General features: G+C 68.9%; 53 protein-coding genes and 4 pseudogenes (1 of these 57 cut by a window edge). 32 read left to right on the top strand and 25 right to left on the bottom strand.

Features of this window, described 5'->3' with window-relative positions; genetic code table 11:
* The 7 genes from ABZ570_RS03480 to ABZ570_RS03450 all read left to right on the top strand — a co-directional run.
* Positions 1-69: the 3' end of a very short patch repair endonuclease gene (locus ABZ570_RS03480; protein ID WP_358056322.1), read on the top strand. Its footprint begins 354 nt before the window's first position; the window shows 69 of its 423 coding nt (coding positions 355-423); the start codon falls outside the window, past its left edge; its stop codon occupies positions 67-69.
* A 347-nt stretch (positions 70-416) separates the two neighbouring features.
* Complete coding sequence (locus ABZ570_RS03475; protein ID WP_358056320.1) at positions 417-1,361, top strand: hypothetical protein; 945 nt, start codon at positions 417-419, stop codon at positions 1,359-1,361.
* A gap of 103 nt (positions 1,362-1,464) precedes the next feature.
* Positions 1,465-1,644 carry a hypothetical protein gene (locus ABZ570_RS03470; RefSeq protein ID WP_358056318.1) on the top strand — a complete coding sequence of 60 codons (180 nt, stop codon included), beginning with the start codon at positions 1,465-1,467 and terminating at the stop codon, positions 1,642-1,644.
* A 116-nt stretch (positions 1,645-1,760) separates the two neighbouring features.
* The gene (locus tag ABZ570_RS03465; RefSeq protein WP_358056316.1) at positions 1,761-3,599 is read left to right on the top strand and encodes a hypothetical protein; all 1,839 of its coding nucleotides are present in this window, start codon (positions 1,761-1,763) and stop codon (positions 3,597-3,599) included.
* A complete protein-coding gene (locus tag ABZ570_RS03460) occupies positions 3,596-5,257 on the top strand; it encodes a UvrD-helicase domain-containing protein (RefSeq protein WP_358056314.1) in 1,662 nt (553 codons plus the stop codon). The genes ABZ570_RS03465 and ABZ570_RS03460 overlap by 4 nt, the downstream gene beginning before the upstream one ends.
* Before the next feature lie 184 nt (positions 5,258-5,441).
* The gene (locus ABZ570_RS03455) at positions 5,442-5,807 is read left to right on the top strand and encodes a hypothetical protein (RefSeq protein WP_358056312.1); all 366 of its coding nucleotides are present in this window, start codon (positions 5,442-5,444) and stop codon (positions 5,805-5,807) included.
* A complete protein-coding gene (locus ABZ570_RS03450) occupies positions 5,731-6,264 on the top strand; it encodes a hypothetical protein (RefSeq protein ID WP_358056310.1) in 534 nt (177 codons plus the stop codon). Before ABZ570_RS03455 ends, ABZ570_RS03450 begins: the two co-directional genes overlap by 77 nt.
* 34 nt (positions 6,265-6,298) lie before the next feature.
* On the opposite strand, the gene ABZ570_RS03445 is transcribed toward ABZ570_RS03450, so the two are convergent.
* The 4 genes from ABZ570_RS03445 to ABZ570_RS03430 all read right to left on the bottom strand — a co-directional run bounded on the left by ABZ570_RS03445 (position 6,299) and on the right by ABZ570_RS03430 (position 9,263).
* On the bottom strand, positions 6,299-6,904 hold the full coding sequence (locus tag ABZ570_RS03445; RefSeq protein WP_358056308.1) for a hypothetical protein: 606 nt from the start codon (positions 6,902-6,904) through the stop codon (positions 6,299-6,301).
* A 72-nt stretch (positions 6,905-6,976) separates the two neighbouring features.
* Positions 6,977-7,516, bottom strand: a complete 540-nt coding sequence (locus ABZ570_RS03440; protein ID WP_358056306.1) for a hypothetical protein — start codon at positions 7,514-7,516, stop codon at positions 6,977-6,979.
* A gap of 159 nt (positions 7,517-7,675) precedes the next feature.
* Positions 7,676-8,269, bottom strand: coding sequence for a hypothetical protein (locus tag ABZ570_RS03435; RefSeq protein ID WP_358056304.1), 594 nt, complete (start codon positions 8,267-8,269; stop codon positions 7,676-7,678).
* Positions 8,270-8,330: 61 nt separating this feature from the next.
* Complete coding sequence (locus ABZ570_RS03430; protein WP_358056302.1) at positions 8,331-9,263, bottom strand: hypothetical protein; 933 nt, start codon at positions 9,261-9,263, stop codon at positions 8,331-8,333.
* 115 nt (positions 9,264-9,378) lie between these two features.
* Here ABZ570_RS03430 and ABZ570_RS03425 point away from each other — a divergent pair, with 115 nt between their 5' ends.
* The 9 genes and pseudogenes from ABZ570_RS03425 to ABZ570_RS03385 form a co-directional block, all read left to right on the top strand.
* Positions 9,379-11,370, top strand: coding sequence for an AAA family ATPase (locus tag ABZ570_RS03425; protein WP_358056300.1), 1,992 nt, complete (start codon positions 9,379-9,381; stop codon positions 11,368-11,370).
* 311 nt (positions 11,371-11,681) lie between these two features.
* Entirely contained in the window at positions 11,682-11,849 is a 168-nt protein-coding gene (locus tag ABZ570_RS03420; protein WP_358056298.1) for a hypothetical protein, read from the top strand.
* 472 nt (positions 11,850-12,321) lie between these two features.
* A complete protein-coding gene (locus ABZ570_RS03415) occupies positions 12,322-12,495 on the top strand; it encodes a hypothetical protein (RefSeq protein ID WP_358056296.1) in 174 nt (57 codons plus the stop codon).
* 1 nt (position 12,496) lies between these two features.
* Entirely contained in the window at positions 12,497-13,168 is a 672-nt protein-coding gene (locus ABZ570_RS03410; protein WP_358056294.1) for a hypothetical protein, read from the top strand.
* 263 nt (positions 13,169-13,431) lie between these two features.
* Positions 13,432-15,594: a hypothetical protein gene (locus tag ABZ570_RS03405; RefSeq protein ID WP_358056292.1), complete on the top strand. Its 2,163-nt coding sequence runs from the start codon at positions 13,432-13,434 to the stop codon at positions 15,592-15,594.
* Positions 15,591-17,102, top strand: a complete 1,512-nt coding sequence (locus ABZ570_RS03400) for a hypothetical protein (protein WP_358056290.1) — start codon at positions 15,591-15,593, stop codon at positions 17,100-17,102. Before ABZ570_RS03405 ends, ABZ570_RS03400 begins: the two co-directional genes overlap by 4 nt.
* Positions 17,103-17,222: 120 nt before the next feature.
* A complete protein-coding gene (locus ABZ570_RS03395) occupies positions 17,223-18,107 on the top strand; it encodes a nucleotidyltransferase domain-containing protein (RefSeq protein ID WP_358056288.1) in 885 nt (294 codons plus the stop codon).
* 542 nt (positions 18,108-18,649) lie between these two features.
* A pseudogene (locus ABZ570_RS03390) lies at positions 18,650-19,057 on the top strand (site-specific integrase); the annotation flags it as partial.
* A 12-nt stretch (positions 19,058-19,069) separates the two neighbouring features.
* A pseudogene (locus ABZ570_RS03385) lies at positions 19,070-19,747 on the top strand (transposase); the annotation flags it as partial.
* A gap of 184 nt (positions 19,748-19,931) precedes the next feature.
* Here ABZ570_RS03385 and ABZ570_RS03380 read toward each other — a convergent pair.
* The 3 genes from ABZ570_RS03380 to ABZ570_RS03370 form a co-directional block, all read right to left on the bottom strand.
* Positions 19,932-20,834, bottom strand: coding sequence for a MerR family transcriptional regulator (locus ABZ570_RS03380; RefSeq protein ID WP_358056286.1), 903 nt, complete (start codon positions 20,832-20,834; stop codon positions 19,932-19,934).
* A complete protein-coding gene (locus ABZ570_RS03375) occupies positions 20,828-22,378 on the bottom strand; it encodes a serine hydrolase (RefSeq protein ID WP_358056284.1) in 1,551 nt (516 codons plus the stop codon). The genes ABZ570_RS03380 and ABZ570_RS03375 overlap by 7 nt, the downstream gene beginning before the upstream one ends.
* A 389-nt stretch (positions 22,379-22,767) precedes the next feature.
* Entirely contained in the window at positions 22,768-23,151 is a 384-nt protein-coding gene (locus ABZ570_RS03370; protein ID WP_358056282.1) for a hypothetical protein, read from the bottom strand.
* Positions 23,152-23,631: 480 nt separating this feature from the next.
* Between ABZ570_RS03370 and ABZ570_RS03365 the strand changes: the two genes are divergently transcribed.
* The 3 genes and pseudogenes from ABZ570_RS03365 to ABZ570_RS03355 all read left to right on the top strand — a co-directional run bounded on the left by ABZ570_RS03365 (position 23,632) and on the right by ABZ570_RS03355 (position 25,556).
* Complete coding sequence (locus tag ABZ570_RS03365) at positions 23,632-24,135, top strand: hypothetical protein (RefSeq protein WP_358056280.1); 504 nt, start codon at positions 23,632-23,634, stop codon at positions 24,133-24,135.
* Between the two features lie 129 nt (positions 24,136-24,264).
* A pseudogene (locus tag ABZ570_RS03360) lies at positions 24,265-24,417 on the top strand (hypothetical protein); the annotation flags it as partial.
* Positions 24,418-24,708: 291 nt separating this feature from the next.
* Positions 24,709-25,556, top strand: a pseudogene (locus ABZ570_RS03355) (IS5 family transposase).
* A 683-nt stretch (positions 25,557-26,239) separates the two neighbouring features.
* Here the strand turns inward: ABZ570_RS03355 and ABZ570_RS03350 are convergent.
* The gene (locus tag ABZ570_RS03350; protein WP_358056278.1) at positions 26,240-26,563 is read right to left on the bottom strand and encodes a hypothetical protein; all 324 of its coding nucleotides are present in this window, start codon (positions 26,561-26,563) and stop codon (positions 26,240-26,242) included.
* 175 nt (positions 26,564-26,738) lie between these two features.
* Here ABZ570_RS03350 and ABZ570_RS03345 point away from each other — a divergent pair, with 175 nt between their 5' ends.
* The gene (locus ABZ570_RS03345; protein ID WP_358056276.1) at positions 26,739-27,344 is read left to right on the top strand and encodes a hypothetical protein; all 606 of its coding nucleotides are present in this window, start codon (positions 26,739-26,741) and stop codon (positions 27,342-27,344) included.
* A 22-nt stretch (positions 27,345-27,366) separates the two neighbouring features.
* A complete protein-coding gene (locus ABZ570_RS03340; protein WP_358056274.1) occupies positions 27,367-28,377 on the top strand; it encodes a hypothetical protein in 1,011 nt (336 codons plus the stop codon).
* On the opposite strand, the gene ABZ570_RS03335 is transcribed toward ABZ570_RS03340, so the two are convergent.
* Positions 28,374-28,928 (bottom strand): 2'-5' RNA ligase family protein, encoded by a 555-nt coding sequence (locus ABZ570_RS03335; protein WP_358056272.1) that lies wholly within the window; start codon positions 28,926-28,928, stop codon positions 28,374-28,376. The genes ABZ570_RS03340 and ABZ570_RS03335 overlap by 4 nt on opposite strands.
* Positions 28,929-29,355: 427 nt before the next feature.
* Here ABZ570_RS03335 and ABZ570_RS03330 point away from each other — a divergent pair, with 427 nt between their 5' ends.
* Positions 29,356-29,805 carry a hypothetical protein gene (locus ABZ570_RS03330; protein WP_358056270.1) on the top strand — a complete coding sequence of 150 codons (450 nt, stop codon included), beginning with the start codon at positions 29,356-29,358 and terminating at the stop codon, positions 29,803-29,805.
* Here ABZ570_RS03330 and ABZ570_RS03325 read toward each other — a convergent pair.
* The gene (locus tag ABZ570_RS03325) at positions 29,786-29,977 is read right to left on the bottom strand and encodes a hypothetical protein (RefSeq protein WP_358056268.1); all 192 of its coding nucleotides are present in this window, start codon (positions 29,975-29,977) and stop codon (positions 29,786-29,788) included. The genes ABZ570_RS03330 and ABZ570_RS03325 overlap by 20 nt on opposite strands.
* A gap of 375 nt (positions 29,978-30,352) precedes the next feature.
* On the opposite strand from ABZ570_RS03325, the gene ABZ570_RS03320 reads away from it, so the two are divergent.
* Positions 30,353-31,471 (top strand): methyltransferase, encoded by a 1,119-nt coding sequence (locus ABZ570_RS03320; protein WP_358056266.1) that lies wholly within the window; start codon positions 30,353-30,355, stop codon positions 31,469-31,471.
* Between the two features lie 57 nt (positions 31,472-31,528).
* Here ABZ570_RS03320 and ABZ570_RS03315 read toward each other — a convergent pair whose 3' ends face one another.
* A complete protein-coding gene (locus ABZ570_RS03315; protein WP_358056264.1) occupies positions 31,529-32,233 on the bottom strand; it encodes a hypothetical protein in 705 nt (234 codons plus the stop codon).
* Positions 32,234-32,608: 375 nt separating this feature from the next.
* Between ABZ570_RS03315 and ABZ570_RS03310 the strand changes: the two genes are divergently transcribed.
* Both ABZ570_RS03310 and ABZ570_RS03305 read left to right on the top strand, forming a co-directional pair.
* Positions 32,609-33,115, top strand: a complete 507-nt coding sequence (locus tag ABZ570_RS03310) for a SigE family RNA polymerase sigma factor (protein ID WP_358056262.1) — start codon at positions 32,609-32,611, stop codon at positions 33,113-33,115.
* Positions 33,112-34,497, top strand: a complete 1,386-nt coding sequence (locus ABZ570_RS03305; protein WP_358056260.1) for a hypothetical protein — start codon at positions 33,112-33,114, stop codon at positions 34,495-34,497. The genes ABZ570_RS03310 and ABZ570_RS03305 overlap by 4 nt, the downstream gene beginning before the upstream one ends.
* A 111-nt stretch (positions 34,498-34,608) precedes the next feature.
* On the opposite strand, the gene ABZ570_RS03300 is transcribed toward ABZ570_RS03305, so the two are convergent.
* The 4 genes from ABZ570_RS03300 to ABZ570_RS03285 all read right to left on the bottom strand — a co-directional run bounded on the left by ABZ570_RS03300 (position 34,609) and on the right by ABZ570_RS03285 (position 37,977).
* Complete coding sequence (locus ABZ570_RS03300) at positions 34,609-35,415, bottom strand: hypothetical protein (RefSeq protein WP_358056258.1); 807 nt, start codon at positions 35,413-35,415, stop codon at positions 34,609-34,611.
* 17 nt (positions 35,416-35,432) lie between these two features.
* The gene (locus ABZ570_RS03295) at positions 35,433-36,170 is read right to left on the bottom strand and encodes a C40 family peptidase (protein ID WP_358056256.1); all 738 of its coding nucleotides are present in this window, start codon (positions 36,168-36,170) and stop codon (positions 35,433-35,435) included.
* A 270-nt stretch (positions 36,171-36,440) separates the two neighbouring features.
* On the bottom strand, positions 36,441-37,133 hold the full coding sequence (locus ABZ570_RS03290; RefSeq protein ID WP_358056254.1) for a hypothetical protein: 693 nt from the start codon (positions 37,131-37,133) through the stop codon (positions 36,441-36,443).
* Positions 37,134-37,317: 184 nt separating this feature from the next.
* A complete protein-coding gene (locus ABZ570_RS03285; RefSeq protein WP_358056252.1) occupies positions 37,318-37,977 on the bottom strand; it encodes a class I SAM-dependent methyltransferase in 660 nt (219 codons plus the stop codon).
* Between the two features lie 706 nt (positions 37,978-38,683).
* Between ABZ570_RS03285 and fdh the strand changes: the two genes are divergently transcribed.
* Genes fdh through ABZ570_RS03265 form a run of 4 tightly spaced genes read left to right on the top strand, consistent with a single transcriptional unit; the run spans position 38,684 to position 45,526 of the window.
* Positions 38,684-42,007, top strand: coding sequence for a formate dehydrogenase (fdh, locus tag ABZ570_RS03280; protein WP_358056250.1), 3,324 nt, complete (start codon positions 38,684-38,686; stop codon positions 42,005-42,007).
* Positions 42,004-43,014 carry a 4Fe-4S dicluster domain-containing protein gene (locus ABZ570_RS03275; RefSeq protein WP_358056248.1) on the top strand — a complete coding sequence of 337 codons (1,011 nt, stop codon included), beginning with the start codon at positions 42,004-42,006 and terminating at the stop codon, positions 43,012-43,014. Before fdh ends, ABZ570_RS03275 begins: the two co-directional genes overlap by 4 nt.
* Positions 43,011-44,063, top strand: a complete 1,053-nt coding sequence (gene nrfD, locus ABZ570_RS03270) for an NrfD/PsrC family molybdoenzyme membrane anchor subunit (RefSeq protein WP_358056246.1) — start codon at positions 43,011-43,013, stop codon at positions 44,061-44,063. The genes ABZ570_RS03275 and nrfD overlap by 4 nt, the downstream gene beginning before the upstream one ends.
* 11 nt (positions 44,064-44,074) lie before the next feature.
* Positions 44,075-45,526 (top strand): MFS transporter, encoded by a 1,452-nt coding sequence (locus tag ABZ570_RS03265; RefSeq protein WP_358056244.1) that lies wholly within the window; start codon positions 44,075-44,077, stop codon positions 45,524-45,526.
* Positions 45,527-45,528: 2 nt separating this feature from the next.
* On the opposite strand, the gene ABZ570_RS03260 is transcribed toward ABZ570_RS03265, so the two are convergent.
* The 7 genes from ABZ570_RS03260 to ABZ570_RS03230 are packed head-to-tail and all read right to left on the bottom strand — an operon-like array spanning position 45,529 to position 49,742.
* Positions 45,529-47,364: a complex I subunit 5 family protein gene (locus tag ABZ570_RS03260; RefSeq protein ID WP_358056242.1), complete on the bottom strand. Its 1,836-nt coding sequence runs from the start codon at positions 47,362-47,364 to the stop codon at positions 45,529-45,531.
* Between the two features lies 1 nt (position 47,365).
* Complete coding sequence (locus ABZ570_RS03255) at positions 47,366-47,713, bottom strand: sodium:proton antiporter (RefSeq protein WP_358056240.1); 348 nt, start codon at positions 47,711-47,713, stop codon at positions 47,366-47,368.
* Between the two features lie 11 nt (positions 47,714-47,724).
* Positions 47,725-48,477 carry an MnhB domain-containing protein gene (locus ABZ570_RS03250; RefSeq protein WP_358056238.1) on the bottom strand — a complete coding sequence of 251 codons (753 nt, stop codon included), beginning with the start codon at positions 48,475-48,477 and terminating at the stop codon, positions 47,725-47,727.
* On the bottom strand, positions 48,474-48,716 hold the full coding sequence (locus ABZ570_RS03245; protein ID WP_358056236.1) for a hydrogenase subunit MbhD domain-containing protein: 243 nt from the start codon (positions 48,714-48,716) through the stop codon (positions 48,474-48,476). The genes ABZ570_RS03250 and ABZ570_RS03245 overlap by 4 nt, the downstream gene beginning before the upstream one ends.
* Positions 48,713-49,018 (bottom strand): monovalent cation/H(+) antiporter subunit G, encoded by a 306-nt coding sequence (locus tag ABZ570_RS03240; RefSeq protein ID WP_358056234.1) that lies wholly within the window; start codon positions 49,016-49,018, stop codon positions 48,713-48,715. Before ABZ570_RS03240 ends, ABZ570_RS03245 begins: the two co-directional genes overlap by 4 nt.
* Positions 49,015-49,269: a monovalent cation/H+ antiporter complex subunit F gene (locus ABZ570_RS03235; protein WP_358056232.1), complete on the bottom strand. Its 255-nt coding sequence runs from the start codon at positions 49,267-49,269 to the stop codon at positions 49,015-49,017. Before ABZ570_RS03235 ends, ABZ570_RS03240 begins: the two co-directional genes overlap by 4 nt.
* Positions 49,266-49,742 (bottom strand): hypothetical protein, encoded by a 477-nt coding sequence (locus tag ABZ570_RS03230; RefSeq protein WP_358056230.1) that lies wholly within the window; start codon positions 49,740-49,742, stop codon positions 49,266-49,268. The genes ABZ570_RS03235 and ABZ570_RS03230 overlap by 4 nt, the downstream gene beginning before the upstream one ends.
* Before the next feature lie 137 nt (positions 49,743-49,879).
* On the opposite strand from ABZ570_RS03230, the gene ABZ570_RS03225 reads away from it, so the two are divergent.
* Positions 49,880-51,352, top strand: coding sequence for a M1 family metallopeptidase (locus tag ABZ570_RS03225; RefSeq protein WP_358056228.1), 1,473 nt, complete (start codon positions 49,880-49,882; stop codon positions 51,350-51,352).
* Positions 51,353-51,419: 67 nt separating this feature from the next.
* Here the strand turns inward: ABZ570_RS03225 and argS are convergent, their stop codons facing one another.
* From argS to ABZ570_RS03210, 3 genes are all read right to left on the bottom strand, one after another.
* Positions 51,420-53,138 carry an arginine--tRNA ligase gene (gene argS, locus ABZ570_RS03220; RefSeq protein WP_358056226.1) on the bottom strand — a complete coding sequence of 573 codons (1,719 nt, stop codon included), beginning with the start codon at positions 53,136-53,138 and terminating at the stop codon, positions 51,420-51,422.
* Positions 53,139-53,421: 283 nt separating this feature from the next.
* On the bottom strand, positions 53,422-54,480 hold the full coding sequence (gene trpS / locus ABZ570_RS03215; RefSeq protein WP_358056224.1) for a tryptophan--tRNA ligase: 1,059 nt from the start codon (positions 54,478-54,480) through the stop codon (positions 53,422-53,424).
* Positions 54,481-54,804: 324 nt separating this feature from the next.
* Positions 54,805-55,248, bottom strand: a complete 444-nt coding sequence (locus ABZ570_RS03210) for a PRC-barrel domain-containing protein (RefSeq protein WP_358056222.1) — start codon at positions 55,246-55,248, stop codon at positions 54,805-54,807.
* 106 nt (positions 55,249-55,354) lie between these two features.
* On the opposite strand from ABZ570_RS03210, the gene ABZ570_RS03205 reads away from it, so the two are divergent.
* Positions 55,355-55,915 (top strand): alpha-ketoglutarate-dependent dioxygenase AlkB, encoded by a 561-nt coding sequence (locus tag ABZ570_RS03205; RefSeq protein WP_358056462.1) that lies wholly within the window; start codon positions 55,355-55,357, stop codon positions 55,913-55,915.
* Positions 55,916-56,020: 105 nt separating this feature from the next.
* Positions 56,021-56,278: a hypothetical protein gene (locus tag ABZ570_RS03200; RefSeq protein ID WP_358056220.1), complete on the top strand. Its 258-nt coding sequence runs from the start codon at positions 56,021-56,023 to the stop codon at positions 56,276-56,278.
* The last annotated feature ends 615 nt before the right edge of the window (positions 56,279-56,893 follow it).

Raw genomic sequence — 56,893 nt, 5'->3', positions numbered from 1 at the left:
CGGATCAAGGAGGTTGTTCGTGGCTCGGCGACACAACACCAGACGAGGTTGTTTTCGTCGGCCGTCTGAACTAATGCCCCATCATGCCGGGCCTGAAGGGCGGTAATCCGGATGGCGGATATTGGAACTCATCGCAAACCCCGAACGCCCGTCAAGCACGTGGCTGCGCCAGCGGAAGTAGTCGCCGATGGCGACGTCGCCTCGGGCTTCCCAGGCATGACGGTAGGTCGGTGCGGGTACCCGAGCTGGTCGGGCAGATCCGCGCACGTCCGCCGACGGTAGGCGGAATCTGGGCGAAGCATCACGATCGGTCGCCACAGTGCCGCAGCAGCCATCACCGAAGGAAGCGCGAACGCCAGAAGCACCCCGAAGCGCACCCCGAGTTTCGTGTCGGTGGCTCTCTGTAGCTTTGGTCTATGTCTGCTTTGACGTACGAGGTCAAGGACGCTCGGAGCCCGGTGGCCGTGTGGCTGCGGACGACGTTCCCGGAGTACAGGGAGATTCAGGCGGAGTTTCGGGTCGGGGCTGGCCCGCAGCGGGTGGTGATGCCGGCCGGGGTCGCGCCGGGCACGCAGGGCGCGGCGATCGACTTCTGGCTGCGAATGCTCGTCGACCCGCACCCGTCGATCGCGCTGCCGCTGGTAGGGCTGTTATCGAGGCGGGCACCGTGTGTGCGGGCCGGTCGAGAGCTGCTTCGCGAGCTCGCGGTCGGGGAGCAGCCCCACCGCACAGGGAGCGGTGAGGTGGAGCTGCGGATGCGCCCGGCCGGTTTCGCCCACTGCAGCGATGAGTGGTGGGCGCGTGTGTGCTACGCCCTGGCGCTGCTGGTGGAGCTGTACCGGGCGGCGTCGGTGGAGCATTCCCGGCTGATGCGCCTGGACGAGTCGAGCGGGGCGGCGGACCTGTTGGGATTGGCCACCGATGTGGAGGTGGCCGACCTGGTCGCGATGCGGGACCTGGCGGTCGAGCGGCTGCTACCGGGTTTGCCGGCTGGGCCCGTGACGACGGGCATGACGTTCGACGGCAGCGCCGACCTCAAAGCCGACGCGGACCTGATCGCCGGTGGGATGCTGGTCGACTTCAAGGCCGGCCAGGGCGGCAAACCCCGCACGGACGGCAGTCGCACCGCCTCACTGGCGCGCTCCGACCTGGATCAGCTGCTCGGGTACGCGCTGATGGACTACTCAAACCGGTACGGCCTGCACACCGTCGCGGTGTACGCGGCGAGGTTCGGCCACCTCGCGACATGGTCGATCGCCGAGCTGGGCCAGCGCATGGCCGGACACTCGATCGACGTGGCGCGACTGCGGACCGAGTTCGCGCAGCTGCTTCGCGGCCAGCTGCCGCCCTACCAGTCGTAGCGAGGCTGGTAGCCGCCGGGTTGGGCATCGGTCATTAGGACAGGACCCGCAGCCGTTTAGGTTTGGCCAGGGTGGCGGCGGGCCTGCTCGCATTCTTCGCTCATTGTCCTATTCGAACTATGACGTGATCGGCTGGGCCGAGGCGGTGGCGAACCTGCACGCCGGCACCGCACACGATCCAAGTGACGTGCGGCGGGCATACGAGGCGATGGCCAGCGGCTACCAGGATGCGCCGACCGAGGTTCCGAGGATTCTCGTCCGCCTCCAATCGTCGAGCTGGTGAAGCCCGTCGAGCCAGTGGGGGTGGCATGGCCGGATGCCTTCGCATCGATCAAACAGATCATTCTCGGATTTAGGGATGCGCCCAGCTTCGACGATCGGGGACCATACGGTGTGCGCGTGAGCAAGCTCATGATCGACTCTTTCCGCGGCTTTCGCTCCTTCGAGCTGCGGTGCCCAGGTCACGTTGTGCTTTCCGGCGTGCCCCGTGCGGGCCGCTCAGACGTCATCTCGGCACTCGCGCGCGTACTGCTCCCCGAGTCGCGCACCAGTCCGACCATGTCGGACCTGTGGCAGACCACGATTACCGCTGCCGCGACCGGCGACACCGAGCCGGGAAAGGACGAGGAGAGCAGCGACGGCCAGCCTCCGGCCGCCGCGCAGCGCCTCTCGTCGGTCGAGCCACGACCCTATGCGAATGTCGAGGTCACGCTGACGGACCTGGACCCAGAGCTGGAGCAGCTCTTCGAGGGCTTCCTAGAACGATGTGGCCCGGACGGCTGTGCGGTGGCAGAGGACCAGGCTCTGCCTGGCGCTCCCTGGTGCGTCCGCCTGGCCTATCGACTCGTGTACGACTCCGACGTTGAGGCATTGGAACAATTCGTCTACTACCCGCTGGCTTCCAACCCCACGGCGGGAAAGTACACGCGGGTGCCGGCATCGACCCGGCGCGTTCTACCGGTCGTGATGCTGAGCGCCGGGCGGCCCTTACAGCTTCGCGCGGGCTCCCCGCTGCGGCGAGTCATCGACGAGCTGGACCCGGCCGCAGCGGCAGCGGCCTTCGACGTGCTCCGCTCCCGGGTCACCCATGCAGCGGAGGAACTCGCTGGTCACGACGCGGTAGCGCAAGCCGTGGGCGTGGCGCTGGCCAGCGGCGGTGTGGGTGCCTGCCTTACGGACACGCCGCTTGACACCGCGCAGGTCGGGTTCCGTGCCGATGACGGCTCGGCGGAGGCCCTGCTGAAGTCACTGCAACCCACCGTGAACCTGGACGCCGCCGGTCCACTGGCCTTGGCGAGCCATGGCAGCACCGCTGCGGCCATGCTCGGTGTCGCGGAAGCGATCATGTTGGCGACCGCGCCTGGCGCGGTCATTCTCGCCGACGACTTCGGTGACCAGGTCGACACGGCCAACGCCGAGCACCTGGCCGCCCGGCTGCGGGCCAGCGCCGGACAGTTGTGGTTGTCGACCCGACGGCCCGAGGTCGCGCGAGCATTTGACCCGGAGGAACTCGTCCGGCTGACCCGCCACGGCGGTGAGAGGACCTGGCACCGCTTGAAACGGCCGGCGGATCGGGGACGCATCCGGGCGATGCGGCAGCTTCACACCCAGCTTTTGCCGGCGTTGACCTCCCCGGCGGTCGCGATCACCGAAGGGCCGCACGACCTCGTCGTCTACGGAACGGTGGATCGGCAGCGGCTGCCCGGTGCCGCGCCGCTCTCGGCAGCGGGTGTGCGTCTCGTCGCGGCGGGCACCGGTCAAGACGGCGGCATCGGCGAGATCCCCGTCGTCGCCGACCTCGCCCGCAGCCTCGGTTTCCGCGTTATCGCGCTGATCGACCGTGACAAGGCCGAAGAACAGACGATCAAACAGATCGAAGCTAGCTGCGATGTGGTGGTGCGCCTTCCGTCGAGGACCGCCATTGAGGGCGCGGTGCTGGCCGGCGTGGACATCGCCAAGGTACGGGCGGCCAGCGCCACCCTCACGGCCTTCCTCAGCCAGGACCCGGCCGACGGCGTACCGGATGTCAAGGTCGTTGAGGTTGTGAAGCGCTCGCTGCACAAGAAGTCGCTGCACGAGCCGTTCCTCGATGCGCTCGTCGAGGAGACGAAGACCCCTCCGCCGATGATCGTGGACGTGCTCAACCACGTCGCCGCCGCAGCCTCCCCCTCATACAGCGGCCCTGCGGTCATCGACATCCCGCCCATCCCGCTACCCAGCGCGGCAAGTCCGTCGTGACTTATAAGCCAAGTGACGAGCAGCAGGCGGTAATCGACGCAACCGCGCCCGTCATCCTCGTACTCGCGGGAGCAGGCACCGGCAAGACCAGCACCGCCGCAGCCGCCGCCGGGAAATTCTTGCAGCGCGCTGATGTTCGGCGATCGATCATGCGCCGCGACGCCGTCCTCGCCGGGCGGCGTACCCGCCTCCCGGCGCAAGCCCGCGTGCTGTTCCTGTCGTTCTCCCGCACCGCTGTAGCCCAGGTGATTGACCGCGCCGCCGGGGTCATCGGCCCATACCTCGACCGCATCGACGTGTCGACGTTCCACGGCTTTGCCTGGAAGGTCATCAACGACTTCGGCCAGTACCACGGCTACCCGGCACCACAGCAGATCCTAAGCGCCGCCGAAGCGAAGGTTCCCGGAGGTCCTGCCGGCCTCACCTACGACCAGCTCATGCCAGCCGCCTGCACCCTGCTGCGCATCCCGGAGATCGCCGCTCACTACGCGGCCCGGTACGGCCTGGTCATCTGCGACGAGTTCCAAGACACCGACGACACCGAGTGGGCATTCCTTCAGCTCGTCGCGCCCCAAGCGCGCCGGATCTTCCTCGGCGATCTCAACCAGGCGATCTTCACCGGCATGAAAAACACCGACCCCGCCCGCCGTAAGGCATTGGCAGAGGCGCTTCCCGGCGCGATCACGCTCCCCCTACCGGCGGCCAGCCACCGCGATCCCACCGGGATCCTGCCCGCAGCCGCCGACGCGGCCCGAGAGCGAAACTTCGACCACCCCGCCATCGCTGAGGCGGTCCGAACCGGCCGCCTCACTGTCACCCGCTGCACCCCAAGCGACTACAACGAGCGAATCGTCGCAATGATCCGCGCCGCCCGCACCCGGCATCACACTGTCAACGTCTTCACCCACACCATCATCGCCACAAGCCTGCTGTCCGACACGCTGGCTAAGCACGGCATCCCACACGAACAGGTCGGCTTCACCGAGGCGTACGGCGAGGCAATCGCGGCCCAGCACGCGCTACTACGGTTCGCGCTCAACATCCCCGGCGCCAGTGTGCGCCGCGCGCTCGCCGTCTACATCGCCGCCAATACCAGAGTCAAGGGCGGCGGACTGGCCCCGCTCGCCCAACAAATGCTCGACAGCACCAACCCCGCTCTCGAAACAGCCCTCCGCTCCCTGGCCCTCGAGCTACGCCAGGCCGGCACCGCGGAAGAAGGACCCGACTACGACCGGCTTACCGACCTCATCGCCAGCTCGTACTCCCGCGTCGGCATGTTTCGAGGCGAAGAGACATGGGCCTGCGCCATGCCGCAGACCCGATCCGCGATCCGCCAGCTCCAGGCAGGACTCCCGTATGAAGATGTCGCAGAAGCACTGACCGCAGCGCGTGCAGGCGTACTCGTAGGAGCAGCCAACCAGCGTCCCCGCCCCATCCAGGTCATGAACCTGCACCAGACCAAAGGCCGCGAAGCGGACACCACCATCCTGCTCCTTCAGGAGGACGAATACCACGGCGGGGAAGGAGAGCCCTTCCCCTCTGGCTCCAAACTCCTGTACGTGGTCATGACCAGAGCCCGCCAGCGGGCCCAGATCATCGTCCCCGCCGCTCCCCATCCGCTGTGGCGGCCCCTTATCGAGCGGTGCGGACCCGCCTAAGCTAACCCTTTCCCCTGCTGGCTGGGTAAGGCCGACCGGCCGATGCGGTGGACGGAGCAGGCGAGCCTGACGCCATCAATGGCATCTCAGGCGGTCAGCTCGCCGACGCCGCTTTCGCGACGTCGGCGAGCTGCCGGGCGTGGTGGACGGGGTTCGTCGTACGGGGCGGTTAGCGTTTCGCGACGTGGACGATGTGAGCAGCCTGCGGTCCTCGGCGACCGCCTTTGCCGAGCAGCACGCGATGACCGTGGTGCCCGCCGTACCGTTACACGACCTCGGGCCTGAGGTGCAGCTCGACGCGGAGGCCATCGACCTGCCGCGCTTTCTCGCCCTGGCGCAGGGGATGGGCGCGCCCGCGCTGTATCTGGAGGTCGACCCGTTCGATGCGGATCCGGAGGAGGTAGCCGACCCGCCCGCGCATCTGCCGCGGGCAGCTGTACGGGATCGAGATCGCGTTTGTCGCCGGCGGCGTCGTGCACTTCTGGGAGCACACCGCGTCCTGGTACGCCGAGTGGGAGGCGCTGCTCGCGGCAGGAAGAGCCGTTGTTGACGACCGTGACCCAGACGACGATCAGCCGCGCTGGTTGACCGACAGCGAGCGCGAGGAACTGGCGGAGCCCGCCGTGCAGGCTTTGCTGGCCATGCCTGAGTTCCGCGGCGAGAAGCCCGGCGGCGGCCGGCACCGCTTCGCGCAACGCCACCTGCCCGCTGACATCGATGAGCGCGTCATCCACACGGCCGTGAGGCTGGCCTGCGACCGCGCCGACGAGATGGCCCGGCAGCGGTACGCAGACATCGAGGACCATTACGAGCAGCTCGCGGCGGATCTGCTGACCGACCCGGCTTACCGGCGGGCCGGGTCCGCAGCCGCTCGCAAGCTTGCCGCCGAGCGATTCCTCGCCGCCTGGGCCGACGGCTGGGCTCCCCCTACCGTAGCCCGGGACGAGTTGTATGCCAGAGCCCAACGGCTGGCCAAGACAGCGGCACGCCCGCCAGCGCTGTACTGACCCTGGCGGGGGCACCCACAGCTCGCCTCACGACTCACGCCCTAGCTTTCATCTCCCGAAGCTCGGCCGCAGTCAGCTCACCGGAGGAAACCCGGATCGCCAGCGGAAGCTTGTGCACGAACCCGCGCGGAGTACGGATCCGCACTGTGGCGTCTTCGGGGGTCAGTCCGGCATCGCGCAGGGAGGCCGCGACGGCTGCGGAGATCCCGCCGTTGGCAGTGATCCACTTGTCCGCCTCCTGGGCCGTGAACCAATGCTTCGCCCACTCCCGTGCCGACGCCTCGGCATACCGGATCCGCGCCGGGCGCGGAGGAAGACTGATGGACCGGGCGTCGGTCTGCGCCTCCTCCAAGCGCAGGAACACTTTCGCCAGGTCGGACGGTTCTGACAGCGGGCCGCGCCATCGACCGTGGTGGGACAGGGGGCGCGGCGGGGCGGTCCGGAAGGCCGGGCCGGCCCCCGGTTGGTTCGGAACAGCCGGGCGCTGCTGCGGCAGAGTCGCCGCCTTCCGTAGCGCCCGCTCCTCGTCGTGGGACAGGGAACTGGTCGGACCACCTACGTCGAGCCCGAGGTCGCGGGCCGTCGCCAGGAGGTCGGAGACGTCGACGCGCATCTGACGCGCCAGGTCGTTCAGGCGCATAAGCCGCACCTCTCTCAAATCCCCATCATCCTAATACACCTGTACGACGGGAAGCCGCTTCGAGCGTCACCGTCAGGTGCCGAGAAGGACTGAGGCGTTGGTGGGGTAGGCGTTGGTGACTCGTACCCTGATGAACAGACGGACGTGCTGCGGGCCGTTCGCTGCGAGCCAGCGTTCAGTCTCCAGGCGAAGGCGGGTGATGTGGCGGTCGTCCTGGAGCAGGCAGTGCAGCGGCTTTTCGTTATCCTTCGGCGCCCAGCCTTCGGGGACCTGTTGGGTTTGCTGCGGCCAGGTCAAGGCGTCGAACAGGGTCTTGAGCTGGTTGTCGATGTCGGCCTTGCTGAGGACGCTGCCAGGGGCGGCTTCCCGCAGCAGCAGGACGTCAAGGTCTGCTCGAAGCTTGAACGCGTCGTGCACGACCGCTGTGAAGCCGTGCCCGGCGATGTTCTCGTAATGCACACCGTCCGGCTCGGCGGCGTTGGCGATATTTGTCAGGGGCTCGTGTGTCCACAACTCGGCCAGCTGGCGATGGAAGTGGCGGCGGATCTCCATCTTGTGCTTGGCGGTGCCGTCTGGGGTGAGCAGGCCGTCGTAGGTCAGGGTGAACCGCATGGAACATGTCTATCGCAAGGCGATTGTTGGCACGGCATCCCCGCAGCGGGCGCCGCCTACGGGTTGGCTGGGGCGGTCTCGCGCCGGGAGTGACGCCAGTTGAGCGCCTGGACGCCGTGCCCTCGGGCGTGGCACGACTTCCGGCACTGGTGTCAGATGTCAGTCGGGCGATAGGATCTTTAGGTCAGCGGTCATTCGTTCGGTTACGCCAGCGTCGAGCTTTGCTCCGTGCCCGAACGACCAGTCGCCAGCGCGAAGCTTCTCGATAGTTCGTGCGAGAGCTCGTCGGGCGTAGACTACGCTCTCGTCGCTCCAGAGCACGACGGCTACGTGGGGCGCCGCGTGGTGCTTTTCCAAGGCCTCGCCGACGAGGGTCAGGCTGTTGCTCGCGTCATCAAGCACACCGATCACGTCCCATTTGTCGCGACCCCCGTGCGTGAGTCGCGCGTGGTTCAAGCTGACGCAGCGGACCGCTTGGGCAAGTGACGCGACGAGACGTCCTGTGTCTTCGACGCTGATGATCGCCGGTGAGGCACCCCTGACCTCTCGCTTCTGCCTCTCGTCGGCTCGGACAATGTCAGCAGCGAGAGCGGCGACGTCGACGGTGCCGAGGTGCGCGCTAAGGACTGTCTCCTCACGCATGCCGAGGCTGCGAGCCGTCTTGTTGACCAATTCGGCCACGATGTCCTCCGCAGCGGCCGCGGACAGCTCGAACCTCTGCCCGCGGCACTCACTTTGGAGCCGCTCGACCATTCGGCGGAACTCGGCGCGTTTGCGCAACTCAACCCTCCGATCGTGGTTTCGGCCGTCCTGCTCACCGTCGGAAGCCGCGGCGGCCGTCCCGCGACGTCATGTTCAAGAAGGGACGGAACCACGCCTCGGCCCGGTAGTCGCCTATTCCCATATATTGGTTTTGCTCTGTTTCCGGGTCTTCGATGCCATCCAAATGCACGTCGAACAAGTGCAGAATGTCGTCGTCCTGCAGAAACACCTCGGAGGCCATGTCCCAGTCGTAGTCGTCGGCGTGCTCGGGCAACCGCGCCATCAGGCTCGCCGACGGGCCCCATCCGTCGGCGAGCGCCGCCTGAGCGGCCTGAACCATCAGGTGGAAGGCCATCTCCTCGCCAGGGCACGTGGGCCGAGGCTCTCTGCCGGCCTCGAGATCCTTGGTCAGGTCGTCGAACGCGCGAGCGGCCTGCCTGCGCCACACGGCATCCTGCCGCCAGGTGATGCGCGGGTAGTCGCCGAGGACCCTCCACTCGGCTTCGTCCGTGATCGGCTCATCGCCGTGCAGTTGTACGTCGTCGTAGGCGTGGTCGGCGAGGATTTGCGCGACTGTCCAGAGCACCGCTGCGGTCCGTGGTGTCAGCTGGAAGCCGGAGCAGGCGTCACAGCCATCCCTGCCGCAGTGGCACAGCGGGAAGAGCCTGGCGAAGTCCGGCTCCGTGACAAGTTCGAAGCCGTCCTTGTCGACCTCGACAGCGGTCTGGCGCGCGCTGACGAACTCCACGCCCGGCCTATCGGCAATGATGCCGGCCGCGTCGGCGATCCAGTCGACGGCAGCGACCGGGTCGCCCTGAATGTCCCGTCGGACCTCAGCCCGAACGTCGGCGAGGCTTTGACCCGGCTCGACAGAGAACTCGCTGGCATCGACGTCGTCCAGGACCGCCTCTTCGAGGGCTGCCTCGTCCGTGACCTCGACGATCACCTCGGCGCTCACCTTGACTCGACGGGGGTGCTGGCCCATGTGACGGAGGATAGCCCGCACCATCCAGCCTTCTCTATCGCGCATCGGGGCCACGGTGCCGGGTGCCGCCCACCGAGCGCCTCGTGTAGTCGGGGGTGGCTGGCATGATGCGCCCGTGCGCATCACCAGGATCTCGGCCACCAACTTCCTCGGCCTCGCAGAGGCAGAGGTATGTACCGACAGGCCGTTAACCATCGTCACGGGCGCGAACGGCAGCGGCAAATCGACTCTCCTGCAGGCCCTCAACCTGATGGTTGACGCCGTCCAGGCCAGCGTCACGGGGACGCGGCCTCTCGACAGCGAGTGGGCGACGGCTGGCCACAACGGTGCGGAGTCGTTCGAGGTCCGTGTCGGCGTCAAGTTCGACGCCTCAGACGAGCGCGTGCTGATCGATTCCTACTACCGCGCTGCGATACTGCACCTCCTACATCCTGAGGCCACCGACGTGATGGCGCTCGCCGCGGCGGTCGACGCGAATCTCACGCCTGACTCAGCGTCGCCGATGATGGCCGGCGACCTTGTGGTCATACTCGACAGGCAGCAGCGGGGGCCTTGGACAGTTGGATGGGAGTTCGAACTGCCGCATGGGCCGGTGCACGTCCAGCTCCTCGGCAACGAAGTGGGTCGCCTGCTGGACGGTCCTGTCATCGCTGGCCCCAGTAAGTCGCCCTACGTCGGCGAGTTGTGCCCCTCAACCAACGACATCGTCGCAAAGGTCAACGACCGCAAGGTTCCGGTCGAGCTGTGGAACTACGTGCCAGGCAGACGCGTCGAGTTTGTCGCCGAGCAGGTGAATGCGGCCGTGCAGCCGCCGAGCATTGCCGCTGTCTCGGCGGAGGCTGACTATCAGGCTCAACCACAAACTCGGGTGCCCTTTGCACACCTCCTGGAACGGCTGATAGCGCGTCGTCTCCAAGTCACGAATAACCACCGCGCACCGATACGTACGCACTTCAAGGCACGGGAACTCGCGCAAACACCCAGCCTGCGGGACGGCTCGCTGCTGGCCTTGGAGCTGCACCGGCTGAAGAACGGATCAGCCGGCGACCGCCGCCGATTCGCCAGAGTGCGGGAGTCCTTCAAGCGGCTGACCGGGGAGCAGATCGACTGCACCGAACAGGTGATACCGGATGTGGAGGGGGACGCGGAGGTGATACTCGTTCCAACCATCCAGATCCAAGTCGGCGACGACGCGCACGATGTCCCGCTGCACCGCGCCGGGGCGGGCGCAGCCGAAGCTCTCCTGCTTGCCACGCTGCTAGCGGACGAGCGTCGATGCGTGTTCCTCGACGAACCAGCTGTACACCTGTCGCCGACGGCGCAACGACGACTGTTGGCGATGCTCCGTGCCCGCCGAAGCGGTCCTGGCCAGGCGCTCTGCGTGACCCACAACCCCGATCTCGTGCCGGCGCAGACGGCTGACGAACTGGGCAGCATTGTCCGTATGTCCAAAACCGGCGGCCGTGCCGTGAACTCGATTGCCGCGACTACACCGGCAGACATCGCCGCCGTGACACGGCTGCTCGCTTCGGCCGAAGTCCGTAGTCTGCTCTTCGCGGCCGGGGTGGTGCTGTTCGAGGGGCCCACCGACCTCGCCGCTATCGGGCGCTGGCTTGACGGCTCCCTGGCAGATGACAAAGGGCCGCTACCTACGCCAGATGAGCGGAACGTCGCTTTCTTATCAGTTGACGGGCAGAAGGGGTTCGGGGCTTTCGCGTCGCTGGCTGATCGGCTTGGGGTGCCATGGGTGATCGTCGCTGACGGCCCCGCAATGCGCCCTGGCAGCGATATGGCAAAACAGCTAGCGAAGCTGGGTAGGGCGGTGCCGCAGTCCGGAGAGAAATTGGCTGAAGTTCGAGCGGAGTGGGCGGCCGAAGGTGTCTACTCTCTCGCTGACGACTTCGGCGACGACGGGTCGAAGAGCGGTGAACTCGAAATGTTCCTGGGCCGCGTGGACGCACAGATGCTCGCCAAAGTGCGGCGAGATGTTGGCACGCAGAAGGGAACCAGGGTAGGCGCTGCCTTTGCTGACGCTGTACCAGCGCCGCCTGAGGTAGCGGCATTGTGGGCGGATTTGCTTCGCGCTTTGGGGCTGCCTCGGACGTAAGGCGGCCGACGGTGGGCGGGGCGGCTGATGCGCCGCAGCTGGGTCATGGGACGGTCAGCGGGTCGGCGGCTGAGCCTGAACGAGCCGGCGGCGAGGTCGGTCATGTGCGTTCAGTCTGGTAAACGCGGACACCGCCCGGCACCGAGGCACTTGAGCGGGGCGGACGAAGGATTATCACTGGGGGCAGGTCTCCCAGACGGGTGGGAGATCCCCGACTGGAACACCGACGAGCTGATCCCCGAAGGCGACGACGGGCTCGACGGATACGACCCCACGGCACGTCGACTCGACCCGGACGGCACTGGTTCCACGTGGATCTGTTGGACGACGATGAGCCGCGCCCAGACGTGGACACACCTGGCGTGCCGCCGTCGCTTGGGCGAGCGATCGAAGAGTGGCTTGCCCAGTTGAAAACCACTGACGAGGAGATCGCCGCGTTTCTCGGCTGGACGGTCGAAAAAATCCGTGGGTACCGGTAGCAACCCGGAGAGGAAGGGCGGTCTCCCCGGCCATAGCGCTGCGTCGCGTCAACCCTGGTTCGTCCGATCCGCAGGTCCGCAGGCATGTCCAATCCGCTGCCCGACGTGAGAGCGCCAGCGGCTTGCCCGGCCGCGTCGTTCCACCACCATGCCTGGCCGTTGACGAACAGGCATGGAGCCGACGCGGTCAGATCGTCCCGCACCAGGACGAGGTCGGCATCGGGCATGAGGATGCGGACTCCCCCGGTCGCCGTGGACAGCACGTAGCTGTACCGGCCGCGGTCGGGTGAGGGGACGCCCGTCCGACGACTCGTCAGGGTGGGAAACTGTGGCGAGGTGCCGAACCAAGGACAGGAGCGAGCCCGATAGTCAAAGCAGACGAACTGTCAGGCCTTGGCCGTACAGTCGTGGAGTCAACGGGTTGAGGGAGGCGAGAAAAGTGGCAGTACCGCCCTCGGGGGCAGTCGGAGCGATGCCGGACAGCCCCGTCGTGGTGATGAATCCTGCCGAATGGCGGGAGAACGCCCAGGCGGCGCTCAAGCGTCTCGGCCTGAGCTACGAAGACCTTCAACAGCAGGCCCGGGACCGGAACTTCGTGTCCACCGCCGCCCGCAAGCTGTGGGTGCTGATCGGGGATACTCTCTGAGTTGGCGCGCTCGAAGCTAGAGGACAAAGCGCACGAGTTCGCCGTCAAGCTGCAGGAGCTGCTGGCCCAGACGGTCGTAGATGACCATGTTCGTGTGCTCGCCCGTATCAATCCCGCCAAAAGAGTCGTGGCCGTCGGCACCAACCTGACGAAGGACTTCGCGACCAGCCCGGTCGCCCTGCGCACGATCGACAGGCGCCACCAGCTGTACCTCGACCTGCAGTGCCAGGTATACCTCGAAGAGGGCACCGGCCACCTGACCATGCACCATTCGTACTTCGCGGTGTCGGCGTCCCCGGACGCGCCTGACCCGTTGTTCCACTACGACTACGAGCGCGGCAAGCGAGACGCTGAGGGCGGCTATACAGAGGCCCACCTGCAGGTCTTCGGGGTCAACACGGAACTGGACCCGATCATCCAGGCATTGTCCACAAAGCGGAAGAAGAAGCAGATAGGCGAGTTGCACTTCCCTGTCGGCGGGCGGCGCTTCCGCCCAGCCCTGGAGGACGTCCTTGAGTTCCTCATCGACGAGCAGCTTGTCAACCCAAAAGCCGGCTGGCAGCAGGTCCTCGACAAGTCGCGCGATGAGTTCCGGATGATCCAGCTCAAGGCAATGGTGCGCCGATACCCGGAGGTTGCGCGTGAGGCACTCGCCGACAACGATCAGCGTTGAGCTTGATCTCTAAGCTAAGAGGAGACGGTGCGATCTGGTTTGAGGCGGGTATATGCGCTTTCGCCCTTGAGGAGTTACCCCTTCCTGCCTGCGGCTGGTCGGCCTAGGAAGATTCATCGGGATGTCCGTGTACCTCGCAGGCGATGACCTCTAACTAGATCGCCGGACATCGATGCGATTGCTCCGCGGTGTGGTAGCGCTGCGAGGCGTGATGGCGTAAGGCAGGGCCAGGTTCGGCTCGATGTGCGACTAGCATCTCGGCCATGAGCGATCGAGGGGCTGCGGGCAAAGCAACTGATCCGAAGCTGGATAGCTTGGCCCCCAAGGTCGACAAGGAAGAACACGGCGTCTACGTCACGATCCTCAAGCGGGCCATCGAGGAACAGACCGATGTACGCAACATTGCGCTGACCGGCACCTACGGCACCGGCAAAAGCAGCATCCTGCGCACTCTCGCCAAGACCTACCCTAAAAGGGTCATTGAGGTGTCGCTATCGACGCTGGGTGAGCAGCCCGCGCCTGTTGGAGCCGGCGAAGAGGGCAACCCTGCCGCGACGACAAAGACGAATCGCATCCAAAAGGAAATCGTCAAGCAGCTGCTCTACCAGCAGATGCCCGCAGATGCCCGCGAGTCACGCTTCCGGCGCATCAGTCGATTCCCCCGCAGGCGTGAGTTCTGCCTTGCTCTGTTCGTGGGTCTGGGTCTCTTTTGCCTCATGGTGGCGACAGGGCTGGACCGGCCCTTGATCACGCTGACCGGAGCCGACCCTATCGATCGCCCCGGCTGGTCGCGCACCCCGCTTGTGTACCTCGCGCTCGCAGCCATCCTCGCAGGGGCCGTCTACTTGGTTCGTCTTCTATTGCACGACAAGCTGAGGATTGAGCAGATTACGGCTGGCCCTGCCAGCATCACGCTCCCGCCGCGCTCATCTAGCTATTTCGACGAGTACCTCGACGAGATTGTCTACCTCTTCGAGACCAACCGGCGCGACATCGTCATTCTGGAGGATCTCGACCGCTTCGACGACCCGCTCATCTTCGAGACACTACGATCACTCAACAACCTGCTGAACAGCGCGAAACAGCTCAAGAGTCGCAGGATCCGGTTCATCTACGCCCTTCGCGACAGCATCTTCGAGAAGCTAGGGCGCGACGAAAATAACGCGATCACCGACGAAGCCAAGGCGGAACTTGTCCGGGCCAACCGCACCAAGTTCTTCGACCTCGTCGTACCGGTGGTGCCGTTCATCACCCACAAGAACGCCCGCGATCACATGCACAGGCTCCTGACAGACCGCGGGCACTCGATCTCCAAGGAACTTGTCGACCTCGCTGCACGGCACGTCGCCGACATGCGGCTCATCCACAACATCGTCAACGAGTACGAGGTGTTCAAGCACCAGCTCATCGACGTCGCCACACCGGTACCGCAGCTCGACGAGGAACGCCTTCTCGCGATGGTCCTTTTCAAGAACGTCCACATGGCCGACTTCGAAGCGATCCGACTCGGCGAGAGCTCGCTGGACAAGCTGTACGACGTCTGGCGCGGCCTAATCAGCGCGAACCTTCACCGGCTCCGCGTGGAGTCGGCCAAGCTCCATGAGCGGATCGAACGCGACGAGGCGGCCGAGGAAAGGGCCGGCGAGTTGGCGGCGAGGCTTCAGGCGCGTGTCGACGCGATTGTTCGCGCGTCGTCGCCGCAAGGCTTCACGGTGAGCGATCAGCTACACGTCGGCGGTAAAGTCGTCAGTCCTGCCGAGCTCCGAACTGCGAAGTTTTGGCGCGACCTACTACAAGGTAACGGCTCGATCGTGCTGCATGTTCGCGACGGATACGGCTACCAACGCGAACTGCTGTTCTCTGTGCCAGTGCTGAGCGACCTCCTTGGCACCTCCCTCGATCTGACCGAATGGGCCGCGCGCTCAGTGACCGCTGATCAAGACGGCCTGGAACGGATCGAGCGCGACACGCATTTCCTTCAACACCATACTTGGGCTGATCTCGTCGACCGTCCGCAGTTCAAGTACAAGACCGCGGAGATCGAGAGTGCGCTGACCTTCCGCCAATGGGTCGACCGGCTCCTTCCATCCCGGCTCGCCGTCGACCTGGCATCCCAGGGATACATCACGTCCTACTTCTCGCTCCACGTCTCGTCCTTCTACGGCGAGTTGATCCGACCCGACGCGATGACCTACCTGATGCGCAACGTCGACCGCGGCACGCCGGACGCTGACTATCCCCTCGACGGCGAGGACATCACCGCAATCCTCCGTGACCGTGGTGCCGGCGTGCTCCGCGACCCCAGCATGTACAACGTCTCCATCCTCAACCACCTGCTCCAAGAGGAAGCGGATCGCGCAAAGGTGGTCGTGAAACGCCTCGCCGACTGGGGACCCAAAGAGCGCATTTCGTCGATCACTATTTGAGCGCTGGCGCGGCAAAGGCCGCACTTGTAGAGCAGCTCACCCCGCTCCTGCCGGGAATCTTCACCTACCTGATCGGTGACACAACCCTAGGCCGAGACGAGCGGAGCCGGCTCGTGGACGTCGCTCTTACTCACCGCGCTGACAGCACAGAGTACGAGCACTCAGACCAGGTGCGAACCTTCTTCGAGGCTTCGTACTCGGATTTCCTGTCGCTGCGGGACGAGCGCTACAGCGACGCGGCCCGCCGCGCGGTGCAGTTCATCGCCGGCACGGGTGCAGTCATTCCGACCGTTGTTGAGCTGTCGGCGGCAGCGCGTGCCGCACTGATCAAGGCATGTGCTTACGCCATCACCACTCGGAACCTCGAAGTGCTCGCCGAGACTGACAACATCGCACTCGACCGCCTTGCCAAGGCCGATCGCGATATCTACGGCCACGCACTCGGCAATCTCGACGCGTACTTCCAATCGAACCACGAGTCGCAAGGGACGAGGTGGACCGTCGAGTCGTCCGCGATGTTCATCGGGGTGCTACAGGACGTCGCACGGCTCAGGAAGCCCGACTTCGGCAGACTCGTAAACGGCGCAAGCCCTGAGTGCATGATCGATGACCTCGGCGACGCTCCCGAGGGTGCCTGGCCCGTGCTCGTAGGCACAGGCCGGATCCCACCCACCTTCGCCAACGTCAGGGCCTACGTGGAGTGGGCAGGTGGCATCGATGAGTGGCTCGCGGCGTTGCTCGCGTCGGCACGCGAGGTGGTGGACGCGAACGGCGAAGAACTCGACGCCAGGCGCGAACTCGCGACAACCATCGTGAACGCACGAGAGCAGCTGCCCGACCCGGCTCTGCGGGCGCAGATCGCGGGTTCCCTGCAGCCGGGGGCACTTGAAGCGCAGTCCGTCGGCCCCGAGTCCGGCGAGCTGATCGCTCTTCTCATCGAGAAGGAGCTACTCAACGACGACGAGGAGACGTTCCACTCCCGGCTCATGGTTGACTGGCGCACACTCGAGCACGCGATCACGCGGTCGAGCAACTACGCTGAGCTCATCGGCCCGCAGACACTGCAAGCTACATACATCGCCGAACTGATGCAGAGTTCGAAGGTCGCCGACGACATCAAGAACGTAGTCCTTGAGGCGCTGGACGAGTTCGCAGGCGGAGCACCTAAAGCTGGCCACCAGGCGATGGCAGCGTACGCGCTCCGGTCTGGTTTGGGTCTCCGCGCCGACCAGATCGAAACACTACGCCGGGGCGGCGCTCACCAGGCGACGGTCGCAGGACTCCTGGCGGCGGCGGGGAAGGACGTCTCTCTTGACGAACTCCGCCAAACCCTGCGGAACATGGGCGGCGACTACGCCAGGATCGCAGACAAGGGCAACCGGCAGGCGCAACTTGCCGACACCCAGGCGCATCAGGCCATCCTCCGTCGGCTTCAGGATGGAGGAATTGTTTCCACGATCAAGCCCGACCGGCGCAAGTCGAACCTTCGAGTACACATGAAGCGGTAACGACACAAGCCAGCCGCATGACCATGCGGTGCCGCCGTTACTTGGGCTGTTCAGCAAGCCTTGATCACGTGGCCATGCGAGCCCTGCCACCCGCGTTGACCTCCGAGGGAGATCCGGCCGATGAAGCGAGATAACGCCCTCCGTCTGGTCGAGCAGATGCTGCGTAACCTCGACGCCGGCCATGCTCAACCACCTCTTGACATCGTCACGAAGGTGTACGTATTCGGCTCTTTCGCGCGTGGTGCCCTCACGCCCCACGACATCGACCTCAACGTTGAACTCGCCCCCGACCTCGACTTCGCCGCCGGCGCCGTGAGCGACCTCGGACACGGGCGCGATCCGTACCGTCACATCCGGCATGCTCTCGTCGGGCGGAGCCGGCAATGCCAGTTCCAGTTCGACGCGACTGACAAAATGCGGCGAAGTGGCCTCGACTTTACGCTCAGGCTCCTCTGGCAGCGTGGCGATGCCATAGACGCAGCGTTGACTCGCTTGCATGCCATCACGGCCGATCCCACCGCAGGCCGGGCGGCCCGTGACTGGATGCTGCCCGAATTCGACGGCCTGGACCGCTGGATTCCTGGACCCGTGCGTAAGCCGATCTACCAGGCAGTAGAGGCAAACGTCCTACACATCGAACGACTGGACCTCGCCGACTGCGATGTGCGAGACGCAGAGGCGAAGCTCGCCCTCGACGACCAATGGAAGCCAGGCGGCGACACGCACCGGGCCGCGACCGCCGCAGTGGCCTACTACGAGCGCCGAGGGATCCCAACAGGGCAGATCCGCATCCAACGGACCAAACTCGGACCGGGCACCCCGAACTATTTCGTCAGCATCCGTTGGCGCAACTTCGACGCCATCCCTAGGAAGCTCACCGCTGATACGGGAGCTGAGTGGCTGGAAATCCTGCGGATCGGCACCCGCGGACCGCTCCCAGCCCTTCGCTTACGGCCACTCGACCGGCAGGCGCTTGCCAAGATTCGCTGGAGCACCGAAGGTTAAGCGGCCAAGCGAGCGGGACGTTTGACCACTCTGGGAGCTCTCGGCGGCAGTGCTCGCAGTGCTTCTTCCGAGATGGCGGGCCACGGGTCGCTGTCCGCTGACTGCGCGGCGGCAATGTGAGTCGGTCCTGTTCGCGTACGTGGGTGGTGGAAATCTACGGATCAGAAGGTTGGGGGTTCGAGTCCCTTCGGGCGCGCCTTCTTGAACAGGGGAGATAGCCGGCCGGCTATCTCCCCCGAGCCTGTGTGAGTCACGCCTGTGACCCCACGATCAGGGCTCCGTGCGGCGTCGCTGAGCTGGTCGATGGTGCCAGCGCGCAGCGGATCGAGAGGGTGCGTGCGAAGGGATTGAGTCTCAAGCTTCCTGGTCCGTAGTCCGATGCATATCTGTTAAGGATGAACTTTGCATCGTTGCTGCGGTACGGATGAGTTTCGGTTTTATGTCTGGTTTCAGGGTTGGGTGGAGAGTGACGCCCTCGGCGCCCGTCGTCGCCCGGACGGCCTGCTGAGCGGTCATGGCGACGCCTTCGGGCGGTGTCGTTGATGCGGGTGTCCGAGGGACCGGGGCAGGTATACCGGCGGTGTGGCTGCCGCGACGAGGAGACGGGCAAGCAGTTCGGCGCCGGTTGCGTTCGGTTGGCGGACCTGAGCCATGGGCGCTGGTACTTCTCCCTGCAGGTCCCCACGCCTGACGGTGGTCGTGATCGGGTTCGCCGGGGTGGGTTCGCCACTCTGGCTGAGGCGGAGCGGGCCTGCTGGGAGTTGGCCCAGTTGCCGGGGCCGGAGGCGGTCGCGCGGACCTGGACGGTGCGACGCTGGCTGCGTTTCTGGTTGTCGGAGCTTGAGGGCCGGTTGAGGCCCACGACGGTGCTCAACTACCGCAGCATCGTGGAGAAGTACCTGATCCCGCACCTGGGCCGCTTTCGGTTGAGCAAGCTGTGTACGAAGACCGTTCAGCGGGCCATGGACGCGATCTGCCGTCAGGTCGTGCGCGGTGGGCGGTTGAACTCGCCGGGCAGCGTGAGTCGGATCCGGGCGGTGCTGCGCAGCGCGTTGTCGGAGGCGAGACGGCAGGGCATCGGCGGCCACAACCCCGCCCGGAATCTGCGGCTACCTAACGGGGCACGCCCGCACGCCGTGGTCTGGGATGACGAGCACGAAGCAAAGTGGCGGGAGACCGGCGTGCGCCCACGGGTGGCCGTGTGGGATCTGGACAATCTTGCGCGTTTCCTTGAGGCGGTGCGCGACGATCCGCTGTTCGTGCTGTGGTGGCTGGTGGCACTGCGCGGCCCGCGTCGGGGTGAGATGGCGGGCCTGCGCTGGGAGGACATCAACCTGGCCGCAGGAGAGTTGACGATCCGGGAACAGGTCATCGTCATCGGCGGCCGGCGGCCGGCGGGCTCGAAGCATCACATCCTGACCGAGGGCGCCGGCATCCCCCTGGCCGTCGCGTTGACCGGCGGCAACCGCCACGACGTCACCGAACTGCTCCCGCTGATCGACAAGATCCCACCGGTACGAAGCCGCCGCGGCCGACCCCGCCGGCGGCCCGATCAACTGTTCGCCGACCGCGCGTACGACCACGACAAGTACCGCAGAGCGGTACGCGCCAAAGGCATCCGACTGCGGATCGCTCGCCGCGTCGGCCTTGAACTCGGCGGGGTAGTGCTTCATCACCATCTGTCAGGGACTCCTGATCTCCCCGGACCATCACGATCCAAGGTTCAAGTGTCCAGGACCAGGGGGCAACTCCCCCCGGCGCCGTGACGCCGTAAAGCTGCTCCGGCGGAGTATCTGTGGGCGGACCGGAGCAGAGCACGGTCTGTCAGTGGGAGTCCGGTCTGGGGATATGGATGCCGGCGGCGCGCAGCTTGGTCTCGACAAGCGCGGCCAGCCGGGCCGCGGCTGGTGCCTGCTCTGTGCCGTGGTGGGCGATCAGCTTGTACCGGGTCGCGGCCTCGGTGCGGGCTTGCAGGCCGGTGACGATCTTCAGCTGTGCGGGATTGGCGAGGTAGTGCTCGGCCATGGCGGTGGCGAGTTCGGCGATGCGGGGATCGTCCGATTGCCAGGCCGCGGCTTCGGCGGCCCGCTTGCTCAAGGCGACGAATCGGGGGTCTTCGATGGCGTGCTCGACGTGGGTGAGGTAGTCGTCGAAGCCTTCTGGAACCAGGGCCTTGGCCAGCACCCAGCCCTCCCGGGCGGCGGCCACCTCGTCTGCGGAGAAGCCGAGGCAGCGCATCCGTTCCAGTAGCGCCACGGCGTGGTCGGGCAGCAGCGCCCGGTTGCCGTCGGCGAGCCGGTGCAGCGTGTCACGCCGCGCGGTCAACTCCTCGATCTGTTCGGTGAGCTGCCGCTCGACGTCGGCGAGTGCGGCGGTGAACGACGCAGTGTCGGCGTCGAGCAGGGGCCCGATCTCGGCCAACGGCACGCCCGCGCCGGCAAGGGTCCGGACCTGCACCAGCCGCAACAACTCGGCCGATCCGTACCGCCGGTAACCTGAGCTGTCACGTTCGGGCTCCTCGACCAAGCCGAGCTTGTGGTAGTGCCGCACCGTTTTGACCGTAACGCCGGCGAATGCCGCCGCCTGCCCGATCGTGACTCCGTGCCTCATATGCTCAGCCTGCCTTGCGCTCGGACTCGGCCGCGAATTCGCACACCGCGGCCGAGTATGCGGACGCGCCGCGCCGAACTCGGCAAGTTCGGCGCGGCCCTGGTTCGCGTTCAGCACGTCGGCTGAGCCGGATCGGCCTGCCCGCCGCAGAATACCTCGTTGACGAGCCGCTGCGTCGCCTTGTGGAACGGCGCGGCCAGCGACAGCGCGGCGTCGTCCACATAGTTGAGCGTGGCGGTCAGCGTCTTGGTGCCATCAGGCGTGCTGAACATCATCGCCGCGTGACCTGCGGCGCCGCCGTTGTGGGTGACGACGGTGCCACCGGGGCCCGTGTCCTGTACGAACACCCCCAGGCCGTAGCCCATGTTCGGGATGGGCGTCGGGCACGGCGTGCGCATCTCGGCCAGCAGTTCGGCCGGCAGGAGCTTGCCGCTCATCAGCGCGGAGATGAAGGTGTGCAGGTCGCGGGTGGTCGAGATCATGTCACCGCCGCTGGAGATCCAGGAGGGGTTGTGGCGGGTGACGTCGACAATCTTCTCCTGCCCGCCGTCCTCGTACCGGTAGTAGGCGTGGGCGTGCGGCTCGGGGACCTCGGTCTGGGTGGTCGGTGCCACGGTGCCCGTCAGCCCGAGCGGCCCCAGGATCAGCCGCTGCATCTCCTGGGCGACCGCGCGGCCGGTGACCTTCTCGATCAGCAGCCGGGCCAGCACGTAGTTGGTGTTGGAATAGCTCCAGCCGGCTCCCGGCTCGAACCGTGCTGGCTTGGACAGCGCCAGCCGCACCAAGTCCTCCGGCTCGTAGGTCTTGAATCGATTGTCCACCCACGCCTTGCCCGCCGTGGTGGCGGGAATCCCTGGCACGAACGTCCCGTCGTCGTAATACTCGCCGGTGAAATTGAAGATTCCGCTGGTGTGCTGCAGCAGCATCCGCACCGTGGTCCGCTTGTCGAGTCCGAACTCGGGCAGGTAGTCCGTCACCGGCGTGTCCAGCCCGATCGTGCTTTCGGCCACCAGTTGCAGTACCAGGGCCCCGGTGAACATCTTGGTGTTACTGCCGATCCGGACGTGCCCGTCGGTAGGCGGCTCGGCGGTCTCGCCGAGCTCGCTCACCCCGGCGCTGCCGACCCACTCGCCCCGCTCATCGTGCACGCGCAGCGTGATCCCGGTGATACCGGAATCGACGATCTCTTCGAGGGCCTGCTGCAGTTCCGGGCGATCGGGCCCGGCAGCAGCCGGTACGTCCCCGCTGTCCGCAACGGCTACCCGGGCGACGTTGAGGGCTGCGCTGATCTTACGGGCCATCTCGGCTGTCGCGGGGTTGGGCTGGCCCTGGTGGGGCTGGGCGGCTGCGTCGATAGCAACGAGGACGGTGTTGCGGAAGTTGTCGGCCTCGGCCGGATCCTGCCTCTCCAGCAGGACCACCGCTGCGGTCAGGGCCGGCAGTACCTGGTCGGCGAGTGCGGCAGCAGTCTTGCCGTTCAATTCGATGTCCTTCGACCTCGCATCGAGCACGTGCCCGACTAGGCCGGTCGCCGACGTCAAGGCGATGGAGGCGTTCGTGGCGGCCTTGTGGGGTGTGCCGGTGGCGGCCATCAACGACACCGCGCCGTACGCGGCGGTCCGCAGCGTGTTCTTGTCCTGGTCGGTCAGGGTGATGGACATGGTGGTCCACTCCTTTGAATCTGTTATGTCGGTGTCGGCGTCGTGCCGCTGCGGCGAGCTTTCACCCTGACCCAAGGTCAACCTCAACCGTGATCTAGGTCATAGGTACTTTCTGGGGTTGGAACAGCCTCGGAGGCAGGCCGTCCTCATCGGGGTGACAGTCACATCTCGCGCGCGTCCGGCGGTGAGGTGTTCCGCCCCGTCCAGCGCCGGGTTGTCCAGCAACGCCCGGCGCCACATCGGCGAAATCAGGCCATGTAGCGAGCAGCCGCAGCTTCTCCGCTGCGGTGAACGACCGACGCCGCCGTGGCCGATCTGCGCGAGGTCCCTCACTGGTACTGAGCGCCTGAAGCCAGAACCTGATCACGCATCAGGCTGCCGTCGTCGGTTTATTGGATGGTGCCGCGCAGCGGGATACCAGCGGCGTGGACGGTGACCGGCAGGGTGCGGCCGGTGGCCTGACGGTGGATGAAGAAGTCTTCGAGGTGCTGGCGGCGTACGGCGTGGGCGTCGAGGGCGGTGCCGGCGGTGTTGTTGCATGCGGCGCAGGTCAGCAGGAGGCTGCGACCGCCGAGTGCCCGCGGCGGGTCGGCTCCTCGGTGAGGACCCCGGCGATGACAGCGGCTCGGGAGTAGGCGACCAGGCACAGGGGGCAGGCGTACCAGTCGTCGCCGGCGGGCAGGGCGTTGCCGAACCCGAGCCGGGTCGGCGGTCGCGCGGAGCAGGGGCGCGCCGTCGTCGAACCACCGCAGGCGCTTCTCCACGAACGGCATGGCCGCGACCACGATGCAGGCCGGTCAATCGGCCATCCAGCCTACGGTCCCGTTTCGCGCTGGGTCACGCGGCTGCTTGTTCCGGCCGTGACATCGGGCAATAGAGCGGGCAGTTGGGGGCGGGTGCCTGCGTGTAGCGGTGCAGACCGCGGGGGTTGTGCAGTCCGAGTGGCCAGACCTGGGTTGACCGAGTGCGAGTCTGCGCTGCCGCGCGGCTGCTGGACGTGAGGTCGAGGGCCTGAATCAGGCCGGCCCAGAAGGAGACGAAGGAGATCGTCGGGATGGGTCCATCCGTGTCGTCGTCCTTCGGGTGGACGCAGCCGGCGCAGGCGGCTCCGCTCGGATGGGCGGAGACGAGGACGAAGTCGTGTGAGCTGGCGCGCCGGTCCGATGACGAGCCTGCCCATGCATGTCCCACGCGAGCCGGCTTCGTTCGTTGAGTCAGTCATGTTGACGAGATGACCACGAGTGCGAGGCGGCGTGCCGATCTTCCTGAAGAACCTTCCCCCGGCCGACCGGGATCAAGACCTTCGGGTCTTCATGCAGTTCGAAGCGATCGCGAACCTGCGGTGGCCCGACGACGTGGTGCGACAGTGGCTCTACGACCACGGCGGACACCTTGAGTTCCTCAGGGACTACGAAGACCTCGACCTCGAACGGATCCGCTGGAGCCTCGAGGACGTCCCCGTCGCAGAACTCGAATCGATTCCCACCGGCGCCAGTGACCAGGGATTCCTCGAGGAGGTCGCGGCGAACCACGAGTACTGGCTGAGCAAGCGCCCGCAACGAATTCAGGACGCGTGGAAGATCCAGGGAACGTGGCTCATACCGCCGATCATGATCTCCCGCAACCTTCTTCATCCATCGAACCGCGGGCTGCAGGTCATCGAAGGGCGGATGCGCACCGGAATCTTGCAGGGGCGACGGTCCGGTGGCCTGCATGTCGCCGACAAGCACCTGGCATGGGTTGGAAGACCAGGCTGATCCGCCCCGTACAAGGCCGCGCCGGAGCGGTGGCGGCCATCGAGCGCGGGACCGGTCGTTGGGATCGCGTTGTGTTTCTAGCACCCCAACCCCGGCAGCCCTCGCCCTCACGCCCCCACCAGCACCACCGGCGGCGGAACGACCACCAGCTGCACCTACGACAACGGCGGCTACCTCAAAACCCGCACAAGCACCGACAAGCCCAACCAAACCCTCACCTTCGACTCCGAAGGCCACCTCACCGAACTCGTCAACGGCGCCATCACCCACACCTACCTCTGACGTAGCCGGCAACCGACTCATCGCCGACAATCCTGGCACCGATAAGACTCTCTACCTCGGCGGGACCGAGTACCACCTGAGCCGCACGGGCACCGGATGCGGTACGGGGATGGGCATCGTGGGAGCCGGCTGGTGGTGCACTGCCGGGTACGGGTGGGGTGAGAACGTCACGCCGACAGCTTCGCCGATTGCGGAGCCCCGGGGTCGCCATTCCCCGGGTGCGATTTCGCCTTTCCGGAAGGGTGCGATTAAGAGTTCCTAACAAAATGATCTCTGGGTCTGTCGTCCCTTGTGGAGGGTGATCTACGATGTCGGGCCGTGAGGCGTGGTGAGCAGCCGCCGTGGATCGTGCCGGACGGGCTGTGGCAGCGCATCGAGCCGTTGCTGCCCAAACCCGTGCGCAACCCGCGGCACCCGGGGCGTAAGCGGATCCCGGACCGGCAGGTGCTGTGCGGGATCTTGTTCGTGCTGCACACGGGCATCCAGTGGGAATTCCTGCCCCAAGAGCTGGGGTTCGGCTCGGGGATGACCTGCTGGCGGCGTCTGGAGGAATGGAACCGGGCCGGGGTGTGGCAGCGGCTGCACGAGCTGCTGCTGGCCGAGCTCCAGGCAGCGGGCAAGCTGGACTGGTCCCGCGCCGTGATCGACTCCTCACATGTGCGGGCCGCCCGACGTGGCCCAAAAGCGGCCCGAGCCCGGTCGACCGCGCCCGCCCGGGCTCGAAGCACCACGTCCTGACCGAGGGCGCCGGCATCCCCCTCGCGGTGTCGTTGACCGGCGGCAACCGCCACGACGTCACCGAACTGCTCCCGCTGATCGACAAGATCCCGCCCGTACGCGGCCGGCGCGGCCGGCCCCGCCAGCGTCCCGACCAGCTCTTCGGCGACCGCGCCTACGACCACGACAAGTACCGCAAGGCGGTACGCGGCAAGGGCATCCGCCCGCGCATCGCCCGCCGTGGCCAGCCCCACGGCTCCGGACTCGGTGCGTTCCGGTGGGTCGTCGAGCGCACGATCGCCTGGTACCACGGCATGCGACGGCTACGCATCCGCTGGGAACGCCGTGACGACATCCACGAAGCCTTCCTCGGCCTGGCTACCTGCATCATCACGTACCGACACGTCGTGCGACTTTGTTAGGACCTCTAAGCCGTTCCGCCCGCCCCAGAGATGAGTCAGGCGGTGTTCCGGCGGAGGAACTTCGCGACGTACCCCGTCGGCGATTCCCGGACTCGCTGCTGCCCGCGCTGCTCACCGCCGCTCACCGCAGCAGACCTGGTGATCTGGCCCGGCGCGCCATCTGTCGGCCAGCCCGGCCAATGCGGTCGCGGTGGCGGCCACCGCGCTGGCCACGGTTGCGCGGGCGTCGCTCCTGGCTGATCGGTGGCTGCTCGAACGTCGGCGAACTGGCACGGACTCATCGGGACTGAGCCGGATTTCACCCTTGCAGAAACGGCGTCAAGAAATCTAAGCCGGCCGATATGCAGTCGGACCTGCGGGGATGTCGCCAGATTGGCTCGGACGCGACCGGACGTCATCGCACTCTCGCCACTCTCTGCAAGATCATCTGACTACGGATCAGAAGGTTAGGGGTTCGAGTCCCTTCGGGCGCGCAAGCTCATAAGAGCCTGACCTGCGGAAACGCGGGTCAGTCTCTTTGCCTTTCCGTCCCTTGTGGACATGTGGCTGCTCGGTGGCTGCTCGTCCGACGAGCATCCTCTCTGTCCCGCCCTGTCCGGTGGGCTTTGGGTGCGTCCGGACCTGTTAACGGGCGCTGGGGCTGTGATCACCGAATCGTCGTGCGGCCAGCGTGGCGGGACGGGTCACGGGGAGCGGTAGCGCCGCGAGTAGGCCATGATCAGCCCGGCGAGCACCAGGGTGCCGCCGGCCAGGACCAACCGCCATAGAGCCGGGCCTGGTCGGCCGCCGGTGATCGGCAGATGACCACTGGGCGAGGGGACCGGTGTGGTCGGGGATGGTGTCGGCGGCCGGGGCAGCACTCTGAAGGTGACATTCCCGTCCGTCGTGTTCGACGTCGGTGCCGGGCTGGGCGTGGCGTAGCCGAGGGCGGCCTGCGGAGCGTGGGCTGCACTTGACGCGGGGTCGACGAGGGTGGCCATCGCCAGACCGAGGGTGACGGTCAGCATGAGGCCCGGACCGGACCGAGCGCGGGGTCTCGTCCGGGACGGGAGCGGTGGCCGTGACGCCATGAACACGAGAATACGGGCCGGACGCGCGGTTAGTGATGTTCGAGGCGAAACAGGAGGTATTGCCTTAGATGAGCTTTCTATCCCAGAATGTCTGGTTTGTCGTATAGTTCGGGTGGCCGCCCTCGACCAGACCATCACCGCGTTCCCATGGGGGTTAATCATCATGCGATTCACGAAAATCCTGATCATCGCCGCGGCCTCCGCCGCAGCGGTCGGTTTGGCCGCAGCACCCGCTGCGGCAGCTCCGTCAGCCGACACCGATGTCACGTTCACCGTGAACGCCGGCACGCTGGACATCACGGCCCAGCCAACGGCGAGTCTTGGCTCGGGCACTCCAGGCACGACGATCACCGGCCAACTGGGCACGGTCACCGTCACCGACTCGCGCGCGTCGGCCGATGCCAGCTGGGCAGCGACCGTCACCTCTACGGACTTCACGACCGGCACCGCCACCGCTTCGGAAACCGTGCTCGCCTCACAGGTTTCGTACTGGTCGGGGCCGGCCACCGCCACGACCGGAAACGGCACCTTCACCCCCGGGCAGGCAAACCAGGCGGCAGAGCAGCCCCTGGACAACGCCACGCCGTTGACCGCCTTCACGCACCTACTGGGGACCGGGAACAACAGCGCGAGTTGGAACCCGACCCTCGATGTCCACGTACCGCTGGCGAACGAGTCCGGGGTCTACACCGGGACGGTGACCCATTCGGTCGCCTAATGATGACCTTCGGCGCCGCGCGGTGTGCGTCATCCTCGCGCTGCTGGCCAGTGCTGGCCTGGGCTCTCCCGCCCAGGCCAGCACCGTGCAACCAGGCCCGGACCGGGACAGGATCGGAATCCAACTTCTCGAGGCGCCAGCCAGCCGGCGCGGCGATCCGCGCGCCCTGCGCTACATCGTCGACCACGTTCGCCCCGGCACCGTCATCAAGCGGAAGATCCGAGTGATCAACAGATCGGCCGAGCGGCAGCGGCTTGAGCTGTACGCGGCGGCGGCCACGATCACGCGGGCACAGTTCACGTTCACCGAGGGACGCGCCTCGAACGAGTTGACGCCGTGGATCTCCCTCGACCGGGACCTGGTGGACTTGAAACCCGGAGAGGATGCCCAGGTCCACTCCACCATCACCGTCCCCGAGACCGCCTCAGCAGGCGAACGCTACGCCGTGATCTGGGCATCAACAAAACCATCCAACCGGTCGAGCCAGATCACCCAGGTCCACCGGGTGGGCATCCGGGTCTATCTGCATGTCGGGCCCGGCGGAGAGCCTCCCTCCGACTTCACGATCGGCCAGATCACACCCGCCCGCGCGCCGGGTGGCGAGCCGAGCGCCAGCATCGCCGTGACCAACACCGGCGGGCGGGCGCTGGACATGACCGGAACGGTCGCGTTGTCCGAAGGCCCGGCCGGCATGCGCGCCGGGCCGTTCGACATCACCCGCGGCACGACGCTGGCCCCCGGAGAATCCGGTGTGGTCTCGGTGGCCTTTCCCGCCGACCTGCCGAACGGCCCGTGGCGGATCGAGGCGACCCTGGAAAGCGGCATGGTGAAACACACGGCGAGCGGCACCATCACCTTTCCGGATCCTGGACGCACCGGCAAGGCCAGCTCGCTTCGAGACCGCCTGAGCACACCGCTGGTCATCGTCGGGGCGTCACTGATCGCAGGCCTGCTGGCCCTGGTCGTGTTCGGTCTGGCACGCCGCCACCGCCGATCGGCCCCCGGTGTCGCGACGACACCTCACCACGTCTAGCAAGGCAAGCCTGACCGCCTTGCCGCCTCCGCCCCCAGTGGGAACTCGCAGACGGTGCGCCAAGGGCTTAGGCCCGGCGTTCCTGCGATGAGGCGAACCATGCGGACGGCCGCGTTGATCGGCAGCTGCGCGGAGACGGTTTCCGCGGCGTGGCTCAGTGTGGGCTTGGGGGCGTCCTGGCCGATGGTCAGATGCGGCACCACCTCGGTGTGCGCCCCGGCATATGGAGGGGTCTCGGGAAACCGCTGCCACACCGCCGCGGTGAGGTTCCGGAACGGACGGTCTGGCTGCGGTGCAAGCCATACGAGCGTGTCACCGAACCAGCCGATGTGAGTCAGCGCAACGTCGAACCGCGGTATGCCGGCAATGGTCTTGCGCAGCACGGCCAGGGCTTGGTGGTTGATCTGCTGCGGAGGCAGAAACGGGTAGAGGACGGTCACGTGCGCCGGCACGCCCCATGAGGCAGCCGGGTCGAGAGATTCCCGAAACCGGCCTACCGCTTCCTCGGCCTCGGGTATCGGCACGATGAGCGCCGTCTGTGTCGGTTCCATCCCGGAAGTTTCCCGATCATGGCCGGTGCTGGTCTACGGGGTTTGGTCAGCGGTGCGGGGTAGGGGCAGCATGTGGACAGCGCCTGGATTACCTGCCGACCCTATGGAGCTGATGGTCACGCGGGCCATCAGTGGGCCAGTAGCCACGAGACTCAGCGGGCACGAAACGCGACCGGACCGGCTTCGGTGAGCAGGCATCTCGGGCATCACGACCGCTTGAGCTCGCGTCAGGCGCAGCAGCCGGGACGTGTCACGCAAGCCCGAGACAGGCCCCCGAGACCGGACACCCCGGCAGCCCTGGCACCAGTCGGGGGATGGGGGCAGTCTGGCAACCACCTCCGCCGGGGATGCTGGACCCGGGCAAGGACGACTTTTGCCCGACCGAGGAGATCGCGTCAGATCGGCTGACGTGTGCGACGCTCTTGACGTGCGTACTGTCTTCATCTTCCCGGACATGGAGCAGGCCGCCGTCGTTGCTCTGCTCGACCGGCTGTCTCCCGGCCAGAGACATCCGTGGCTGGTGGACGGGTGCCTGTATGGGGAGCTGACCAGCGAGGATGAGTATCTGTATCTGGACTGGGAGCCGGAGGCCGTGCGGGAACTGAGCCGGGCTTGCGGCCGGCGACCCAGTTGGGCCCTTCAGGTCGACGTCTCAAGCCGAGTTGACGGGACGGTGGAGGTTCGTCGCCTGGCGTTGGCGCTGCTCGCTCACGGCGGCATCGCAACGGACGACTACTCTGACCATCCCTGGACGGCTGAAGAGATCGCGAACGACGTGACGGTGGACGGTTTGCGCTTCTTCGACTTCAGAACTCACTACGAAGCGTTGCGGTCACGACCGCACCCGGCCACATCACTCACATCAGGGTTGCACTGAACCGCTGGCCGTCGAACTCGCGGACGCAAACGTTCACGACCGCGCCGGCCCCGGCCTTGGCGCTGCGCACGAGCCCGTGCACGCCTGCCGGTGTCTCGACGAGCACGCCGAACGGCAGGACCTTGGTCACGGTTGCGGCGACGACATCGCCAGCTCGCATCGGGGTGGTCATCGAGCCTCACCCCCTTTCGATCATCAGGGTGATTCGGGCGACGGCGTGCGGGTCGCGTTCTCCCTTGGTCTCGTGCGACTGGTGCAGCGCCGGGATCCACCCGGGCATCACGCCGAAACGGTAACACCGGCGGCTGTGCTCAGCGGAGGATCGCGCTGCCCGGACAACCTCTACCGGGGCTGTTCTCCCACGCGGGCTCCCTTCGCCTCGCCCTGCAGCGAGATCGCCACGCCCAGGGCCCTATCATGGGGGCACCACCAGCACCAATGCCAGCGACACGGGCCCGTGCACCGCGGCTCTCGGCTCATGCGATCAGAAAGGCTGGCCGGGTCGGTGACATCTGCCTTCCGCTACCTCGCCCGAACCGCCCGTGGCTTGGAGTGGATCGCGGCCGCCGAAATCGAGCGCGCGATCGCCGGCGTGTCCGGGATACGCATGGCGGCCAGAGAGGTGACCTTCGAGACGGAGTGCCCCGAGCCGGCCGTCGTCGCGCTCAAGACGGTCGACGACGTCTTCATCCAAGCGGGTGAGATCACCGGCGTCGGGCACACCAAAGCAGATCTGCAACCACTCGCGGCCAGGCTGGCACGGCTCGACTGGGCGCCCGCGGCCCTGGCCGTGGCCGCGGTACGTGACCTGCCGGCATCGCCCAGGTTCGATGTTGTCGCGAGTCTCGAAGGGCGACGGACCTACAACCGGTTCGACGTGGAGAACAGCACCGGGCGCCTGCTGCAGAGCAGGCTCGGAGGAACACATCTGCCGCGCACCGACAACGCCCGACCGGTCGATCCCGACCTGACAGTGCGTCTGTTCCTCCGCGGCTCCAGGGCCGTTGCCGCCCTCCGGCTCGGGCCACGACCCTTGCACAGGCGGTCCTACAAAGAGGACGCAGGACCGGGGACGCTGCACCCTCCGGTGGCCGCGATGCTGGCGATGCTGACGAATCCCACCGCTGGTGAGGCAGTGGCCGACCCGTTCTGCGGAGACGGCACGGTAGCCATCGAAGCTGCCCTGCTCCGCACGGGTGCCGACATCTCGGCCAGTGACATCGATCCCGCACGGGTCGAGCACGCCCGCCGAAACGCGGAACGCGCGGGAGTCGAGATCCAGTGCTCGATCGCTGACGCAGGCGACATCACCTGGGACGCTGGGTCCGTCGACGTGGTGGTCACCAATCCGCCCTGGAACGTCTCCGTCTCCGGGAGCGGTGAACTGCACCAGTCCCTGGACCCTTTCTGGTCACGACTGCTGAACGCCTTCACCGCCCACGGCCGGCTGTGCGTTCTCGCCGACGCCGACCTCAAGGTCCCGGCCAGGATCGAACGCTTCGGCTACCTCGTCCCGTTCCGGGCGCAGATACGGCTCGCCGGGCGGATCTCCGAGGTCGTGCTGGCCCGCCCGGCCACCGCGAATCGGCTGCAACTGCCAGCCGATCTGGCCCGCTGGCGTGATCGCGCTCGGCGCGACGGCGTGGTCACCGAAGCAGGCTGGTAGAGACGCACGGTGGCCGGCGGGCCCGCGTCGCGCGGACCCGCCTGCCGCCGACCAGGGTTACTTGCGCATCCAGATCTGGTACGACCGGCCCTTCTTGCCGTTCACCACGAACCGGATGTACGGGTTCTTGACCAGGACGCAGCCGTACTTCAGGACGCAGTTCTCGACCTTGCCCTGCATCGTCGAGGCGTAGTGCGCGGTGCCCTTGCCGGTCTGCGTGTTGCTGACCAGACCACGGTCGTAGTTGAAGCCGTCGTTGTTCTTGATGTAGTACCGGCGCTCCTTGATGGTGACCTTCCCCGTCTTGGACCAGCAGTAGTGCAGCACCTTGTGCCAGTCGAAGGCCTTGGCGCCGAGCACCGTGCGGTAGGAGATGTAGCGATCGGCCCGATGGCAGCCGGCCTTACCGGCGGCCGCGGCGCTGACCGTCAGCGCACCATCCGCGAGCGTGCTCATTCCGGCGCCGGCACCACCGGTCGACACGTCGACGATCCGGGTCTTCGACGGGTCGATCACCTGCGCGGCCACCGATCGGTGCTTGAGCAGGGCCTTGCGGTCCTTGGCGGAGAGCTCTCCCGTCCGCTTCAGGTGATCCAGCGCTCGGACCACTTCGGTCGAGAGGCCGCTGCGCGACTTCGCCGCGGAGATGCCGGCGAGTCCGGCGAGCAACCCGGCCACCACGGTGAAGGCGACCGCGAGCAGAAGGAAGTTGGTACGGCGGCCCCCGCGATGCGGGGCAGCCGCCGGTGCGACATGGCTCATTTGGCGATTCCTTTGCGATGTCTTCGGTTCGGATGGGCGCAGTTCCCGGGCTGCGGTCACCAGTAGAGCCGTTCCGACGGGGCGGCCCAACGCCTCGAGCCGTACGGGACAGTTCGGGATCTGATCGATGTCCTGTCCCGGCCGGGCGCGTCCAGGTCCCGTCCCGACGTGTCCCGTCCGGTCCTGTCCCGGACGGAACGCGGCGTGGCCGGCGCGCGGTCGCGTACAGACCAGGACAGGCGCGGTCGCGTACAGACCAGGACAGGACGGAACAACCTGGGATGGGACGCTCGCCGGGGCCCGCCCGTCTTCGATCACCACCCGCCACAACCGAAACGGGTCTCGGGCCACTCTTACTGTTGGTGGGAGGCCGGGTTGCGGAATGAACGAGAGTACGTCGAGTACGTGCAGGCGCGGATGCCGTGGCTGCGACGGCTGGCGTACCGGCTGTGCGGGCAGTGGTCGGCCGCGGACGACCTGGTGCAGGAGTGCCTCGTCGCGTTGTACCGGCACTGGCGGAAGGCGTCGGCAGCGGACTCGATCGACGGCTACGTCCGGGCGATGCTGATCCACGCGTACCTGGCCGAGCGGGAGCGGTCCTGGACCCGGCGCGTCCGGCCCGTGGCCGACGTGGACGGGCCCTCGACGACGCCGCTGGCCGGTGCCGAGCACCGCGTCGACCTGCTGGCTGCGCTGGCGCAGCTGTCCCGCGGGCAACGCGCGGTCCTGGTCCTCCGTTACTGGGAGGACCTCGACGTCGCACAGACGGCGGCGGCGCTGGGCTGCTCGACCGGGACCGTGAAGAGCCAGACCTCGTACGCCGTCGCGGCGCTGCGCCGTCTACTGCCGAACTACGTGCCGGGAGGGTCGGACACGCCATGAGAGAACTGTTCGCCACCCTGCCGGACGACCCGCCATCGTTGCCGCCCGGCTACCTGGACACAGTGCTCGCCCGGGGCCGCCGCGCGGTCCGGCGCCGGCGGATCGGCACCGCCGCGGGGTGGGCGGCCGCCCTGCTCGTCCTGGCCGTCCTGGTCGTGCCGGGCGTCCAGCTTCCCGCCCAGCCGGCCGCCCCGTCGGCGAAGCCGAGCCTGCCGGACCGCTTCGCCGGGTACTCGATCCTCACCAGCACTGTCGCGAAGGCTCCGCCCGGTCGCGCGATAGCCCTGTACGGCTACGGCAACGGCGAGGCGTTCAACATGTTCCAGTCGCTGGTCGTCGGGGCCGACGGGGACACGTACCGGCAGGTCGACGCCATGGAGGAGCGGGACCGGCCGTCCGCGCTGCTCGCCCCGGACGGCACCCGCGTGCTGCTCGGCGACGACCGCGGCGCGACCGCCGACCTGATCCTCGTCGACCTGACCACGGGCAAGCGGCGCTCGGTTCCGCTCGGCGACCCGGTCGGCGTACGGCTGCTGGCCTGGTCCCCCGACGGCCGCCACGTCGCCTACAGCGCCGCGCCCGTCACCCGCACGGACGAGTTCGGCACCATCAACGTCGTCGAGGCCCAGGTGGCCCGCACCGGTACGCTGCGGCTGCTCGACCTGTCGACCGGACGCAGCACGGAACTGCCGGCGATCAAGCCGGCGTGGACGGCCTCGTTCGCGCCGGACAGCCGCCGGCTCGCCGTGCAGGTCGGCCAGACGGCCCACCTCGTCGACGTCGACGGCCGTGAGTACGGCAGCGTCCCCCTCCCACACGGACGCGAGCTGGCCGCCGACGTCGGCTGGTCGCTGGACGGCACATTCCTCGCCACCGTGCCGTGGCTGACGGACGGGCCGTTCAACGGCACCACCGGCGGCGACACCGGCCACGGCACCTTCCTCTGGAAGGGCGGCGACATCGTGTTCGTGCCCTTCACAGCCGGAGGCACGGTACCCGCGCGGGTCCCGGACGTCGCGCAACTGCTCGGCTGGGGCTCGGCGGGCAGCATGATCGTCGCGACCGTCAACGACGCAGGTCACGCGTCGCTGGCGGAGGTGCAACTCGGTGCCGGCACCCGCCGGACCCTGACCCACTTCGACACGGGTAGTACCTGCGAACTCGGCACCCAGAACTGCCAGGTCGTCGACCTGCACCTCGCCACCGGTCTGCTCACCGACCTGACCGTCCGGAGCGCCGGTCGCCCGCAGCGCGGTCCCTGGCCGACGCTCCTGAACGCCGCCGTCGTCCTCGGCGCCGCCTTCCTGCTGTGGCGCTGGGCACGTCCCTGGATCCGTGCCCGGCGAGCGCGAGTGGAGCAGCCGTCGCAGTCCGCTCATTGAGTTCACGAGCAACGCCCAGCATCGACGACGGCGATGTGCTGGCCGGACGACCTTGGCCGTCGGGGTGGTCTTCCCTGGTGGTGAAGACCACCCCGAGGCCTGGTACCGGCGTCAGGGCCGCTCGCAGGACCCGTTTCCGTCGTCCCCGTTTGCGCCCGGCTCGCCCGGCTCCACGACGCCCGGCTTGTCGGTAACGCCGGTGGGCACGACGGAGACGAGGCGCTGGTTCACGACGTCCGTGTCGAGGCAGTCGTCCGACGAGTCGGCACCGCTCTCGTCGTCCGTGCCGTCGCCCGCGTCATCGGCGGGGTCCTCACCCCCGTCGGCGTCGTCGCCCGCGCAGTCGTCGGTCCCGTCCGCGTCCTCCCCACCGGCGTCGTCGTCCCCACCGGCGTCGTCCTGTCCGTCGTCCGCGTCCGACTGCTGGTCGCCGTCGGTGTCCTGGTCGACGGTGCTGTCCTGGCTGTCTTGCGGCTCCTCGCCGCTCTCCGCGTCCTCGCCTTCGGTGTCCTGGTCGGTCCCGCTGTCCTGGTCCGTGCTCGACTGCTGGTCGCCTTCGGCATCCTCGCCGTCTTCCACGTCTGACTGCTGGCCGTCGGTGTCCTGGTCGCCTTCCGGCTCCTGGTCGCCGGTCGCGTCCTGGTCCTCGGCGGACTCCTGGTCGTCCGAGGTCTGGTCGTCGGTCGGCGACTGCTCGGTCTCGCAGGTCGTCGAGCCGTCGGGTTGATCCTCCTCCGTCGGCCTGCTCTCCGCCTCGCGTACGACCTGTTCCCTGGCGTGACAGAGCGCCTGCTGGTTGGCGGTGCCGGTGCAGTTGGGCGCCGCGCTCGCGAAACCCTCCGACACCGCGAGGACCCCCGCGATCAGAACGCCGGCGAGCAGCAGCGGAAGGAACTTGGCGGTTCGCTTCGTCATCATGTCGTCTCCAGTGCGGATCAGCCGGCGTACGGAACGATTACGACGGGGATCTGGTCAGACTCGCCGTGTGGCCGATTGCTGCGCTTCGGCTTCGTACTCGGCTTCGAACTCGGCTTCGAAGTCGTCTTCGCGGTGGGCTTCTTCTTCGGCCCGCCATTCGAATTCCCCGAACCGGAGGTGGGGCGTACCGCCGACTTGAGCATGTGACTGCGGTAGTAGGCATTCAGCTTGGTCTCGACGACCTTGCGCCTGCCGCTGGACGCGTGGATCATTTTGCCGTTTCCGGCGTAGATGCCCACGTGGTCGATTTCGCCGCCGTCCCAGTTGAAGAAGATGAGGTCACCCGGGCGGAGATCCTTGGTGGAGACGGTCCGGCCCTTGCTCACCCCGTAGCTGTACTGTCCGGCCGCCGTGCGGTAGCTCCAGTCCAGCCCCGCCTTCCGGTAGGCGTAGTAGGTGAGGCCGGAGCAGTCGAAGGTGCTCGACCCCTTGCCGCCCCAGACGTACGGGTCGCCCTTCTGTGCTGCGGCCTGGCACACCGCCCTCTCGGCGACGCTGCCGGAGCAGTCGGAGCTGGCCTTGGCGCTCGCGAGGCCGCCCAGTCCGACGAGGGCGCCCGCGATGAACGCCAGGGCGAGCAGGAGCTTGATCACCCCCCGCCGCCCGGGGCCGCGGGTGTTGCGCCTCGACTCGGTCGGCGAGGGTGGAGCGGAGGTACGGTACGCCGGCGAGATGCTGACGGTGGGCTCTGTCATGGTCTGCTCCTTCAAGCGGTGGGGTTCCGGTGACGAGTGCATCCGTTCGGCGGGTGTCTCGGAAGGTCGTCCGCCGTACGGGAAAGTCCCGGTCGCGGCGCCGGTCGTGGCGCGTGTCCCGTCTCGACCGGCCGCCGTACCGCCCTGTCCCGGCGCGGCGCCGGGCGTCCCGAGGTGGCACACCCGCAGCGCCGCCAACGGCACCGCGGGGTGGATCCGAGCGGATCCACCCCGCGGCGTACGGTTCGATCAGGCCGGGTGCGGGCTTGTTCAGGACGGGCAGACCTTGAAGGACGCGTCCGCGTTGTCCGAGGCGTTCTTCTTGTACACCTGCACCGAGGCGTCAAGGCTCAGGCAGCCATGCGACTGGCTCGGGCTCCCACCGAAGCTGACCACCTTGCCGCTGTTCGACTGCCGGTACGAGGCGGCGGCGCTGGAGAACGACGCCTTGCGCTGGGCGGCGGTGACGTCCCCGCAGGTGATGGTCGGTGCGACGGAAACCGTCCAGGGAAGAGCCGAGACCCCGATGCCGGGGTTGAACGTGCAGTCCGTGGCGTACCAGCGCTGGTAGAGGGAAGCCTTGCTGACCCTGACCGCCTTCCCGGCGCCGGTGCACCTCGGCGCGGCGAAGGTCTTGGCGGTCATCGTCGGCGAGATGATCTTTCGATCGGTGTACGACCGGAAGGTCATGCCCTTGTAGCCGATGGTCACGTTCTTCTTGTACTGGAAGGTGCCGTAGACGGTGATCCGCACGCAGGTCTTGATCTTCGGATCGTTCGCGAAGGCGACCTTGGTGACGCTGAAGTTCTTCGTGACCAGGGTCGTCGACACCCGCTTGGTGGAGCTGCTCGACGACTTGCTGGTCGGCTTCGCCTGTGCGGTGATCGCGGTGGTGGCGAGTGCCGCGAGGATGACGCCCAGGGCGACCATCAGAAGGGACCTCTGGCCGAGGATTCGTTTCACGACATGTTCCTTTGGATCGGTGTTATGGCAGATGGAACGCGCGTTGTTTCGCTGCTAGCCATTTCACCGAATCGGATTGACCCAGGTCTCTCAAGGCCGAGAACCGTACGGGACAGGTCGGAACGGTTGCACGCCTGCCGAGCAGGTGGCGGGAAATCGGAACCGGACGGGATCCGGGAATCCCTCAGTCGAGGCGACGGACCAGGACGACGTGGTCGACGAGGCTGCCCGTCTCGCCGTCCGGGCCGGTGCCCGTCCGGTGCGCGGCCCCGAGCCGTTCGGTGTGCCAGCCGGCCGGGTCGAGGTCGAGCGCGGCGAGGATCTCCTCCGGGCTGGCGAAGCGGGCGTGCGGGTGGCTCTCGCGGGCCCACGGCGGTGGCGCGCCGTGCTCGACGACCAGGAGCCGGCCCCCGGGCGCGACCACCCGGACCGCCGCTCGCAGCACCGCCGCCCTGGGCAGTTCCAGTGGGGACTGGAGGAACTGCGCCGAGACCAGGTCGTAGCTACCGGCCGGGAAGGTCCGGGTCAGGTCGTGCCGAGCCACGGTGATCCGGGACGCCACGCCGGCCCGGGTCGCCTCGGCGGTGAGCCGGCCCAGGGCGGTGGCCGAGACGTCCACCGCGGTCACCCGCCAGCCTCGGCCAGCGAGCCAGATGGCGTCGCCGCCCTCACCGCAGCCCAGGTCGAGCGCGGCGCCGGGCGGCAGCGGCTCCACCACCTCGGCCAGGACGCTGTTCACCCGGCCGCTCCACACCCGGTCGCGCCGTTGGTACAGCTCGTCCCAGAATCGGGCGGTGGCCTCGTCCACCGCCGGGCCCACCGGGTGCGCCCCGTGCTCGGTCATGGTGCCCTCCTCGCCGGACGAACGGCCGTCGTCCCGGCCCGGCGATGGTGCGCCGCCGGAACGCAGGGCGGCAAGAATCGTTGCCGGTTCGGCAAACACCGACGGGGTGAACAGGCGTGGCTCGTGGCCGCCGGGGAACGGCCGATCGTCGGGCCGGGCGGCGGATCGACCACGTCCTCAGCCGGTGGTGGCCGGGGTGTCGGCCTCGCCGCCCCGGTTGCCTCGGTCCGACAGATCAGCGACCGGCGGCGGGAGGATTCCCCGGTCCGCCGCGGTGTGGATCCGGTGCGGCGCGATCCGTACCGCGGCGGACCGCAGCCCGGGACGGCCGGCGTTGCAGCAGGGCGGCCTTCGCCGCGTTCGCGCCCGGCCCGCGGTGCACCCCACCGCCCGAGTGCGCGCCGGCACTGCCCAGGTACAGGTTCCGGATCGGGGTCTCGGCGCGGGCGAGCCCGGGCAGCGAGAAGAGAGCCGCCGGCAGGCGCGAGCGCTTCCCAGGGGATGAGCAGAGCGCCGGCATGAGGGCCACGTTTCCCCCGGCGCGTACCAGCCAAACCGGCAGGTCGGCCGGCGCCCTCCCGGGCCGAGGCCCGCCGGGTGCGCGGCGGCAGCGGGACCCCGACGGCGGCATTTGTCGAATCTCAGCCGAATTGGGAAGCCTTTGCCGGTAGACAGAGGTGAGCGTCGGCCACAGCCGGGAGGTGCCATGGGTCTTCGAGCCACGTTCCTGCCGTGGCCCACGCTGCGCCAGGCGCTCGCCCTGGTTACCGGGGGCGATCGCCTGGGCCGCGGAGCCGCGGCGCGATCGAGCGCAACCGACCGGTTGACGCCCCGGATCGCCACGGCGGACCGGGTCGTGGGAAGCGTCTGCCCGTACTGCGCGGTCGGCTGCGGGCAGTTGGTCTACGTCAAGGACGAACAGGTCGTACAGATCGAGGGGGATCCGGCGTCGCCGGTCAGCCGTGGCCGGCTCTGCCCGAAGGGCGCGGCGACCCGGCAGCTCGTCACCAACCCGCTGCGCCAGACCCGGGTGCGCTACCGCCGGCCGCACGGCACCGGGTGGGAGGAACTCGACCTCGACACGGCGATGGACATGATCGCCGACCGGGTCATCGCGACCCGCGCGCAGACCTGGACCGACCGCGACGAGCAGGGCCGGCGGCTGCGCCGGACGATGGGCATCGCGGCCCTCGGCGGGGCGACGCTGGACAACGAGGAGAACTACCTGATCAAGAAGCTCGGCACCGCGCTCGGTGCCGTGCAGATCGAGAACCAGGCCCGGATTTGACACTCCTCCACCGTTCCCGGTCTGGGAACCTCGTTCGGTCGCGGCGGAGCCACCACCTTCCAGCAGGACCTGCAGAATTCCGACTGCATCGTGCTGCAGGGCTCCAACATGGCTGAGTGCCACCCGGTGGGCTTCCAGTGGGTCATGGAGGCGAAGGCGCGCGGCGCCACCCTCATCCACGTCGACCCGCGGCTGACCCGGACCGGGGCGTTGGCCGACCTGCACGTACCGATCCGGGCCGGCACCGACATCGCACTGCTCGGCGGGCTGATCAACTACGTGCTGAGCAACGGCCTGGAGTTCCGGGAGTACGTGGTCGCCTACACGAACGCGGCGACGATCATCAACGAGGAGTTCCAGGACACCGAGGACCTCGACGGGCTCTTCTCCGGCTGGCGGGACGACACCGCGAGCTACTCCACCGACAGTTGGCAGTACGAGGGCGTCCGTGTGGCGAGCGCGGCCGGCAAGCGGGAGCAGGGCGCGAAGGAGAAGGCGCGGGAGGCCAGCGACCTGCGGGCGTACCAGCGGCACGCGACGGAACGGGGCCATGAGCACGGCAGCCACGGCGCGCCCCTGACGGATCTGCACAAGCTACGCCGGGACGAGACCCTCGAGCACCCACGGTGCGTCTTCCAACTGCTGAAGCGGCACTACCGCCGCTACACGCCGGAGATGGTGGCGCAGATCTGCGGCATCCCGGAGGAACTCTTCCGGCAACTGGCCCGTGCGGTCACGGAGAACTCCACCCGGGACCGCACCACCGCGTGGGCGTACGCGGTGGGGTGGACCCAGCACACCGTCGGGGTGCAGTACATCCGGGCCGCCTCGGTGCTGCAACTGCTGCTGGGCAACATCGGGCGACCCGGCGGGGGCATCCTCGCCCTGCGCGGTCACGCCAGCATCCAGGGCAGCACCGACATCCCCACGCTCTACAACCTGCTGCCGGGTTACCTGCCGATGCCGCACCCCGACGCCCACAGCAGCCTGGACGAGTACGTCGCCGACGACTCGTCCGACACCGGCTACTGGGGCAACCTGCGCGCCTACGCGGTCAGCCTGCTCAAGGCGTACTGGGGTGACGCGGCCACCGCCGACAACGACTTCTGCTTCGACTACCTGCCGCGGATCACCGGCGACCACAGCACCTACCAGACCGTGCAGGCGCAACTGGACGGCACGTGCAAGGGCTACTTCCTCAACGGCCAGAACCCCGCTGTCGGCTCGGCCAACGCCCGGGCACAACGGTTCGGCATGGCGAACCTCGACTGGCTCGTGGTCCGGGACTTCTCGTTGATCGAGAGCGCCACCTGGTGGAAGGACGGCCCGGAGATCGAGTCCGGCGAGCTGCGGACCGAGGACATCGGGACCGAGGTGTTCTTCCTGCCCGCGGCCACGCACACCGAGAAGGACGGCAGCTTCACCAACACCCAACGGATGCTGCAGTGGCACCACAAGGCGGTGGAGCCGCCCGGGGACGCCCGCAGCGACCTGTGGTTCTGGTACCACCTGGGCCGGCGGATCCGGGAGAAGCTGGCCGGCTCGACCGCCGAGCGGGACCGGCCGATCCTCGACCTGAACTGGCACTACTCCACCTCGGGCCCACACGCGGAGCCGAGCGCCGAGGAGGTGCTGCAGGAGATCAACGGCTGGAAGGCGGACGGGTCCTGCCTGTCGACGTACGAGGAACTCGCCGACGACGGCTCCACCGTCTGCGGCTGCTGGATCTACTGCGGGGTGTACGCCGACGGGGTGAACCAGGCCGCCCGGCGCAAGCCGCACACCGAGCAGAACTGGGTGGCGCCCGAGTGGGGCTGGGCCTGGCCGGCGAACCGCCGCCTGCTCTACAACCGCGCCTCCGCCGACCCCGAGGGCCGGCCGTGGAGCGAGCGCAAGGCGTACGTCTGGTGGGACGCCGAGAAGAAGAAGTGGACCGGGCACGACGTGCCGGACTTCCAGCCCACGAAACCCCCGGACCACCGGCCGCCCGAGGGCGCGAAACGCCAGGACGCCCTGTCCGGCATCGATCCGTTCATCATGCAGGCCGACGGTAAGGGCTGGCTGTACGTGCCGGCCGGACTCTCCGACGGGCCGCTGCCGACGCACTACGAGCCGCAGGAGTCGCCCGTACCCAACCTGCTCTACGGGCAGCGGCGGAACCCGGCCCGGCAGACCAGCCGGCGGCGGGACGTGGACCCGTACCAGCCCAGCGGCGACGAGCCGGGCAGCGAGGTCTTCCCGTACGTCATGACGACGTACCGGCTCACCGAGCACCACACCGCCGGCGGGATGAGCCGGTGGCTGCCGTACCTGTCGGAACTGCAGCCGGAGATGTTCTGCGAGGTGTCGCCGGAACTGGCCGCCGAGGTCGGGCTGGACCACCTGGGCTGGGCGACCATCGTCACCGCCCGCAGCGCCATCGAGGCGCGGGTGCTGGTCACCGACCGGATGGTGCCGGTACGCGTGCACGACCGGATCGTCCATCAGGTGGGGCTGCCCTATCACTGGGGTCACAACGGCATCACCACCGGCGACTCGGCCAACGACCTCACCCACATGGCCCTCGACCCGGACGTGCACATCCAGGAGGTGAAGGCCCTCACCTGCGACATCCGGCCCGGCCGCCGTCCTCGCGGCCCGGAGCGGCGCCGCCTGGTCGAGGAGTACCAGCGGCGGGCCGGGATCACCGCGGCGACCGGCACCACGCACCGCACCACGGAAAGGCACGGGGAGTCCGTATGACCAACGATCTGCTGGAGGGTACGAAGGATCCGGCGCCGGACTCCGGCTACCCGCAGCCGCCACCACGGATGGGGTTCTTCACCGACACCTCCGTGTGCATCGGGTGCAAGGCGTGCGAGGTCGCCTGCAAGGAGTGGAACCTGATCCCGGACGACGGGCTCTCCCTGCTGGGCATGTCGTACGACAACACCGGGATGCTGGGCGCCGACACCTGGCGGCACGTGGCCTTCATCGAGCAGGACCGCCCGCTCGGGCGGCAGCAGAACGCGATCGCCGCCATGCCGACCGGGCCGTCCGCGAGCGCGCACAACGCACTGGTGGTGGCGGCCGGCCTGGGCGAGCAGCACGGTGCCCGCCTCGGCACCGAGACCGGCGCGCTGCGGATGACGGCGGTGCCGGACGGTCGGCACCCGGCACGGGTCGGCGCGGCGGGGCGCACCGAGCTGCGCTGGCTGATGGCCAGCGACGTGTGCAAGCACTGCACGCACGCCGCCTGCCTGGACGTCTGCCCCACCGGCAGCCTCTTCCGCACGGAGTTCGGCACGGTGGTGGTGCAGGAGGACATCTGCAACGGCTGCGGATACTGCGTGCCCGCCTGCCCGTACGGGGTCATCGACCAGCGCAAGGACGACGGCCGTGTGTGGAAGTGCACGCTCTGCTACGACCGCCTCGGCGTGGGGCAGGAGCCGGCCTGCGCCAAGGCGTGCCCCACCGACTCCATCCAGTTCGGCCCCCTGGACGAACTGCGCGAGCGTGCCGCGCGCCGCGTCGAGCAACTGCACGACGCCGGTGTCGTCGAGGCCCGGCTCTACGGGGCCGATCCGGACGACGGCGTCGGCGGGGCGGGGGCGTTCTTTCTGCTGCTCGACGACCCGGAGGTGTACGGCTTCCCACCCGACCCGGTCGTGACGACCCGAGACCTGCCGACGATGTGGCGGCACACGGTGGTCGCGGCCGTGGCGGTGGGTGCGACCGTGCTGGCGGCGTTCGCGGGAGCCCGCCGGTGAGCGCCGCTCAGGAGACCGGCGGCGAGGTACGCCGGGACGGGCTGCACCACGTCGCCCCGGGCCGCGAGGCGCTGATCGGTTCCCGGGGTGGCCGACGGCCGGGCCGCGGCGGCGAGCTCGTGCCACCGGCCGAGTTCCGGTCGTACTACGGCCGGGCGGTCATCAAGCCGCCGGTGTGGAAGGCGCACAACATCGCCGGGTACCTCTTCCTGGGCGGCGTGGCCGGCGGAGCGGCGTTGCTGGCCGCCGGCGCCGACCTCACCGGCCGCCCGGACATGCGCCGCTCCGCCCGGCTGATCGCGGCCGGCGCGACCGGGCTGTCGCTCGCCGTGCTGATCCGCGACCTGGGCCGGCCGGAGCGCTTCCTCCACATGTTGCGGGTGGTCAAACCCACCTCGCCGATGTCGATCGGCACGTGGCTGCTGGTCGGCTTCAGTCCGCTCGTCGCGGCGGGCGTGCTCGACGAGGCGTCCGGGCTGTTGCCGCGCCGCGGCGCGGAACTCGCCGCGCTCCTGGGCCGCCCCGCCGGCCTGGCCGCCTCGGCCCTGGCCCCCGCCGTGACCACCTACACCGGCGCCCTCATCGCCAACACCGCCGTCCCGGCCTGGCACGGCGCACACCGGGAGCTGCCGTACCTGTTCGGGGCGAGCGCCCTGGCCGCGGCGGGTGGCCTGGTGGCCGCGGCCGCTCCGGCGCGCGAGGCGGCGCCGGCCCGGGTGGCCGGCATCGCCGGGGCGGTCGCGGCGCAACTGCTCGACCGGGCCGTCCATCGGCGGCTGGGCCAGCTGGCCGAGCCGCTGTCCACGGGGCCGTCCGGCCGGCTGCTGCGTACCTCCCGCTGGTGCGCCCGGGCCGGGCTGGTGCTGTTGGCGGCGTCGGTCGTGCGGCGTAGCCGGGCATTGGACATCGCCGGGGGCCTCGCGCTGGCCGCCGAGTCCGCGCTGACCAAGTTCGGCTACTTCCATGCCGGCACGGCGTCGGCGGCGGACCCCAGATACACGGTGCTGCCCCAGCGCGAGCGATCCGCCGGGCCACGACAGCTACCCTGATCGCTGGCCAGATGGGCGAATCCCGCCGTCGCAACCCGGGTGCGGCGCTCGCCCGGCATGTCGTCCAGGCGCTGGGCGGGCCGCAGCGGGCCCGTGTCGTGCTGCTGCTCGCCGCCGTGCTGGCGCTGAACAGCGCGGACACCGGGACGATCGGGGCCGCCGCGGACCAGCTGGAGCGGGACCTGGGCATCAGCCACGCGCAGCTCGGCCTGCTGGCCACCGTGTCGTCGGGGGTCGGCGCGCTGGCGTCCGTGCCGCTGGGCGTGCTCGCCGACCGGACCAACCGGGTACGCCTGCTGGTGCTCACCATCGCGCTCTGGGCGGTCGCGATGGCCGCGGGCGGCCTCGCGCCCAGCTACTGGTGGCTGCTGCTGTCGCGGCTGCTCCTGGGTGCCGCGGTGGGAGCTTCCGGCCCGGCGGTGGCTTCCCTGACCGGCGACTTCATTCCGCCCGCCGACCGGGCGGCCGTCCTCGGGTGGATCCTCACCGGCGAACTCGTCGGTGCCGGGATCGGTCTGGTGGTCGGTGGCGAGATCGCCGCGACGCTCTCCTGGCGGTACGCCTTCCTCCTGCTCGCCGCGGCCAGTGCCGGCCTGGCGGTGCTGCTGTGGAAGCAGCTGCCCGAGCCCGCGCGGAACGGGGCCGGATGGCTGACCGGCGCGGACGGCGGCGGTGGGCCCGGGCGGCGGACCGAACCGGCCCGCCCCTCGGTCGACCGGATGCACGCCGCGGTGGCCGCCCGTGGCATCGAGCCGGCCCGGGAGCGGGTTCTCACCGAGGACCCCAATCGCTGGTCGCTCGGCCGGGCGCTGACCTACCTGCTCGGCATCCCGACCAACCGGCTGCTGATCGTGGCCTCGGCGACCGGTTACTTCTTCTTCGCCGGGCTGCGGACCTTCGTGGTCGTCTTCGCGGTCCGGCACTTCCACATCTCCCAGACGGCGCTCGGCGGTCTGGTGCCGATCATCGGCGTCGCGGCGGTGGCGGGCACGATCCTCGCCGGCCGGCTCACCGACCGTGCTCTCGCCCGGGGCCACACCGGCGTCCGGATCATAGTCCCGGCGTTCGGCTATACCGTCGCCGCGATCTGTTTCGTGCCGGGCGTGTGGGTCAGCTCCCTCCTGGTGGCGCTCCCCCTGATCGCCCTGGGCGCCAGCGCGCTCGCCGCCGCCAACCCGCCGCTGGACGCGGCGCGGCTCGACATCGTGCCGGGCCGGCTCTGGGGACGCGCGGAGAGCCTGCGGACCGTGCTCCGCCTCGCGGCGGAGTCGCTCGCCCCGGCCACCTTCGGCTGGCTGGCGGACCAACTGGCCGGCCCGACGGGAGGCGCGTCCGGCACGGGTCTGCGCAACGCTTTCCTGATCATGCTCGTGCCACTGCTGGCGAACGGGCTGATCCTCATCGCCGCCCGGCGGATCTACCCCGTCGACGTGGCCACGGCCGCGGCCGCGTCGTCGCGGTGACCTCAGGGAAGCAGCGGGAGGCCGATCAGGGCGGCGAGACCCGCGGCTCCGAAGATCAGCCAGGCCACGTAGTCGCCGAGGTGGCCGGAGTGCAACCCGCGTACCACCTCGAACCCGGCGGCCAGGTGCGACCGGAGGCGGTGCGGCACCAGCGGATGGGCGTAGAGGGACAAGCCGGCGACAACCGCCGCGAGTACCGTCGACGCCACCCCCAGCAGCACTCCCGAACTGCTCCACCAGGCGACCGGCGCGGCGGCGACGGGGGGCGCGGAAGCCGCGAACAACGCCTGGTCGAGGTAGCCGGCCTGGTCGCCGAAGACCGCGGCCGCGCGACCGACCGCGGCGGCGAGCCCGGGCAGTACGCCCACCGCCGTGCTCCCGATGAGGAGCATCCCGATCGCCACCAGCATGGTCAGCGGCGTGCGGCGCAGGGTGTTCTCGGTCTCCGGCTCCTTCCGGCCCCCGCTCATCTGCTCCACCGGTTCGATCGGCTCCGGCCGGTGCCCCCTGCCGAGGAAGACGCGGAGCCCCGCGCGGAGCACCGCGCCACCGGTGACCGCCGAGACGAGGACGAACACCGCGACGAGCCACGGATGACCGGCCGTGGCGGCGGCCTCCTCCGTCACCGCCTTGCCCAGCCCCGGGCCGAACGGTGGCAGCCCGGCCAGTGCGAGCGCGGCGAGCAGGAACATCCAGCAGGCGGGGTGGCGCCCGCCCACCCGCCCGAACAACTCTCCCTCGTCCACGCTCTGGTAACGGTCGAGCACCACCCCGACGAGGAGGAACAGCGCCCCCTTGACCCCGGCATGGCCCGCCACGTAGAGGGCGACTCCGGCCAGCCCGTCCGGACTGAGCAGGGCGAAGCCGATCAGGAACAGCCCGGTGTGCGCGATCGTCGAGTACGCGAGCAGCCGCTTGAGGTGTCGTTGGGCGAAGCACATGACGCTACCCAGGGCGGCGGTCAGCAGGCCGGTGACGAGAAACGTGCGCTGCACCACCGGGGCCGGGATGCTCGCCGAGAAGACGGTCAGGTACACCCGCGCCAACGCGTACACGCCCAACTCCACCATGACGCCGGACATCAGTACGCACACCGGTGCGGGCGCGACCGCGTGCGCGTCGGCCAGCCAGAAGTGCAGGGGCACCATCGCCGCCTTGACCAGGAAACCGATGGTGACGAGCACGAACGCGGCCACGATCAGCCCGTCGGCGTGCCGGCCGGCGAGCCGCGCGCCGAGCTGGGCGAGGCCGAGCTGTCCCGTGCGCGCGTACAGCAGGCCGATCCCCATCAGCGACAGGTACGCGCCGAGGGAGTTGATGACGGCGAAGTTGAGGCTGCCCTGAACCGAGTCCGGCTCCTCGATGTGCAGCCCCGTCAGCGCGAACGCCGTGACGCCCATCAGCTCGAAGAACACGAACATGTTGAACAGGTCGCCGGTGAGGCTGAACCCGACCATCCCGGCCAGGAACAGCAGCATCAGCGCCTGGTAGTGGGCCCGGGCGGTCTTCAGGTACCGCCAGCTGTACAGCAGCGCGCAGCAGGTCAGGCCGGCTGCCAGGCACGCGATGCCGGCGGCCAGCTGGTCGACCACCAGCGCGATGCCGACGGACAGACCACCCCGTGGCACCCAGCCACCGGACCAGGTGACCACCCGCCCGTCCCTCGTGGCCGCCACCAGCGCGGCGGTCAGCCCGAACACGAGGACCGTCGTACCGACGGCGAGCAGGTCCGCCAGCCGACGCGACGCCCACCGCTCGACGATCAGGACCACACAGGCCAGCACCACGGGCAGCGCGACCGCGAGCGGCGCGAGAGCGGTGGCGGGCCCCTGGTACACCTCACCCCTTCAACCGCTGCAACTCGTCCGGGTCGAGCGTGCGGTGGGTCTTCTCGATCTGGATGGTCAGCGCGAGCAGCAGCGCCGTGACCATCGCGGAAACCACGATGTCGGTGAGCGCCATGGCCTGTACGACCGGATCCACCACCTGGTTGGTCGGCGGCGAGCCGGAGCTGAACACGGGCGCGGTCGCCGACCACTGGTACCCGATCGCGAGCAGGAAGACGTAGGTGCCCGACTGCGCGACCGACAGGGCCACGGTCGCCTGGACGAGGTTGCGGCTGCGCAGCATGCCCAGCGCGCCGACGATGACCAACCAGCCGGCCACGGCGTACGCGAGGACCCCCATCGTCGCCGGCCTCAGCCCGCGGACTTCTGCGCCGCCTGCGGCGTCGTCCCGAGGGCCTGGTTGAGGAACTGCGCCAGCAGCACGACGGCACCCCCGGCCACCGCACCGCCGGTTACGACGTTGAGGATGGGCACGGTCCCGGCGGACAGCAGGTTCTGGAACGAGCCGTGCGGCGCGACGTTGGCCAGGAACCCGCTCCCGAGGCCGAGGCCGACCAGCCCGATTCCGGCGAACGACGCCGCGCTGGAGCCTTCCACCCAGACGTACCAGTCCAGCGGCCGGAGCCGGGCCAGGCTCTCGTAGCGCCCGGCCAGATACAGCAGGTGCAGGGCGGTCGCCAGCACGACGCCGCCCTGGAAGCCGCCGCCGGGCGTCAGATGCCCGTGCACGACCACGTCCAGGCCGATCAGCGTGGTCAGCGGAAGGAGCAGGTAGGCCATCAGAATGGTGCCGTCCAGCACCCGGCCGCCCGGCGCTGGCGGGCGCTGGGTCTCGTGCGGCGTCGGGCGCAGCAGGGCGGTGGCCCCGACGACCGCGCTGAGCAGGATCACCTCCTCACCGAGGGTGTCGAGGGCCCGTTGGTCGAAGTTGACCGACGACACCACGTTCGCCGTGTCGTGCGCGACGGCGGCGGGCACCGCCAGGTCCCGGTAGGGGTGGTCGGATGTGCCGAAGTCGGGCATGCCGGCGAGGGCGAGCGCGAACAGGACCGCCAGCCCCGCCGCGCCGAGGCCGAACACCGACAGCCTTGCCCGCCGGTTCATCGGGACCTCTGGTTGATCTTGCGTACGGTGAGCATCACCATCAGCGGCACCAGCGCCGCCCCGACGACGAGCTGCGACAGCGCGACATCGGGGGCCTGCAGGACGAAGAAGAGCAACGTGAGCAGGAGGCCGAAGACCGACAGCGTGACCGCCTGGCGGGCCGGGTCGGTGGTGAACACGACGGTGGCTCCCCCGATCGCCACCAGCGTCAAGGCCACCACGATCAGCGCTGCGCTCATTCCGGGGACTCCCGGGGGACCAGGCCCTGCCGTTGCGCGGCGACGCGGGCCATCGCGGCGGCCAGCACCGGGCCGGTCGCGGCGAGCACGAGCGTGGTGAACAGGATCAGCGCGGTGGGCAGCTGCCAGCCACTGTCGATGGCCAGGCCGACGCCGACGAGCGGTGCGCCGACGGAGGTCACCGGGGTCAGGAAGTGGATCCGGCCGAGCACCGTGCGCGGGAGCAGCACCCCCAGCGACGAGGCCACGCAGACCAACACACCCGCCGCCACCAGTGCGGCGGCGACCCGGCCGGGGCTCACGGTCGGGGCTCCAGCAGCCGGGTGAAGACCAGGATGCCCGCGAACGAGAGCATGGCCAGCACCAAGGGCACGATCAGGTACGAGGACTGCCCGAATCCGTTGGCGAGCAGGAGGAGGATCAGCACCGTGAGCGTGCTGGCGAGGGCCAGGCCGACGAGCCGGTGCAGGACGTCGCCGTGCGCCCCCAGATACAGCGCCGGCCCCAACCCGGCAGAGGTCAGCGCCAGCCCGGCGAGCAGCCAGAGACTCACCTGACCACCGCCGCACGCATCGACTTGCCGTCCGAGCCGAGCAGATGCACCACGACCGGTGACCCGTCCGGCGGCCAGTCGACGACGACGCTGGCGGGCGTCGCGGAGAGGACGAACGTGCCCCACGCCCGCCGGAACGACGCCCGATCCGGGGGCTCGTCGCTGGGTGGGGCCAGCCGGACCAGCCGGCCGCCGGCTTCCTTCCCGGCCAGCAGGCGTGGGGTGACCCGGGTCAGCAGACGAACGGTGTCGACCAGCACCGCCGCCGGCAGCTGGCCCAGCCAGGCCAGCCACCGTGCGTCCGGCCGCCAGCACTGCCCCAGCGCCCGGCGGCTGGTCGACGCGACGACGGCGGACGCGAGGCCGCAGGCGGCACCGACCAGCAGTTCGGCCGGGCTCGGCGTGGAGACGGTGGCGATCCATCCGGCGGTCAGGGCGATCCACCAGACGGCCAACTCCGGCAGCAGGGACAAGCCGCCTCCTTCCGCAGATCCGCGCGCCCGCGGGGACTTCCCAGTCCGTTCCCGGCCAAACACCGGCGGCCGTGCCGCGACCGGGCGAGCGCGGGCACGCCCCCCACGAACGGCGATCTCTGTCGTACGGTGCGCTGATGCGTCGCCCCCTGCTGCTGACCCTGCTCCTCCCGCCGTTGCTCGTCGCCGGCTGCACCACACCGCCGGACGCGTCGACCACGCGTCCCGGGTCGTCGGGCCCCGCCGCGACGCCCAGCCCGTCGCCGCCGGCCGTCGACTACACCGCCTGGCAGGCCGGCCGGTCGAGCCCGGTGGCCGACCCGATCTACCCGGCCCGGGGCACGGACGGCCTGGACGTGCTGCACTACGGACTGGAGTTGGACTGGGCCCCGCCCTCGAAGACCCTCACCGGCACCGCCACCCTCCGGATCCGTCCCACCAGGGACGCCCCCAACCTGGTCCTCGACTTCATGCCGTACCAGATCGACGAGGTGACGCTCGACGGCGCGGCGGTCACCGGCACGGTCGCGAAGGAGAAGCTGACGGTCGCCGCCCCGGTCGTCGCCGACAAGCCGGTGACGCTGCTGGTGCGGTACCACGGCACGCCGAGGACCACGCCGATGCCGTCGCACCGCAAGGACGTGGAGAACCTCGGGCTCACCGTCAGCAAGGAGGGCGGCCTCTGGACGATGCAGGAGCCGTTCGGGGCGTTCACCTGGTATCCGGCCAATGATCAGCCGTCCGACGAGGCGCTCTACGACATCCAGGTCACCGTGCCGGCAGGCTGGTCCGCGATCGCCAGCGGCACCCCGGTCGGCCAGTCCGGGAACACCTTCCGCTACCGCAGCACCGACCCGGCGGCGGCGTACCTGACCACGCTGGCCGTCGGCAGGTACCAGAAGTTGACCGCCAAGGGACCGCGCGGCATCCCGCTCACCTACTGGTACCGGAAGGGCACCGACGACAAGCTGCTGCCGTACCTGAAGAAGTCCCCCGAGTACCTGGCCTGGCTGGAGAAAAAGTTCGGCCCCTATCCGTTCCCGTCCGCCGGGGTCGTGGTGGTCGACTCGGCGTCCGCCATGGAGACCCAGCAGATGGTCACCATGGGCCGGAAGATCGAGAACACCAGGGCCCGGCGCGACCGCTGGGGCAGCGACCTGCTGCACGAGTACGCCCACCAGTGGTTCGGCAACTCCGTCACCCCGACGACCTGGCAGGACCTGTGGCTGAACGAGGGTTGGGCCCAGTACGCCCAGGATCTGCACACGAAGGAGACCCGGCACCTGACCGACGCCAGCCTGGACCGGTACCTGCGGGACGCCGACGCCACGCTGCGCAAGAAGCTCGGCCCGCCCGGCAAGCCCAACCCGAAGAACTTCGCCGAGGGCAACGTCTACCTCTGCCCGGAGGCGATGCTCCACGAGATCCACAAGCAGTTGGGCGACAAGAAGTTCTTCGCCCTGGCCCGCGCCTGGGTGCAGGAGCAGCGCAACACCCAGCAGGACCGCGCCTCGTTCATCGCGTTCGTCAACAAGCAGACCGGCCGGGACTTCACCAAGCTGATCAACACCTGGCTGGACGCCAAGACGACGCCGAAGTCCAGCACCTGACGAAGCCGGAAGCGGTACGGCCCGGGCACCGCGCCCGCCGGTGGCCCGGGCCGTCCGCGTGCCGGCGTCACAGCCGTTCGGGCGTGCGGATGCCGAGCAGGTGCAGGCCCTGGCGCAGCACCCGGGCGGTCAGGTCGCAGAGCACCAGCCGGCTGTCCCGGACCGGACCGTCGGCCCGCAGCACCGGGCAGCGCTCGTAGAAGGCGTTGAACCCGACGGCGAGCCGGTGGAGGTAGCCGGCCAGGTGGTGGAACTCCAGTGTGCGCTCCACCTCGGTGACCACCGTCCCGAAGCCGACCAGCTCGACCGCGAGCGCCCGCTCGGCCGGCTCGGCCAACGAGATCACCGCGTCCGGTCGGTCCGCGATGCCCGCCCGCCGGAAGATCGACCGGATCCGGGAGTACGCGTACTGGAGGTACGGCGCGGTGTTGCCGTCCAGCGACAGCATCCGTTCCCAGTCCAGCACGTAGTCCTTGTGCCGGTCGCTGGACAGGTCGGCGTACTTCACCGCGCCGATGCCGACGGCGCGGCCCACCTCGGCCGCCTCCGCCTCGCCCAGCTCCGGGTTGCGCTGCCGGGCCAGCGCGGTGGCCCGGGCCACCGCCTCCTCCAGCAGGGCGACCAGCTTCACCGACTCACCGGCCCGGCTGCGCAGCATCCGCCCGTCCGGCCCGAGGATCGAGCCGAACCCGACGTGCTCCGCCCGGGCCGGCGGGGTCAGCCAGCCGGCCTGCGCCGCGGCCGCGTACACCATCTCGAAGTGCCGCCGCTGCGGCAGCCCCACCACGTAGAGCAGCCGGGTCGCATCCAGCGTTCCGGTCCGGTGCCGGACCGCCGCCAGGTCGGTGGCCGGGTAGCCGTACCCGCCGTCGGACTTACGCACGATCAGCGGCAGCGGCTCGCCGTCCCGGCCGACCGAACCCGCTGGGAACACGCACGCCGCCCCATCGCTCTGCCGCAGCAGCCCGAGCCGGTCCAGGTCGTGCACGACCGGGCCGAGCAGGTCGTTGTAGCTGCTCTCGCCGTGGAAGTCGCGCTCGGTCAGGGTCACGTCGAGCAGGTCGTACACGCTCAGGAAGTAGCGTTCGGACTGCTCGACCAGGAGCCGCCACCGCCGCAGCGTCGCCTCGTCGCCGCCCTGCAACGCCACCACCCGCCGCCGGGACCGCTCGCGGAACGCCTCGTCGGCGTCGAACTTCGCCCGGGCCGCCTTGTAGAACGAGTCAAGGTCGCCCATGGAGAGCTCCTGGGCCGCCTCGGCCTCGCCCAGGTCGACCAGGTGCTCGATCAGCATCCCGAACGGCGTGCCCCAGTCGCCCAGGTGGTTGGCCCGGATCACCCGGTGCCCGAGCCACTCCAGCAGCCGGGCCGCCGCGTCGCCGATCACCGTCGAGCGCAGGTGCCCGACGTGCATCTCCTTCGCCACGTTCGGGGCCGAGTAGTCGACCACCACCGTCTCCGGCGCGGCCGTCTCCGGCACCCCGAGCCGCGGGTCGGTGGCCAGCGCGGAGACCAGCCCGCCCAGCGCCCCGTCGGCGACGGTCAGGTTGAGGAAGCCCGGCCCGGAGACCTCCGCAGCGGCGCACAGGTCGGCCAGCTCCGCGCGTTCCAGCACCTCGGCGGCGATCGCCCGCGGCGGCCGGCCGAGCCGCCGGGCCAGCGCCAGCGCCGCGTCGGACTGGAAGTCCGCGCGCTGCGAGCGCCGCACGACCGGGTCCACCGGTACGCCGGCCACCGTCTCGAACGCCGGCGCCAGCCGGTCGGTCAGCAGTTTCTCCAGATCCATGGGTACGCCGATCTCGCTCGGATCCGCCTCGCGCGGATCTCCGGTAGGGGATGCGGGCGGACCGAGGACGATCGGCGATGACCGGCGGCTCGATCCGCCGGTCGCAAGAGAAGAATGCTCAGCGCAGGCGGTCGCGGGACCGCCGGCGTCGCAGCGCGCCGAGCTGGACGTCGGGGGACGTCGGCAGAAGCGCGTGCGAGCTGGTCATGTCAGCAGCCTAACCGGCCGGCCCGGGGGCGGTGCAAGGCCGTCCCCGGGCCGGCGTCCGGCCGTACCGGGAAATTCAGGCCGGCGTGGCGACGGCCTTGCGGTACCGCTCGGCCCGCCGCCGCACCTGGGTGTACGCGCTGGTCAGGCCCATCGCCCGGCGCACCTCGACCAGGGTGCGGCGCACCTCGGCCCGGGTCCGTTCGGTGCCTTCGACGATCAGCTCGTCGACCAGACCGCGGTCGGCCTCGAACCGGGCCCGGCGCTCCCGGACCGGGTCGAGGAACCGGTTGAGCGCCACCGCCAGCTCCTCCTTGACCTCGACGTCACCGACCCGGCCGGCCCGGTAGCGCGCCTTCAGCTCCGCGACCCTCGCCCGGTCCGGGTTGAACACATCGTGGTACGCGAAGACGGGATTCCCCTCCACCGTCCCCGGCACGTCGGCGCGCACCCGGTTCGGGTCGGTGTACATCCCCATCACCTTGCGGCGCACGGTCGCCGGGTCGTCGGTGAGCGCGATGGCGTTCTCCCTGCTCTTGCTCATCTTCCCCTGACCGTCCGTGCCGATCAGGGTGGGCGTCTCCGACATGATCATCTCCGGCACCGGGAAGACCTCGCCGTAGAGGTGGTTGAACCGCCGGGCGATCTCCCGGGTCACCTCGACGTGCGCGGCGTTGTCCTTCCCCACCGGGACGACCTGCCCCTTCACGCAGAGGATGTCGGCGGCCTGCAGGACGGGGTAGCCGAGCAGCCCGTAGGGCATCTCGTCCTTGCCGGCGTCCCGGGCCATCTCCTTCAGCGACGGGACGCGCTCCAGCCGGGGCACGGTGATCAGGTTCTGGAACAGGGTGTTCAGGTCGCCGACCTCGGGGATCGCCGACTGGAGGTAGAACGTGGCCCGGTCCGGCTCGACGCCGGCGGCGAGGATGTCGGTGACCATCTCCCGGGCGTTGTGCGCGACCTGCTCGATGTCCGCACGGCTGTTCCTGGTGGTCAACATGTGCAGGTCGGCGATGATGAAGAAGCTCTCGTAGCGCTGGTGCAGCTTCACCCGGTTGGCGATGCTGCCGACGTAGTGGCCCAGGTGCAGCCGCCCGGTCGGGCGGTCGCCGGTGAGCATCCGTGCAGTGGACATGGTGGTACGCCTTTCGTGCCGAAACGACGGTGGAAGGACGCGCGGGCGCGCGGAAGCGACCCGGGGATGTGCCCGGATCAGTGGAGTCGGCTGCTCAGAGCGCGAACCGCCATCGCCCGCCGGCGCGGAACCGCAACCCGTCGGCACGGAGTAAGTCGAGGATCTGCTTCCGGCCGTCGTCGACACTGGGCGGAAGAGCCGGAACGGCAGCCGCCGGAAGACCGTCGACGGTCTCCTCGGCGCAGGTGCTCGGCCGGACCATGCCTGACAGCGTAGCCCGTCAGGACCCGCCAGCCTGCCCCGCCGCGGGGCAGGGCGCACCGGTCAGTCCTGCCGGTAGCTCTCCGCGTAGTAGCTGCCGACCTGCTCGCGATAGTCGGGCCGGCCGAAGTCGTGCGGGTCGAAGGCCGGCGAGTTCCGCACCTGCTCCCGGGTGCGGTCCACGTGCACCAGGCGTTCCAGGTGGTCCACCCGGGCCACCGTGCCGACCGGCAGCAGCACCTTCTTCCCGAAGATCCACGGCCCGGTGTCCACCACCAGGTACCGGGCGCCGGCGTCCTCGCTCGCCTGGTCGATCGACCCGATCCGGCCGTCCGTGGCCTCCACCCGGTAGCCGGTCAGGTCGATCGGGGTACCCGGGCCGGGTGCGTGCGGAAGACCCTCGGCGCCACCCTCCCGCTGTCGCGGCACGTCGTCCGGCCCGCTCTCGTCATGGCCGCCGGCGAGGGCGGACGGATCCCGCCAGACCCAGGGATCGAACGGCTGCATGATCCACCTCCGTGTCGTCGTCCGGCGACGAATCAGTGCCCGCGCGCCGGATCACGGAAACACCTCGGCGGTTCCGGCTCGGCCCTACCGTCGGGGCGTGGGCAGGATGCGCGGGATCCACGAGCGGCCGGCGGGGCTCGCGTACCAGCCGGACCTCGTCGACGAGGACGAGGAACGCTCCCTGCTCGCCACCCTCGGCGCGCTGGACTTCCGAGAGGTACGGATGCACGGCCAGGTCGCCCGACGTACGGTGCGGCACTTCGGCTTCGACTACGACTACGGCTCCTTCCAGCTGACCGCCACGGAGGCGCTGCCGGTCGCGCTGCACTGGGTGCGGGAGCGCTGCGCCGCGCTCGCCGGGCTCGCCCCCGAGGCACTGGCCCAGGCGCTGGTCACCCGATACCCGCCGGACTCGGTGATCGGTTGGCACCGCGACGCGCCGTCGTTCGGGCCGACCGTCGTCGGGCTCTCGCTGGGCTCCGCCTGCCTGTTGCGGTTCCAGCGCGGCACGGCGGCGAACCGCCGGGTGTACGAGCTGGAGCTGGCGCGACGCTCCGGGTACGTGCTGACCGGGGCGGCCCGGTCAGCGTGGCAGCACAGCATCCCGCCGGTGCCGGCGCTGCGCTACTCGCTGACCTTTCGCACGCTCCGCGCCGCCCGCCGCTGATCCGGCCCGTTCCGGCGGCGCCCGGCAACCCGTCACACAGCTGCCAATCCAGTCTGACCTGCGCTGATGTGCCGGTGCCGGCACCCGCTGGCATACTGGCGACCCATGGTGCTTTCGCGCGGGTGGTCGCTGTTCCTGGTCGGGGTCGGAGTCTGGACCTGGGTGATCTGGCCGAGGTTCGCCGTCGCGATCTGGAACGACCCGCGCGCCTGGTCGACCGGCACCATCGGCGGGGGGCCCGCCACCAGCTTCCTGTGGGTGCACGCGTTGCTGATCGCCGCATCACTGACGATCGGCACGGCCGTCGGCGTGCTCGGCGTGAGGGGGCTGCTGGCGACCCGCCGCCGCGGTTCGTCCGCCTGAGCGGACCGGGAACGGGGTGGCCGGAGTGTCGGCTGCTGTCCTTACGAGGCCGCTGACCAGCCGGGATAGTCCGGCGGTGATGGTGTGACGCGGGACGCTACCCCGCGGATTTGACGATCTAGCCGCAGCCGCGTAACTTTCTCTCTGCCAGCGCGGAACGGACGAAACAGGGCGAAAGTCCTGGGAGGCCGGAGCGCGGGAATGACCGCCAGGTGCGGATGGCTCACACCATCTGACCTGGGACCCGGGTGGTGCCCCGGATTCGCCGCGAGGCGGATTTGGCGAGGCGAGACCGACCGGGTAAGGTCATCGACCGGCAGGGCACCGGGCGAGTTCGCGGGAGACCGCGGCGGCCGGCCTGCCAAATCCGATGATCAAGCCCAGCGGTTCGCTGCTGCGCGAGTTCAGCGGATACCGACCCGCACGAAGCACGACAGACCGGGACACACGGTTTGACACGGCGGAGACGGGGAGGTAACGTAGTAAAAGTGCCCGGCGCGAGAGCGGCGGGTGTGGGACGAAATGCCCCGGACGGGGGTCCTCCTGGTGGGGGTTTCCGGATGGTGTGTGGTTGTTCTTTGAGAACTCAACAGGGTGCTTGATAAGCCAGTGCCA

The sequence above is a fragment of the Micromonospora sp. NPDC007271 genome (assembly GCF_040634005.1).
GTDB lineage: Bacteria > Actinomycetota > Actinomycetes > Mycobacteriales > Micromonosporaceae > Micromonospora.
Note: the sequence above shows the minus strand (reverse complement) of the source record. Positions and strands in the feature narration are given on the sequence as shown.

Bases quoted from the DNA above. Each gene is read 5' to 3' on its own strand.
- ABZ570_RS03335 (WP_358056272.1), bottom strand. From the start codon at position 28,928: ATGGAACCGACACAGACGGCGCTCATCGTGCCGATACCCGAGGCCGAG.
- ABZ570_RS03245 (WP_358056236.1), bottom strand. From the start codon at position 48,716: ATGAGCGCAGCGCTGATCGTGGTGGCCTTGACGCTGGTGGCGATCGGG.
- ABZ570_RS03305 (WP_358056260.1), top strand. From the start codon at position 33,112: ATGAGAGAACTGTTCGCCACCCTGCCGGACGACCCGCCATCGTTGCCG.
- ABZ570_RS03350 (WP_358056278.1), bottom strand. From the start codon at position 26,563: ATGCTGACCGTCACCCTCGGTCTGGCGATGGCCACCCTCGTCGACCCC.
- ABZ570_RS03250 (WP_358056238.1), bottom strand. From the start codon at position 48,477: ATGAACCGGCGGGCAAGGCTGTCGGTGTTCGGCCTCGGCGCGGCGGGG.
- ABZ570_RS03315 (WP_358056264.1), bottom strand. From the start codon at position 32,233: ATGAGCCATGTCGCACCGGCGGCTGCCCCGCATCGCGGGGGCCGCCGT.
- ABZ570_RS03325 (WP_358056268.1), bottom strand. From the start codon at position 29,977: ATGACCACCCCGATGCGAGCTGGCGATGTCGTCGCCGCAACCGTGACC.
- ABZ570_RS03210 (WP_358056222.1), bottom strand. From the start codon at position 55,248: ATGCAGCCGTTCGATCCCTGGGTCTGGCGGGATCCGTCCGCCCTCGCC.
- ABZ570_RS03255 (WP_358056240.1), bottom strand. From the start codon at position 47,713: ATGGGGGTCCTCGCGTACGCCGTGGCCGGCTGGTTGGTCATCGTCGGC.
- ABZ570_RS03275 (WP_358056248.1), top strand. From the start codon at position 42,004: ATGACCAACGATCTGCTGGAGGGTACGAAGGATCCGGCGCCGGACTCC.
- ABZ570_RS03440 (WP_358056306.1), bottom strand. From the start codon at position 7,516: ATGCGGTTCACCCTGACCTACGACGGCCTGCTCACCCCAGACGGCACC.
- ABZ570_RS03295 (WP_358056256.1), bottom strand. From the start codon at position 36,170: ATGACAGAGCCCACCGTCAGCATCTCGCCGGCGTACCGTACCTCCGCT.
- ABZ570_RS03435 (WP_358056304.1), bottom strand. From the start codon at position 8,269: ATGGTCGAGCGGCTCCAAAGTGAGTGCCGCGGGCAGAGGTTCGAGCTG.
- ABZ570_RS03370 (WP_358056282.1), bottom strand. From the start codon at position 23,151: ATGCCGTTCGTGGAGAAGCGCCTGCGGTGGTTCGACGACGGCGCGCCC.
- trpS (WP_358056224.1), bottom strand. From the start codon at position 54,480: ATGTCCACTGCACGGATGCTCACCGGCGACCGCCCGACCGGGCGGCTG.
- ABZ570_RS03300 (WP_358056258.1), bottom strand. From the start codon at position 35,415: ATGATGACGAAGCGAACCGCCAAGTTCCTTCCGCTGCTGCTCGCCGGC.
- ABZ570_RS03415 (WP_358056296.1), top strand. From the start codon at position 12,322: ATGCCGGACAGCCCCGTCGTGGTGATGAATCCTGCCGAATGGCGGGAG.
- ABZ570_RS03200 (WP_358056220.1), top strand. From the start codon at position 56,021: ATGGTGCTTTCGCGCGGGTGGTCGCTGTTCCTGGTCGGGGTCGGAGTC.
- ABZ570_RS03265 (WP_358056244.1), top strand. From the start codon at position 44,075: ATGGGCGAATCCCGCCGTCGCAACCCGGGTGCGGCGCTCGCCCGGCAT.
- ABZ570_RS03405 (WP_358056292.1), top strand. From the start codon at position 13,432: ATGAGCGATCGAGGGGCTGCGGGCAAAGCAACTGATCCGAAGCTGGAT.
- argS (WP_358056226.1), bottom strand. From the start codon at position 53,138: ATGGATCTGGAGAAACTGCTGACCGACCGGCTGGCGCCGGCGTTCGAG.
- ABZ570_RS03430 (WP_358056302.1), bottom strand. From the start codon at position 9,263: ATGGGCCAGCACCCCCGTCGAGTCAAGGTGAGCGCCGAGGTGATCGTC.
- ABZ570_RS03205 (WP_358056462.1), top strand. From the start codon at position 55,355: ATGCGCGGGATCCACGAGCGGCCGGCGGGGCTCGCGTACCAGCCGGAC.
- ABZ570_RS03475 (WP_358056320.1), top strand. From the start codon at position 417: ATGTCTGCTTTGACGTACGAGGTCAAGGACGCTCGGAGCCCGGTGGCC.
- ABZ570_RS03375 (WP_358056284.1), bottom strand. From the start codon at position 22,378: ATGTCCATCACCCTGACCGACCAGGACAAGAACACGCTGCGGACCGCC.
- ABZ570_RS03285 (WP_358056252.1), bottom strand. From the start codon at position 37,977: ATGACCGAGCACGGGGCGCACCCGGTGGGCCCGGCGGTGGACGAGGCC.
- ABZ570_RS03395 (WP_358056288.1), top strand. From the start codon at position 17,223: ATGAAGCGAGATAACGCCCTCCGTCTGGTCGAGCAGATGCTGCGTAAC.
- ABZ570_RS03225 (WP_358056228.1), top strand. From the start codon at position 49,880: ATGCGTCGCCCCCTGCTGCTGACCCTGCTCCTCCCGCCGTTGCTCGTC.
- ABZ570_RS03445 (WP_358056308.1), bottom strand. From the start codon at position 6,904: ATGCGCCTGAACGACCTGGCGCGTCAGATGCGCGTCGACGTCTCCGAC.